Annotated in this window: 55 protein-coding genes and 1 pseudogene (2 of these 56 cut by a window edge); 30 read left to right on the forward strand and 26 right to left on the reverse strand. The window is 41.2% G+C overall.

The genetic code is table 11. The features are described from left to right. Positions 1 to 464, forward strand: partial view of an SdrD B-like domain-containing protein gene (locus WA1_RS28375; protein WP_017749861.1) — the 3' portion only. The gene continues 2,755 nt to the left of window position 1, outside the view; only the last 464 of its 3,219 coding nucleotides appear in the window; its start codon lies beyond the left edge, outside the window; its stop codon occupies positions 462 to 464. Positions 465 to 590: 126 nt separating this feature from the next. Beyond that, the gene (locus WA1_RS28380; protein ID WP_017749860.1) at positions 591 to 1,142 is read left to right on the forward strand and encodes a hypothetical protein; all 552 of its coding nucleotides are present in this window, start codon (positions 591 to 593) and stop codon (positions 1,140 to 1,142) included. Positions 1,143 to 1,281: 139 nt separating this feature from the next. On the opposite strand, the gene WA1_RS28385 is transcribed toward WA1_RS28380, so the two are convergent. Both WA1_RS28385 and WA1_RS28390 read right to left on the reverse strand, forming a co-directional pair. Beyond that, positions 1,282 to 2,757 carry an IS5 family transposase gene (locus tag WA1_RS28385; RefSeq protein WP_026135401.1) on the reverse strand — a complete coding sequence of 492 codons (1,476 nt, stop codon included), beginning with the start codon at positions 2,755 to 2,757 and terminating at the stop codon, positions 1,282 to 1,284. A gap of 249 nt (positions 2,758 to 3,006) precedes the next feature. Beyond that, positions 3,007 to 4,875, reverse strand: a complete 1,869-nt coding sequence (locus tag WA1_RS28390) for a serine/threonine protein kinase (RefSeq protein WP_017747225.1) — start codon at positions 4,873 to 4,875, stop codon at positions 3,007 to 3,009. Positions 4,876 to 5,038: 163 nt separating this feature from the next. Here WA1_RS28390 and WA1_RS28395 point away from each other — a divergent pair, with 163 nt between their 5' ends. Next, complete coding sequence (locus WA1_RS28395) at positions 5,039 to 5,524, forward strand: hypothetical protein (RefSeq protein ID WP_017747224.1); 486 nt, start codon at positions 5,039 to 5,041, stop codon at positions 5,522 to 5,524. A 293-nt stretch (positions 5,525 to 5,817) separates the two neighbouring features. Here WA1_RS28395 and WA1_RS28400 read toward each other — a convergent pair whose 3' ends face one another. After that, positions 5,818 to 7,086, reverse strand: coding sequence for a thioesterase domain-containing protein (locus tag WA1_RS28400; protein WP_017747223.1), 1,269 nt, complete (start codon positions 7,084 to 7,086; stop codon positions 5,818 to 5,820). A 1,161-nt stretch (positions 7,087 to 8,247) separates the two neighbouring features. On the opposite strand from WA1_RS28400, the gene ygfZ reads away from it, so the two are divergent. Together ygfZ and WA1_RS28410 are read left to right on the forward strand one after the other, a co-directional pair. Next, positions 8,248 to 9,255: a CAF17-like 4Fe-4S cluster assembly/insertion protein YgfZ gene (gene ygfZ / locus WA1_RS28405; RefSeq protein ID WP_017747221.1), complete on the forward strand. Its 1,008-nt coding sequence runs from the start codon at positions 8,248 to 8,250 to the stop codon at positions 9,253 to 9,255. 18 nt (positions 9,256 to 9,273) lie between these two features. Next, positions 9,274 to 9,501: a hypothetical protein gene (locus WA1_RS28410; RefSeq protein ID WP_017747220.1), complete on the forward strand. Its 228-nt coding sequence runs from the start codon at positions 9,274 to 9,276 to the stop codon at positions 9,499 to 9,501. A gap of 7 nt (positions 9,502 to 9,508) precedes the next feature. Here the strand turns inward: WA1_RS28410 and WA1_RS28415 are convergent, their stop codons facing one another. The 4 genes and pseudogenes from WA1_RS28415 to WA1_RS28430 all read right to left on the reverse strand — a co-directional run bounded on the left by WA1_RS28415 (position 9,509) and on the right by WA1_RS28430 (position 13,391). Continuing rightward, positions 9,509 to 10,828 (reverse strand): flavin monoamine oxidase family protein, encoded by a 1,320-nt coding sequence (locus WA1_RS28415; protein WP_017747219.1) that lies wholly within the window; start codon positions 10,826 to 10,828, stop codon positions 9,509 to 9,511. Positions 10,829 to 10,956: 128 nt separating this feature from the next. Then, entirely contained in the window at positions 10,957 to 11,910 is a 954-nt protein-coding gene (locus tag WA1_RS57335; protein ID WP_017747218.1) for a DUF5331 domain-containing protein, read from the reverse strand. 119 nt (positions 11,911 to 12,029) lie between these two features. Beyond that, a pseudogene (locus WA1_RS28425) lies at positions 12,030 to 12,340 on the reverse strand ((2Fe-2S) ferredoxin domain-containing protein). Between the two features lie 73 nt (positions 12,341 to 12,413). Continuing rightward, the gene (locus WA1_RS28430; protein ID WP_017747216.1) at positions 12,414 to 13,391 is read right to left on the reverse strand and encodes a cysteine synthase A; all 978 of its coding nucleotides are present in this window, start codon (positions 13,389 to 13,391) and stop codon (positions 12,414 to 12,416) included. Between the two features lie 44 nt (positions 13,392 to 13,435). On the opposite strand from WA1_RS28430, the gene WA1_RS60355 reads away from it, so the two are divergent. Then, the gene (locus WA1_RS60355; protein ID WP_017747215.1) at positions 13,436 to 13,945 is read left to right on the forward strand and encodes a GNAT family N-acetyltransferase; all 510 of its coding nucleotides are present in this window, start codon (positions 13,436 to 13,438) and stop codon (positions 13,943 to 13,945) included. Positions 13,946 to 13,983: 38 nt separating this feature from the next. Here the strand turns inward: WA1_RS60355 and WA1_RS28440 are convergent, their stop codons facing one another. Then, positions 13,984 to 14,229 (reverse strand): hypothetical protein, encoded by a 246-nt coding sequence (locus WA1_RS28440; RefSeq protein WP_017747214.1) that lies wholly within the window; start codon positions 14,227 to 14,229, stop codon positions 13,984 to 13,986. A gap of 54 nt (positions 14,230 to 14,283) precedes the next feature. Here WA1_RS28440 and WA1_RS28445 point away from each other — a divergent pair, with 54 nt between their 5' ends. Next, on the forward strand, positions 14,284 to 15,696 hold the full coding sequence (locus WA1_RS28445; protein ID WP_017747213.1) for an IS200/IS605 family accessory protein TnpB-related protein: 1,413 nt from the start codon (positions 14,284 to 14,286) through the stop codon (positions 15,694 to 15,696). A 60-nt stretch (positions 15,697 to 15,756) separates the two neighbouring features. Here the strand turns inward: WA1_RS28445 and WA1_RS28450 are convergent, their stop codons facing one another. Continuing rightward, positions 15,757 to 16,389, reverse strand: a complete 633-nt coding sequence (locus tag WA1_RS28450; RefSeq protein WP_017747212.1) for a DedA family protein — start codon at positions 16,387 to 16,389, stop codon at positions 15,757 to 15,759. A gap of 555 nt (positions 16,390 to 16,944) precedes the next feature. Here WA1_RS28450 and WA1_RS28455 point away from each other — a divergent pair. Then, positions 16,945 to 17,298: an STAS domain-containing protein gene (locus WA1_RS28455; protein WP_017747211.1), complete on the forward strand. Its 354-nt coding sequence runs from the start codon at positions 16,945 to 16,947 to the stop codon at positions 17,296 to 17,298. 620 nt (positions 17,299 to 17,918) lie between these two features. Here the strand turns inward: WA1_RS28455 and WA1_RS28460 are convergent. Continuing rightward, entirely contained in the window at positions 17,919 to 18,473 is a 555-nt protein-coding gene (locus tag WA1_RS28460; RefSeq protein ID WP_026135078.1) for an Npun_F5560 family protein, read from the reverse strand. A 276-nt stretch (positions 18,474 to 18,749) separates the two neighbouring features. Beyond that, the gene (rpsF, locus tag WA1_RS28465; RefSeq protein WP_026135077.1) at positions 18,750 to 19,076 is read right to left on the reverse strand and encodes a 30S ribosomal protein S6; all 327 of its coding nucleotides are present in this window, start codon (positions 19,074 to 19,076) and stop codon (positions 18,750 to 18,752) included. A gap of 450 nt (positions 19,077 to 19,526) precedes the next feature. Between rpsF and WA1_RS28470 the strand changes: the two genes are divergently transcribed. Next, a complete protein-coding gene (locus WA1_RS28470; RefSeq protein ID WP_017747207.1) occupies positions 19,527 to 20,300 on the forward strand; it encodes a fumarylacetoacetate hydrolase family protein in 774 nt (257 codons plus the stop codon). 3 nt (positions 20,301 to 20,303) lie between these two features. Here WA1_RS28470 and WA1_RS28475 read toward each other — a convergent pair whose 3' ends face one another. After that, on the reverse strand, positions 20,304 to 20,780 hold the full coding sequence (locus tag WA1_RS28475) for a Tic20 family protein (RefSeq protein WP_017747206.1): 477 nt from the start codon (positions 20,778 to 20,780) through the stop codon (positions 20,304 to 20,306). Between the two features lie 84 nt (positions 20,781 to 20,864). After that, entirely contained in the window at positions 20,865 to 21,062 is a 198-nt protein-coding gene (locus WA1_RS28480) for a hypothetical protein (RefSeq protein ID WP_017747205.1), read from the reverse strand. Between the two features lie 301 nt (positions 21,063 to 21,363). Between WA1_RS28480 and glyA the strand changes: the two genes are divergently transcribed. The 4 genes from glyA (at position 21,364) to WA1_RS61845 (ending at position 25,544) form a co-directional block, all read left to right on the forward strand. Then, entirely contained in the window at positions 21,364 to 22,647 is a 1,284-nt protein-coding gene (gene glyA / locus WA1_RS28485; RefSeq protein ID WP_017747204.1) for a serine hydroxymethyltransferase, read from the forward strand. A 241-nt stretch (positions 22,648 to 22,888) separates the two neighbouring features. Next, entirely contained in the window at positions 22,889 to 23,932 is a 1,044-nt protein-coding gene (locus tag WA1_RS28490) for a glycosyltransferase family 4 protein (RefSeq protein ID WP_017747203.1), read from the forward strand. Positions 23,933 to 24,024: 92 nt separating this feature from the next. After that, positions 24,025 to 25,290: a competence/damage-inducible protein A gene (locus WA1_RS28495; RefSeq protein WP_017747202.1), complete on the forward strand. Its 1,266-nt coding sequence runs from the start codon at positions 24,025 to 24,027 to the stop codon at positions 25,288 to 25,290. Between the two features lie 68 nt (positions 25,291 to 25,358). Continuing rightward, entirely contained in the window at positions 25,359 to 25,544 is a 186-nt protein-coding gene (locus WA1_RS61845) for a DUF6972 family protein (RefSeq protein WP_419183624.1), read from the forward strand. Here the strand turns inward: WA1_RS61845 and WA1_RS28500 are convergent. After that, entirely contained in the window at positions 25,456 to 27,195 is a 1,740-nt protein-coding gene (locus tag WA1_RS28500; RefSeq protein WP_017747201.1) for an FHA domain-containing serine/threonine-protein kinase, read from the reverse strand. The genes WA1_RS61845 and WA1_RS28500 overlap by 89 nt on opposite strands. Positions 27,196 to 27,400: 205 nt before the next feature. Between WA1_RS28500 and WA1_RS28505 the strand changes: the two genes are divergently transcribed. Further along, positions 27,401 to 28,423 (forward strand): HlyD family secretion protein, encoded by a 1,023-nt coding sequence (locus WA1_RS28505; RefSeq protein WP_017747200.1) that lies wholly within the window; start codon positions 27,401 to 27,403, stop codon positions 28,421 to 28,423. 196 nt (positions 28,424 to 28,619) lie between these two features. Here the strand turns inward: WA1_RS28505 and WA1_RS28510 are convergent, their stop codons facing one another. Beyond that, positions 28,620 to 28,865 carry a hypothetical protein gene (locus tag WA1_RS28510; RefSeq protein WP_017747199.1) on the reverse strand — a complete coding sequence of 82 codons (246 nt, stop codon included), beginning with the start codon at positions 28,863 to 28,865 and terminating at the stop codon, positions 28,620 to 28,622. Between the two features lie 433 nt (positions 28,866 to 29,298). On the opposite strand from WA1_RS28510, the gene WA1_RS28515 reads away from it, so the two are divergent. Next, positions 29,299 to 30,093: an LmeA family phospholipid-binding protein gene (locus WA1_RS28515; protein ID WP_017747198.1), complete on the forward strand. Its 795-nt coding sequence runs from the start codon at positions 29,299 to 29,301 to the stop codon at positions 30,091 to 30,093. Between the two features lie 156 nt (positions 30,094 to 30,249). On the opposite strand, the gene WA1_RS28520 is transcribed toward WA1_RS28515, so the two are convergent. Next, entirely contained in the window at positions 30,250 to 30,444 is a 195-nt protein-coding gene (locus WA1_RS28520) for a DUF2795 domain-containing protein (protein WP_017747197.1), read from the reverse strand. A 193-nt stretch (positions 30,445 to 30,637) separates the two neighbouring features. Between WA1_RS28520 and WA1_RS28525 the strand changes: the two genes are divergently transcribed. From WA1_RS28525 to WA1_RS28535, 3 genes are all read left to right on the forward strand, one after another. Next, the gene (locus WA1_RS28525) at positions 30,638 to 30,895 is read left to right on the forward strand and encodes a 2TM domain-containing protein (protein ID WP_017747196.1); all 258 of its coding nucleotides are present in this window, start codon (positions 30,638 to 30,640) and stop codon (positions 30,893 to 30,895) included. A 116-nt stretch (positions 30,896 to 31,011) separates the two neighbouring features. Next, positions 31,012 to 31,323 carry a DUF3181 family protein gene (locus WA1_RS28530; RefSeq protein ID WP_017747195.1) on the forward strand — a complete coding sequence of 104 codons (312 nt, stop codon included), beginning with the start codon at positions 31,012 to 31,014 and terminating at the stop codon, positions 31,321 to 31,323. A gap of 90 nt (positions 31,324 to 31,413) precedes the next feature. Then, positions 31,414 to 31,629, forward strand: a complete 216-nt coding sequence (locus WA1_RS28535) for a hypothetical protein (RefSeq protein WP_017747194.1) — start codon at positions 31,414 to 31,416, stop codon at positions 31,627 to 31,629. A 94-nt stretch (positions 31,630 to 31,723) separates the two neighbouring features. On the opposite strand, the gene WA1_RS28540 is transcribed toward WA1_RS28535, so the two are convergent. The 3 genes from WA1_RS28540 to WA1_RS28550 all read right to left on the reverse strand — a co-directional run bounded on the left by WA1_RS28540 (position 31,724) and on the right by WA1_RS28550 (position 34,171). Continuing rightward, positions 31,724 to 32,182 carry an ABA4-like family protein gene (locus WA1_RS28540; RefSeq protein ID WP_017747193.1) on the reverse strand — a complete coding sequence of 153 codons (459 nt, stop codon included), beginning with the start codon at positions 32,180 to 32,182 and terminating at the stop codon, positions 31,724 to 31,726. Positions 32,183 to 32,248: 66 nt separating this feature from the next. Then, the gene (cobW, locus tag WA1_RS28545) at positions 32,249 to 33,322 is read right to left on the reverse strand and encodes a cobalamin biosynthesis protein CobW (protein WP_017747192.1); all 1,074 of its coding nucleotides are present in this window, start codon (positions 33,320 to 33,322) and stop codon (positions 32,249 to 32,251) included. Positions 33,323 to 33,454: 132 nt separating this feature from the next. Continuing rightward, positions 33,455 to 34,171, reverse strand: a complete 717-nt coding sequence (locus WA1_RS28550; protein ID WP_017747191.1) for a biliverdin-producing heme oxygenase — start codon at positions 34,169 to 34,171, stop codon at positions 33,455 to 33,457. A gap of 454 nt (positions 34,172 to 34,625) precedes the next feature. Here WA1_RS28550 and glmM point away from each other — a divergent pair, with 454 nt between their 5' ends. The 6 genes from glmM to WA1_RS28585 all read left to right on the forward strand — a co-directional run bounded on the left by glmM (position 34,626) and on the right by WA1_RS28585 (position 42,882). Next, the gene (glmM, locus tag WA1_RS28555; protein ID WP_017747190.1) at positions 34,626 to 36,092 is read left to right on the forward strand and encodes a phosphoglucosamine mutase; all 1,467 of its coding nucleotides are present in this window, start codon (positions 34,626 to 34,628) and stop codon (positions 36,090 to 36,092) included. Between the two features lie 556 nt (positions 36,093 to 36,648). Continuing rightward, positions 36,649 to 38,328: a hormogonium polysaccharide biosynthesis protein HpsL gene (hpsL, locus tag WA1_RS28565; RefSeq protein ID WP_017747188.1), complete on the forward strand. Its 1,680-nt coding sequence runs from the start codon at positions 36,649 to 36,651 to the stop codon at positions 38,326 to 38,328. Between the two features lie 43 nt (positions 38,329 to 38,371). Continuing rightward, positions 38,372 to 39,361, forward strand: a complete 990-nt coding sequence (gene hpsN, locus WA1_RS28570; RefSeq protein ID WP_017747187.1) for a hormogonium polysaccharide biosynthesis glycosyltransferase HpsN — start codon at positions 38,372 to 38,374, stop codon at positions 39,359 to 39,361. Between the two features lie 103 nt (positions 39,362 to 39,464). Continuing rightward, complete coding sequence (gene hpsO, locus WA1_RS28575) at positions 39,465 to 40,637, forward strand: hormogonium polysaccharide biosynthesis glycosyltransferase HpsO (RefSeq protein ID WP_017747186.1); 1,173 nt, start codon at positions 39,465 to 39,467, stop codon at positions 40,635 to 40,637. 256 nt (positions 40,638 to 40,893) lie between these two features. Beyond that, a complete protein-coding gene (gene hpsP / locus WA1_RS28580; RefSeq protein WP_017747184.1) occupies positions 40,894 to 42,090 on the forward strand; it encodes a hormogonium polysaccharide biosynthesis glycosyltransferase HpsP in 1,197 nt (398 codons plus the stop codon). Positions 42,091 to 42,243: 153 nt separating this feature from the next. Further along, a complete protein-coding gene (locus WA1_RS28585; protein WP_017747183.1) occupies positions 42,244 to 42,882 on the forward strand; it encodes a peroxiredoxin in 639 nt (212 codons plus the stop codon). A gap of 144 nt (positions 42,883 to 43,026) precedes the next feature. Here the strand turns inward: WA1_RS28585 and WA1_RS28590 are convergent, their stop codons facing one another. Then, positions 43,027 to 43,440 (reverse strand): hypothetical protein, encoded by a 414-nt coding sequence (locus WA1_RS28590; protein ID WP_017747182.1) that lies wholly within the window; start codon positions 43,438 to 43,440, stop codon positions 43,027 to 43,029. Between the two features lie 672 nt (positions 43,441 to 44,112). Between WA1_RS28590 and WA1_RS28595 the strand changes: the two genes are divergently transcribed. The 3 genes from WA1_RS28595 to WA1_RS28600 are packed head-to-tail and all read left to right on the forward strand — an operon-like array spanning position 44,113 to position 45,938. Then, entirely contained in the window at positions 44,113 to 45,093 is a 981-nt protein-coding gene (locus tag WA1_RS28595) for an alpha/beta hydrolase family protein (RefSeq protein WP_017747180.1), read from the forward strand. A gap of 5 nt (positions 45,094 to 45,098) precedes the next feature. Further along, complete coding sequence (locus tag WA1_RS57340; protein ID WP_017747179.1) at positions 45,099 to 45,269, forward strand: hypothetical protein; 171 nt, start codon at positions 45,099 to 45,101, stop codon at positions 45,267 to 45,269. Positions 45,270 to 45,326: 57 nt separating this feature from the next. Then, a complete protein-coding gene (locus WA1_RS28600) occupies positions 45,327 to 45,938 on the forward strand; it encodes an RpnC/YadD family protein (RefSeq protein WP_017747178.1) in 612 nt (203 codons plus the stop codon). 191 nt (positions 45,939 to 46,129) lie between these two features. On the opposite strand, the gene WA1_RS28605 is transcribed toward WA1_RS28600, so the two are convergent. Then, complete coding sequence (locus WA1_RS28605) at positions 46,130 to 48,877, reverse strand: cation-transporting P-type ATPase (protein WP_017747177.1); 2,748 nt, start codon at positions 48,875 to 48,877, stop codon at positions 46,130 to 46,132. Between the two features lie 171 nt (positions 48,878 to 49,048). Here WA1_RS28605 and WA1_RS28610 point away from each other — a divergent pair, with 171 nt between their 5' ends. Next, complete coding sequence (locus WA1_RS28610) at positions 49,049 to 50,140, forward strand: ATP-binding protein (protein ID WP_017747176.1); 1,092 nt, start codon at positions 49,049 to 49,051, stop codon at positions 50,138 to 50,140. A gap of 44 nt (positions 50,141 to 50,184) precedes the next feature. Here WA1_RS28610 and WA1_RS28615 read toward each other — a convergent pair whose 3' ends face one another. Next, the gene (locus WA1_RS28615) at positions 50,185 to 50,976 is read right to left on the reverse strand and encodes a Tab2/Atab2 family RNA-binding protein (protein WP_017747175.1); all 792 of its coding nucleotides are present in this window, start codon (positions 50,974 to 50,976) and stop codon (positions 50,185 to 50,187) included. Between the two features lie 66 nt (positions 50,977 to 51,042). Then, positions 51,043 to 51,786 (reverse strand): tetratricopeptide repeat protein, encoded by a 744-nt coding sequence (locus WA1_RS28620; RefSeq protein WP_017747174.1) that lies wholly within the window; start codon positions 51,784 to 51,786, stop codon positions 51,043 to 51,045. 349 nt (positions 51,787 to 52,135) lie between these two features. Here WA1_RS28620 and WA1_RS28625 point away from each other — a divergent pair, with 349 nt between their 5' ends. Then, a complete protein-coding gene (locus tag WA1_RS28625; protein WP_017747173.1) occupies positions 52,136 to 53,497 on the forward strand; it encodes a pentapeptide repeat-containing protein in 1,362 nt (453 codons plus the stop codon). A gap of 52 nt (positions 53,498 to 53,549) precedes the next feature. On the opposite strand, the gene map is transcribed toward WA1_RS28625, so the two are convergent. From map to WA1_RS28640, 3 genes are all read right to left on the reverse strand, one after another. After that, positions 53,550 to 54,332, reverse strand: coding sequence for a type I methionyl aminopeptidase (gene map / locus WA1_RS28630; RefSeq protein WP_017747172.1), 783 nt, complete (start codon positions 54,330 to 54,332; stop codon positions 53,550 to 53,552). A gap of 139 nt (positions 54,333 to 54,471) precedes the next feature. Then, positions 54,472 to 55,581 carry a PDDEXK nuclease domain-containing protein gene (locus WA1_RS28635; RefSeq protein ID WP_017747171.1) on the reverse strand — a complete coding sequence of 370 codons (1,110 nt, stop codon included), beginning with the start codon at positions 55,579 to 55,581 and terminating at the stop codon, positions 54,472 to 54,474. Positions 55,582 to 55,734: 153 nt separating this feature from the next. Continuing rightward, on the reverse strand, positions 55,735 to 56,583 hold the full coding sequence (locus tag WA1_RS28640; RefSeq protein WP_017747170.1) for an acyl-CoA desaturase: 849 nt from the start codon (positions 56,581 to 56,583) through the stop codon (positions 55,735 to 55,737). 138 nt (positions 56,584 to 56,721) lie between these two features. Between WA1_RS28640 and WA1_RS28645 the strand changes: the two genes are divergently transcribed. Continuing rightward, positions 56,722 to 57,671 carry the 5' portion of a TetR family transcriptional regulator gene (locus WA1_RS28645; protein ID WP_017747169.1) on the forward strand. Its footprint extends 262 nt past the window's final position, so 950 of the gene's 1,212 nt are visible here — the first part of the coding sequence; it begins with the start codon at positions 56,722 to 56,724; the stop codon falls past the right edge of the window.

Below are 57,671 nucleotides of genomic sequence, written 5' to 3' on the forward strand. Positions count from 1 at the left end.
CAGGTGAACCTAACTTACGCTTAGTCAAGCGGATTACCAACGTATTAAGAAACAATCAGCCCATTAGTGGCAATTTCAATACTTTTGATGACGGTTCTGGTGATGATGACAATAATATCAATCAGTTACAACCAGTTCTCGGCATTCGCGACCTTCAAACTCCTTTACAAAGTGGTGATGAAGTCGAATACACAATCTACTTCCTTGCTCAAAATACGAACGATGTCAGATTCTGCGATTTAATTCCAGAAGGAACAAGTTACAGTAACGGTACTATTGCCGTTGTTGGTAGCGGTACTGGTGCAGACCAAGGTACATTTTTAACTCCTCTAGCACCTTTACCTGCAAACAATACCTGCTTGAGCCAGACAAATAGCAGGGGTGCTGTGATTGTTAACTTTGGCACTTTTGGGGCTTCTAGTGGTAACCCTGCTTACATTCGTTTCCGTGTCAGAGTTGATTAACTTAGTAGGGGCGCAAGGCATTGCGCCCCTACTAACCATTAACCACTAACTACTAACCACTAACCAAACCAAGTTATTATTATTCTTGTTTTTGCCTATTGCTGCAAATTTATTTATTAGACAAAAATGCAAAAAAATAGTTTAATTGCTTCAGGGATCGCCACTAGTATACTTTTATCCTTAGCTACCACTGTTACTACGGTCGAAATTGCTCAAGCGCAAAAGGCACAGCGCCCTGTACCCTTGCTGAATGCCAAATGTGTTAACAGTGGACTTGGCACTGCTCGCGAGCAAAATCTTGATGTTTCTATAGGAAGAGCAGTTTATACTAGTCAATTTTATCTAGGACCCGGTTACCGATCGGCTTCACTCACTTGCAATATTAAGCCCGAAAACCGTCCTCAATCAGTGTTTCAAACTTTAAATCTAGGTTTTGGAATGCGCGATAACAGCACAAACAGTACAACTGTTGAGGTGAAAGTGTACTTGGATGGCAAACAGGCTGAGAATCGCACTGTCGCGCCCGGTCAGCCAACTACTTTGGCACTTGATGTAAGCAATGTTTCCAATGTTGCTGTGGAAGCTGTTTGCTCTAACCAAAGCCAATATTGCGATCGCATTTACTTTTTCACTGCTAGTCTGGAGCGACCAACTGCACCCCAACCAGTGAAAAAATAGTTTAATTGGTTAGTGGTTATTGGTTAGTGGTTAGTAGTCGAATAACCAATCACCTCTAATTAGGGCTTGCTGAAAAAGTCAGAAAACAGCAAGATAAGAATTGATTAGTTACTCAACAAGGGTCTAATATAAGCAGATGCTATCTATGATTTAAGGACTGATTATTTTCAATAATAGTAAATGGGGAAAAAGGTGTAGTTTTAAAAAATAGACATAAAAAAGCATAAAATAGCCGCGAGAGCTGAGTAGAAAGATTCATCACTAAAAAAGTAATAGCAATTGCAGTTTCAGAAGTATGAGCAAGTTTCGTCATCACGCGATTGAGGCTAAATCTTCTTTTCCCCTGTCCAAATTTTCCCTCAATACAATTACGAATTCTCTCAGATTCTAAATCTTGTTTCTTTTTTTCTTTACTAACATTAGCTGGGGGTCTTCCTAAAGGAGGTCCGCTCATTATAATACCTCTTTCTTTACACCAAGCTCGGTTCTCTCTTGTGCGATAAATTTTATCAACATGAACAGATTCTGGATAGTACCCTGTGTAATTTTTAAAGGCTTCTACTTGAGCTTTTAAGTCTCCTGATTCATTAAAATTATCCCAACTTATATGGTCTAAAAATATATATCCTTCAAAGCAACTAGCAGACAATTTTGCCCCAAATTCTACCGATTTACCAGCTTTCCCTCGGACAATTGGACGGATATGTGGTTGGGTTAAACTGACAATGCGGTCGTCAATACTCTGTTTTTTATTTTCATACAACCAGAGTTGTTGACGGTAGACTTCTGCAACTACAAGCAACATCTTATATTGTCTGTGACTTAAATCTTCCAGAGAGGCTCCTGAAATAATTAGCTGTTCAATATGAGATAAGTTTCTTTTGATATATTGAAGTTGTTTTCTAATTGCTTTTCTCCTGTCTTTTTGGGAAACGCGACGTTTTTTAGCGACTGCTAGATAATCCTTTCTAGCCCTCTCTCTATAGGTTCTTGGTTTTTTCTCTAATTGACCCAAAGTCTGTTCGTAAAGTAAGTCTATAATTTTCTCTGTCTGTTTTCTTGCTTGATTGAGTAGCTCTAAATCTGTCGGATAGCTGATATCACCCGGAGCACAAGTTGCATCTATTATTAATTTTCCCCGATTTTTGGGTGTCTCACCTTCTTCTTCTGGTGATTCTGTTTTTTTTTCAGATAGTTTAGAAGATGTTGCTTCTAGCATCTTCTTCACCATTTCTTGATTCACTTTGTTAACAAGCTCCACACTAATTCTTTCCCGAAAATGTACCAACATTGATGCATCAAATGGAGCTTCATTACTATAATATGACATTCCTATAAAGTACTGTAGATAAGGATTTTCTTTAATTTGCTCTACTGTTTCTCTATCGCTTATCCCCAACTTTTCTTTGATTATTAATGCCCCTAATGCCATCCGAAAAGATTTGGCAGGTGCTCCCATCTCTACTGAGAAAAATGAAGAATATTCTTCTTCAAATTCTGTCCAAGGAATGAAAGCAGCCATCATTACCCAACGATTATCTTCTGATAACTTGCCCTCGAACGGGAGTTCAAAGTTTTCAGTTGGGATTGAAGTTTGTCCCTGTTTTCGGTACATGGTTACTAACAGCATACTTGATGCTGCCGATCGCAGTGATGCAAGCATTTTTGGCTATTCTACCCTCCTCTCTTGCACCTGAATATACTTCTATAGTCTGAGAATTTAGAGACTGTCTCCTTTTTTTCTTTTTCAGCAAGCCCTAATTATTAACCGATACCAACTAACAACTAACAACTAACAACTAACAACTAACAACTAACAACTAACAACTAACAACTAACAACTAACAACTAACAACTAACAAATTTAACGCTCAGCATTTGATTCTTGAGGGTTTGTTTTAGGCGGTTCTTGTTTGACTAAATTATCAGCAGCTTGTTTAAAGAGAGGATCTATTTTATCTCGCCAATACTGAATGTTGGGTAATTTTTCTGGCTCGTCTTTATAGCCTAAAACTTTATCCCATTGTCCTTCGCCAATCGCTGTATCAATATCTTTAAATAGGGCTTCTGCTTTAGCCCAATCCTTTTGCCATTGAGCGACCATTTCTGTTGTTTCTTGGATAGCAGGAGCGTTAGACGTAACAGATTTTAGTAATGCGATCGCACCCGGTAAATCTCCCGATTCATACTTCTTTCTTGCTTGTTCTAAAATCTTAGGATCGTCAACATACGTACCCTGTAATTTTTTCAGCAAATCTTCTGAAGATGATGGGCTTGGCTTTACATCTGGTTTTGATTTTGCTTTGGGAACAGAACGGACTGTAATGAGATCGTCATCATCCTCTGTTTTAACTGCAGTTCCTTTGTCTCGGAGGCAATCAACCCAGAGTTCATTATTTTTAATGACATCGGAATGCGCCCAACCTGAGGTTTTAGGATCGAGTTTAAGTTGTACCCAACCGCGTTTTGTTCGCAAACCTGTCACTTCAAAATGACTATCTTTTGTAATAGTTTTTATAACGCTATCCGAAAGGTTACTAGGTTCAGACCGAATATTTGAATTTTCTTTAATAACAGCCAAGCAAATTTGTGCTGATTTTGTTGCGTCATTATCAACAAAATTAGAGACAACATTTTGAACGTTTTTCACCACAGTTGGGGTAATCGCAGCAGCGCCACCGGCTAAAAGAGCTAAGATTGATAGCTGTAGTAGGTCTGGTCCGCTAGAACTTTTGGGTGTCGATTTAGGCGCAGCTGCTATTGGTGAACGAGCAACGGGATTTAATGGGGCTACGGCGATCGTTTTCTGTCGGGATTCAGGAGATGAATACTTGATGGCTTGGGAGCTTGTAGAATTGTTAACATATTCTACAGGTGCTGAAGACGCCGGGGCAAACAATTGTAACGATTGAAGGGCTTCCGATGCACTTTGGTAGCGATCTTTAAAGTGATATCGCACCATCTTGCTTAAAACTGCTTCAAAATTATTGCTGACAGGAACTAAATGCTGCCATAAAATTTCCCCCGTGTAGGTGTCTTCTTGCAAATCCATTGGTGCAACACCCGTCAGCGCTTGAATAGCAATAATACCCAAGGAGTAAAGATCGCTGTTAGGGCGGGGTTTTCCTTGTCCTTGTTCTGTGGGCATATAACCGGGAGTCCCAATCGCTACCGTAGCAGAATGGTTTCCCGCAACAGTAAACAATTGCGTATGGGCAGAATATCCAGAAGAGACGCGTAATTGCTTGACTGCCCCAAAGTCAACTAAAACTAATTTGCCATCAGAAGAGCGACGGATAATGTTATCTGGTTTGATGTCACGGTGAATAACGCCCTGACCGTGGACAAATTTTAATATACCGAGAACTTCCTGTAGCATCGCGATCGTTTGGCTTTCACTCCAGCGACGATTCGGATGCAATTCATCGCTGAGGGGATGCCCTTCAACAAATTCTTGTACCAAATAAAATTCTTGGTTTTCATCAAAATAAGCCAAAAGCCGAGGTATGTGGTCATGGTTGCCCAATTTTTCCAGAGTTTCGGCTTCACTATGGAACAGCCGTCTGGCAGTGTCAAACACTTTGGAGTCAGAACTCGCAGGCTTTAAGTGCTTGACAACGCAGACGGGGCTGCCCGGTCGCTTGGTATCTTTAGCAATGTATGTTTCACCAAAGCCTCCTGTAGCAAGGACTTTAATGACTTGGTAACGGTGATCTAGTAATTTGCCTATCATTTTCACTCCCCAGTGTTCACACCCGATTTAAAAGAGCGTAATCAATATCTCCAAATATTCCTCGATAAAATCCGCTATCTTGGGAAAAGATTTGGATGTAAAACCTAGTTTTTTAATAAATACACGTTGTTAATTTTTCTTTCAATAACCTTTGTGAATTCCAATGCCACCTAAAATAAATGACTCAGTAGCATGGCAGCAGGCAGAAATCCTCATGCAACCAGCTTTTATTCGAGTTGTCGATAATATTCGCAAGCTGCTGGATGTATCGTCTTGGACAGGAGCTTATCAAGATGTCTTGATTTGGCCTACTGGCACTACCGATGAGACTCAAGCTATAGTGACTCAGCTCCTGCAAGACCTGGAAGCCGCAACACCAGAGCAAGCCTTGGAAATCAGAGAAACACTCTCCGTTTTACCCATGCCCCATCCAGGATATCATTTGTGTCTGCAGCGTCAAGAGCAGCAAGTCAGTATTGATTTGTGGGAACTATGTTATCAAGTGTGTTTTCGTAACTACATACCAGGAAGTGAAAAAGTTGAGATAGATACCAGTTTAATCGATGAAACGGGTGATGTGGACTGGCAAATTTTAGAAACTAAGACTAAAGAGGTCGTTGAAGGGGTGTTTGTAAATTTACCGAACTAGGGAGTGGGGAATAGGGAGTAGGGAGTGGGGATTTCTCGCTCTGGTGGCTCCGCATGAGAATGCCTTAGGAGCGCCCATGGGCAGAGGAATCTTGCCCCTACTCCCTACTCCCCACTCCCCATTCCCCAATTCCTTTAAGAATTATAAATTTTCCAAACAGTTTTTTAATTTCTCAGCTAGCACCCGTACATGGGGTTCTTCCAGCCAGCAGCACCCAAATATGGTCAGTAGGGTTGAGTCCGTTTCAGCCGGACGATAACTTGTCCGGGTAACACTACAACTTGAAAATCATATCAAACTTTCTTGATAAATGATGATGCTTTGTCTTCATGCCTGTTATAAACGCTTTCTAGCTGAAACTTCAATTTCTCTGCAACCACCCGTACATGGGGTTCGTCGAGTAAAGAATGGTGAGAGCCAGGAATGGAATCAATATCTATTCCGCCAGTCACGACATCATCCCAACCAAATAGAGGATCGTATATTTTACCTACACAGTCAAAAAACGCGTCCCGATTCCGATCCTCAGTCCGTAAAAGTGTTAACTGACCTGGGTAAACTTTATAAGTATATTCGCTGAAAGCCATCGCATTAACACTTAAGATCTCTAAGTGTTTGTCAGTCTCAGGTAAACGCTCCGCAACGTTCACATGAAACTGGAATTTGTGTTTTAGCCTAGATATACCCCACGCGCACCAGCTGCCAATCTTTTGCCAAAAGTATGTAGGTCCTTTTTGTACAAAATTCCTTAAGTGCAAGAAAATTCGTTTGTAGAATGGTAATAAAGTCCAAAAACCCGGACGGCAGCTATCAATCATGATAAGAGTACCCAGTTTCTCACCCTGAGAATGAAGTTGCTGAGCCATTTCAAAAGCAATAATCCCTCCAAAGGAGTAGCCTCCTATAAAATAAGGACCTTGGGGCTGAAAGGTTTTAATCGCTTCGATGTAACGTGATGCCATATCCTCAACCCGAGTCAACAGAGGTTGTTTTCCATCCAGTCCTTGTGGTTGTAACCCATAAACTGGTTGATCATCTCCCAGATACAAGGACAGTTGACGGTAACACAAAACCTCTCCGCCAAGTGGGTGAATTAAGAATAAACGAGGTTTAAAACCATTGGGTTGAATCTCTACCAAAGATGACCAAGAGCCGTTTAATCTATCTTGAGTCTCAACAGTTGAGAAATCAGTCGTCAACACTTTGGCTGATGTCAAACCTTGATGATCAACTGCTAATTCTTCTTGATAGATGGTTTTAGCGAGAGCTTCCACCGTATCTGCTTTGAAGAGAGTAGCCATAGAAAGTTTTTTACCAAATCTCTTCTCAATTTGTGTAAACAGAGGTACAGCGTCATAGGAATCTCCACCCAAATCAAAAAAATTATCCCTCACGCCAATAGATTGGATACCTAAAACTTCTTCCCAAATCTGCACTAGTTGGCGTTCTATCTCGTCACGGGAATTTATTTCGCTTGTTTCCGTTTCTTCGATAGCTTTAGTACTAGAAAGCTCTGTCTCGATTTCTGTAGCTTTAGTCGTGGAATTGGTTGGGTTTCTCATTGTAATACCTTTTAGCACTATTATTTTGGAACTCTAACGCTGGTTATGTCCTTGTTGCTGGGGAAAGAGCGGTAATACTGTGGTTGATATCTTTGTTGTTGACTCTCTATGTTCTCAGCTTGACTTCAGGCTTATTGCTTTCAACAGATAATTTAGACAAGACAGTTATAAGTGGGAATTAGCACTTAAACAAACTAAAACGTAAGTCATTAAGAAAGATTTTTCATGGATAAAAAATTTTCTTTTCAGTATTGGGTAACACTAAGCTACAGACTAATATTGCATTATTTATGTTCTTATCCAAATTAAGAAGAATTCGTTTTTTTTGCCAGGAAAGCATCGTGTTCAGCGTGGACACTGTCCCTTCAACATCTATCTTTTGATAGATTTTTATCATACTCTCTAAACTTTTTTATGACTTTTGGGTTTACTGATGAACTTGAAAGACCTTGTTTTTAACTAGATAATGAAAACACTTATGTCTCAAAAATATTTTCATCTGACAAGGTAAAAATCCATCAATAAAATGTAGTGAAAAACAAGACAAGGCAAAGATTTCAACCCGTTTTCATGGATTTTAGCTTCAGGGCTGAACTTGAGTTCAAGACACTTGTAAAAAAATCCCACCCAATAAGTTTTGTAGGATCTTTTTCCCCACAGTATTGGAAGAACGATAGGTCTCAGCTTGACCAAGGATAGTAAAGTTTTTAGAATTAATGCTAAGGCTATAAGTAATGTCTATCCACCTTGTGTTGCATCAATCTCAGCATCTGTCTACTCTTGGATAGAGTTAGCATCAACAGTATGCAGTTGGAAAATTGTAATTTTATTCATGGTGATGTACTCCTAGTTTTGATTATTTGTCTTTGGGATTTAATGAATATTTTTTTCTGATCCCATTCTCATAATCTGTTATTGAATTTTTAATTTCAAGCTTTCATCAATTTATAATGGAAAAAAAACCTGTAGTTATGTCCAGAAAAATGATTAAGTAATGATTAACTTTTGTCGGAAATAGTAGTTATCACCCACTACTCTTGCTTTAATCCCTTACGAAGGTCAAAATGGCTTGCCTGTAATTTCAGTGGCTATTGAACTTGAAAACTCAAATCTGATAAGATTTTCATGACAAAAACATGAAAAGCGGGACTCCTCATCACCATGGCTACATCTGCAATTGATGTCAATGATGCAGCAGCTATTAAAGCAGTGCAAGAAGGGTTTGCAGTGTGCGATCGCACCCCATGGGGACGGATAAAAATCTCAGATGATGATCGCCTCCGCTTTTTGCACAATCAAAGTACCAATAATATTCAGCAGCTGAAACCAGGACAAGGCTGCGACACGGTGTTTGTAAATTCTACCGCTCGCACCCTCGACCTAGTGACAGCGTATGTCCAAGATGACGCGGTATTACTCCTCGTTTCGCCAAATCGCCGCGAATTTTTGATGCAATGGTTGGATCGCTACATCTTCTTTGCTGATAAAGTGCAATTAACAGATGTAACTGACGAAACTGCTACCTTTAGTGTACTGGGACTAAAAAGTGATGCTGCGATCGCGAAACTAGGGGCTGGCGCAATTATCGGTCAACCTTACGGAACTCATCTGCTTATCCCTGTCTCTGGTGGAGAAGACAAGAATATTACAGTTGCTGTTGGGAGTGGTTTGGCTTCTCCTGGGTATACTTTGATTCTACCAATTGCCGAACGAGAGAAAGTTTGGATTCAACTTGTTGAAAATGGGGCAATACCGTTAAGCGATCGCGCTTGGAATATGTTGCGAATATTACAAGGACGACCAGCACCAGACCAAGAACTCACTGAAGATTACAACCCCCTAGAAGTAGGACTGTGGCAAACTATTTCTCTGAACAAAGGTTGCTACATAGGACAAGAAACCATTGCTCGATTAAACACTTATAAAGGTGTCAAACAACATCTTTGGGGTATACGTCTCATCGCTCCTGCTGAACCAGGCAGTCCAATTACTATTGGAGATGAAAAAGTTGGTAAGCTAACGAGTTATGCTGAAACTCTTGAAGGCCATTTTGGACTGGGTTACATTCGCACTAAGGCTGGTGGTGCGGGTTTAAAAGTTTATGTGGGAGATGTCGAAGGTGAAATAGTTGAAGTGCCTTTTGTTTCTCACGAGTATCCAGAGGGATGAGAACAGAGGCAGATAGTTATGAGTCTACATTATTTAGACGTACAATTTGTCGTGTGCATTAGGAACGACGATTATCCAGCTTCATTGGAAGTGCGGAAAATATATCAGGTGCTCCCTGATAATTATGCTAATGAACATCGACTGTTACGAATTATTGATGAATCAGGAGAAGATTATCTTTATCCAGTAGTTTATTTTGTGCCTATTGAATTGCCACAAGCTGCAGAAATAGCTTTTTCTGTTTAATTCCTTCCTATAACAAAGCAACAACATCACGTGCAGCTTTTTGCCCAGCACGAATGGCACCCTCAATATAGTTAACCCAAATACTAGAACGTTCTGTACCTGCCCAATGAATTCGCCCTACAGGACTATTAAGGACAGAACCTGCTTTAGTTAGCAAACCTGGTGGTAGTGCAGAAATACATCCTCCCGTCCAAGGTTGGTTATTCCAATCAAACTCTACTAACTCTAAAGGTTGTTGTGCAGCCTGACCAAAAGTTTGCCCAAGAAACGCCAAGAAAATTTCTTTACGTGCTGACTCTGGTAGATTGGAGTAATCGGGAGCTAACAATCCAACAATGACTCCTTTGCTGCCATCTTCTGGTGAAATATCAATCACCTCAATTTTGGTATCAATACTGAGAAAATGACCAGTGGTAATTTGTCCCTGCCAAAAAGGTTTTTCATAAACAGCGTGAATTTTTACCCAACTCATTGTCTTCCACCCTTCAATGAGTTGGCGGTGTATAAGAGGTAGGGCAGGATAAAATTGAATATCAGCTATATTCTTGGGCATCATTGCCACGATCGCCTGTTGAGCACGGACAACCCCATACTCTGAAACCAGTTGAACCACAGAACCATTGTAACCTGATATTTCAGTCACGGGCGCATTAAGCAAAACCCTCTTTCCCAAACGTTCTGCTATGTTCAAGGAAATTTGTTGCGTCCCTCCAACTAAGCAAAACTCCTCAGCTGTTTCCAGAAGATCGTAAAATCCTGCTGTATGGACAAAATGCAGCATCCATAAAAAGGAAACTTGATTGGGATCGCCACTCAAGATTTGGCGCACACATCCCTCAAACCAAGCTTTGGCTTCATCTGTTGTTGTGTTTTGCTCAATCCAAGCACCCATTGTTATGGAGTCTAATGCGATCGCATCAGGGGAATCCCAAGGGGTTTCCACAGGGACTGTCAAGCATAAGGCTTCAAACTTTGCCATTGCTTGAGCAAAATCCTGTTGAGCAATTTCCGATTCAGATGTTGGGGACGCTTCGAGCATTGTCCATTTTTGCCGAAAGCCATAAAGTGTTTGACCTTCCAACTTTCCTCTCTTAGTGGTTATGCCCATTTCTGCAGCTAAAGTAAGCAAAGCTGTTTGAGTTGGTCCCACCCAAGTCCCGCCTTGTTCAACATAACCTCCTGATGTCAGGGGATAATTGAGAGTCCGCCCACCCACTCGCGAATTGGCTTCTAATACGACTAAAGATTCAATACCTAATTTGTACAGTTCCCAAGCCGCACTTAAACCGGAAATACCTGCACCTACAATTGCGATCTCTACATCCATTACACGATTTTGGATTTTGGATTTTGGATTTTGGATTTTAGATTTTGGACTTTGGACTTTAGATTTTGGACTTTGGATTTTGGATTGAGGGACAATTATGAAAATTATTCTTCCCTACTCCCTACCCCCTACTCCCTCACTCCCTTACCTTGACAAAAGCCATCTATCCAATCTGCTAAATGACGCACTCGATTTGTCGGCACTAAATTCTCTTGTTTGTGACAACCTTCCTCTGGTATTCTCACAAACGAGCTTTTGCTTTCCACATCGGTATCCATGGCAAAGTGTGGTTCACAATCCCTCTGCTCCTCTCTATCGAAAAGCGCAATAGTTGGTATACAGTTACTATTGCTTGCCCGGTCAAGTGTAGCAACCGCAAAAGAAGATATAGAATTTTTTTTAACTTCCAAGTCTGTGGGGATGTCAACAGACTGAAAAAATTTGCCTTGAAGCATCACCTCCTGGGAAAAATAGGAAACCCATGGAATAGGTGTATTTTTGCTTTCTACAGGAGGAGTCGCAACTGCATCTGACGGTATTGTGTCGCTTTCACTTTCTATTTTGAGAGAAACACAAGCACTCCCTAATGGTAAAGACTGGTTCTGACTTTCGTCGTTGATGGTAACTACACTAGGAGTTAGAGGATTTTCTTCATATACTGTTTCAGTCATGACTTCCACAGAAGCCAGAGATTGGCTTTTACTTTCTACTTCAGTGGCGACTACACTGGGATTTAAAGATTTTCCATTGAGTAATGTCTCTTGTAAAGAAACATTGGAAACTTGGTCTTCTACCATAGATCGATCCAAATTTATTGAGTGTAAATGCTCCTCAGGGTTAAAGTTAAGCCCTAAAGCTGACACAATTTCATCTGGATCGTTATTCAGTTCTACAAGAAAAGGAAGAAGTTGCTCAAGTTGGGGTTCCAAAATAAACAGAGTTGCCAAAATAAAACTAGAGGAAGGGCGACGTAAACCATCATACGTTCCCCAAACCCGTACTTTTACTAGCCACGAACGATTTTTGTAGTAGTAATTCACCCACTTGAGTTTCAAAGACTGGCGAATTTGCTGAATATTCATTGATAGGGGTTAGTGGTTAGTGGTTAGTGGTTAGTGGTTAGTTGTTTGAACCACTGTAAGGGCGCAATGCCTTGTTTAGTACGGGCGCAAAGTCTTGCGCTCCTACTAACCACCAACTACTAACTATGCTGATGAAATTGATGATAAAGCATCTGTGTCACTCTTTTACAGTCTGTAGATGCTGTTCTACCAGTAGAGGTACTTCGTTGGGACGAACACCACAGTACCAAATCCTTTCAGGTAATACCAAAACTATAGGTCCATTACCACATTGTCCCAAACAGCCACAACCGGACACTGTCACCCCAGAAACTAGCTGTGCTTCAAACGCAGCTAAAACTTTTGCTGCACCTTGCTTTCGACAGGCGCGATTTTGGCAAACGCGGACGCATTTAGAAGAATCTGATTGTGGCGTTACTGGTTGAGACATAAATGGCTGGTTGTTAGTTGTTAGTTGTTAGTTGTTCAAGTATGTTTTACCACTAGCCACTAACCACTAACCACTAACCACTAATCACTAACCCCTTAGATTCCAACCATTCGAGGTTGAAAATTCGTGATTGGTAGCGAGAACCGCTATCGCACAAGATGGTAACAATAGTATGCCCCGGTCCCATCTGTTTAGCTAAAGCAACAGCAGCACCAACGTTAATACCTGTAGAACCCCCCATAAATATGCCATCTTTTCGCAACAACTGATAAACCACTCTCAAGGCTTCCTTGTCGTCAATTTGGATCGCATCATCAAATGGTGAGCCTTCCATATTAGCAGTGATGCGACTGTTACCAATTCCTTCTGTGATAGAATTGCCTTCAATCTTGATTTCACCTGTTTTGATATAGCTGTACAATCCGCTTCCCATTGGATCGGCAACAACACACTTGATGGCTGGATTTTTTTCTTTTAAGTACATTGCCACACCAGCAAAGGTTCCTCCAGTTCCTGTTGCAGAGACCCAAGCATCGACTTGGCCATCTGTTTGCGACCAAATTTCTGGTCCTGTGGTTTCATAGTGAGCGCGGCGATTTGCTAGGTTATCAAACTGATTTGCCCAAATAGCATTTTCCATCTCAGAGGCTATTCTGCCAGAGAGTTTGACGTAGTTGTTCGGATCTTTATAGGGTACTGCTGGAACAGGGCGAACTTCTGCGCCTAACGCCCGCAAAGCATCCATCTTTTCTTGGGACTGAGTGTCGGGAATAATAATGAGGCATTTGTAGCCCTTGGCGTTACAAATATGTACCAGTCCAATACCTGTATTACCTGCTGTGCCTTCTACTACCGTACCACCGGGTTTAATTAATCCTTTTTCTTCAGCATCTTTGATAATATATAGTGCTGCTCTATCTTTTACGGAACCACCAGGGTTAAGAAATTCTGCCTTACCCAGGATTTCGCAGCCAGTTTCTTCACAAAAGCTGTTCAGTCGAATAAGTGGTGTGTTCCCTACAGCACCCACAAAACCATTTTTTATATCCATGTTAAATTGACCCGTGTTCAGTTTCTGATTAACTTAACTTATAAATGATTGGTTGTAGCTATTACAGAGCTTCTATCAAAAAGCAGATCTTTGACAGATATCGCTTTAGCGACTATATCTTGATTGTGGCATTCTCCCGTACCAGTATTAAAGATTTGACACGGACTGGTCATTTGAAATCTGCCAAAATCTGTGTTGACGCTGTATATACAAAAAATGTATATTCAATGTGTGGCCCGATTCTTGTAATAGTGATTGGACGGCTTGCGGTGGATCGAAACTGGCAAGGAAAAGGCATTGGTTACGCTTTGGTGCGAGATGCCGTCCTTCGTACTCTGCAAGCAGCAACCATTGCAGGTATTAGAGCTATTCTGGTTCACGCTATTTCTGAGGAAGCAAAGCTGTTTTACGAGAAATGCAGTTTTATTCCTTCGCCTGCCGCTCCGATGACGCTCACGATAACAATCGCAGATGCCAAAAATGCTCTTGGCATTGAACGGAAATGTTTCGTGCAGTCCTCACCTAAAAATACTATAAAGATATTTACATTTTAGGTGGGGTTAGCGAAACCAATATAAAAAGCGCAGCAACATTATTCTTTATTCTTTAGGGAAGTCGAAGTCTCACCACACTTGATTCTTGCCCATTCTTCAATATGGAGTCGAACCCAGTTCCCATAAGTTTGTTCTGGCTCTTTGACTTGATCGATTTGTTCTGTCACCCATTTTTCTAAATAGACTGTGGTCTTAGCTCTAGATTTCTCGTATTTTGCTACGTATTTCTTGACTTTATCACGGTTTCCCTTCTGCCAATTTTTCTGTGATTCTGTTATAGGCACTTGACTTATCCTTAACGTTTAGGTACTATAAGATTATAGTGGTAGGTCGAACCAATGAGCAAGAGAAAGAAAAAAAACCAGGGCAAGAGAAAAAAGAGTTTATCAGAAATAATTAGAACTGACGTTTGGGATTTTGCGACTAAACCAGAAGAAAAGCAACAGCTAATTATGACGATAGAAGAATATCGAAGATTCCTCAAGCCTCTTGTTTTAATTATAAATGCTCGTTGGATAGAACTTGCCGACTTATCTACAAAGGAAAGGGTTGCTAGTGTTGAGAAGATAATACACAAAACAACAGATAATCCAGAGCCAAAACATAGCTATTATCAAAAAGTTGTTTATAAGTATCCATCTTTCCGAAAATTCCCAAGTTATTTCAGAAGGGCTGCAATTGCAGATGCTCTTGGTATAGTGTCCAGTTTCCAGACCCGTTACAGAGAATGGCAATCTGGTATTCGTTCAAGGCGCGATGCCAAACCGCCACGATTGACAGCAATGTGTAATTCTTATCCATGCTTATATCAGGGTCAACAAGTTCGTTACGGCTTAAATTACAGTTCGGTAGATATCAAAGTTTGGAATGGTAAGGATTGGGTATGGATTAATAAAATACCAGTTAAAGGACATGGTAACAATAGGCATCTGATAGTTGGCAATGAAATGCAGTCTCCAACGTTAGTGGTCAACAAGAAGACTTGTCAATTATCTATGCCTGTAAAAATTCTTCAGGTAAATAAGGAGGAATCGGAGCGTGTATGTTCTGTAGATCTAGGGATTAATAATAGTGCTGTTTGCAGCATCGTAGATATCAAAGGTACTGTAAAGGCAAGATTGTTGATCAATCCAGCTAGAGACATAGACCAGCGTAATCAACGACGCATGATGATAGCTCATAAATCCAAGCAAACCCAAGCAAGAGTTGGAAAAGACAAAAAACTGCCCAAGGGTTTTTGTAAAGGGCTATATCGCAAATCCTCAAATATTAATTTGGAGATAGCGAGAAAAGTTAGTAAGAGAATTATAGAATTTGCCAATCTCCACAAAGTCAAGGTAATCGTCATAGAAAACCTTGAGGGATGGAAAGCTAAGGCAGGTCGAAAGAAATCTCTAACTAAACAAAAATTCCATCTTTGGTGTCATCGAAAAATAGTAGAGACACTAACCCAGAGATGGTCAGAGTTGGGAGGGATTGTTCAAGCTGTCAATCCTAAATACACTTCTGCTTATGCTTATGATGGTAGTGGGAAAGTCAAGCGAAATAAAAATAATTATTCTATAGCTAAGTTCCCAAGTGGGAAATTTTATAATGCAGATCTTTCCGCTTCATATAATATTGCTGCTAGGTATTGGTATTGTGTGTTAATAGGTGATAGCACCTTCTCTAGAGTATTCGTAGATAGAAATTCCACGAATAAATCGCGAACGCCGATAACGCTGGGGACGTTATGGAGCTTGTCTTCATAGCGTAAGAATCCTCAACCATAATCGTAAGATTTGGTTGGTGGTGCGTTCAATAGTCAACTTTTACTCCTCGTTGCTCCCAACCTTCACTTTCCGTGACTCCAACCACAGGGGAATCGCAATTACGGCTACTAGAATGAGCAACGCTGCGATCGCAAACTGACTCACCCAAGTTACTAGTTGTTCCAAGGAGACTATTTTTCCAGCGAAGAAAGCAAGCGTTACCATGACGCTAGCCCAAGCAATTGCTCCTGCTAGATTGCATAAAAAGAATTTTCCAAAGGGCATTTCTGCTATGCCTGCAAGAGGTGCTGCAAAGATTCGTAGCAGTGCGAAAAAGCGTCCAAAAAACACTGCCTTAACGGCATTTTCACTAAACTGGTCTTTTATTGTCAATATTCTGGCTTCTGAAATTCTGAATATGCTGGCAAGCCTGACAAGTAAAGACCAGCCTCCAATTCTACCTATCCAATAACCGCAAGTACCTCCAATCGCGGCACCTGCTGCGGCGTCGCTGAGAACCAGCCAGTAATTTAGTTCCTTGCTACCAGCCAAGAAACCACCCACTAGAGTCACGGTTTCGCCTGGGAGAGGAATCCCTAAATTTTCTAACAAAATTCCCAAAAAAATTGCCCAATAGCCATACTCGTGGGCAACCTTCTGGATGTTTTCTAGTGAGATGAATTCAAAAGACACCCAGCACCGCCGTCTTTACAAATTTTTACTTTCTCTTCTATGTTGACTTGTTTTTATGCAATGTGTCAATCAATTTACTCAGTGTAACTTGCCATTGCTGACGAGAGCGTTGGCACATTCTTCAAAAAGGGGGCAATAAACCAGGTTTCTCTCTGTGGTCAAGCTTGATATCTCGTATGCTCAACGATGAAGTTACCGGGTTTTTAGGATTACTGTCCCAAGGCTCTAGGATGCTTTTACCTTTCAATATCATATAAATGTCATTTTGCGACTAATATAAAAATTTTTAATAAAAACTTTACAAAAAGATGAAAAACCTGTAAAAATTATGTAAAAGACACGGTTGATACCGAAATCCATAAATAGTTATGCCTATATTGGGGGAAGTTAGGACAAATTATACGGCATGGATACTGAAAATATCAGTCTTGACCATATTGCTGCAATTTCCCAAATAATTGGGTGAAAAAGCAGCATTTTTAATGGTTGAAAGTAAAACAGTGTCTGTGTCTGTTTTCTGTTTTTGTACAATGTTTCAACTACCCAGTTAACTTCATGACTATCACATCAGACTGTCAAGTAATCTTGTTTAAACCCGAAGGACGCATAGATTTGCAGGGTGGAATGGCTCTTAGTAAAAAAATGGCCGTAGTGGTTCCTAAATGCAATCAACTCTGGGTCATTGACCTAGCCAAAGTTGATTTCATGGACAGTTCTGGACTAGTTTCCCTAGTCCAAGGATTAAAAGTTGCCCGTCAAAGCGGTTGTCGCTTAGTTATCTGTAACGTGCAACCTCCTGTTAGATTGATATTGGAACTCACTCAATTAGATTCTGTGTTTGAAATCTTTAGTTCCTACGAAGACATTTTCATTGAACCTAATGAGAAAAGTCTAACCGTAGCAAACTAAAGATTTTGTAGGTGATTCCAAATTTCATAAGTGGTACTTGATGTATGTTGCAGGAGATTATTATTGCCTATCCAATCCAAAAGATTCACTCAACGAATCTCAAGAAATGGGTAATTTCATAGTTCAAACTCATTTGATAAGAGCTAACTAATACCATTTTGGATGAGTGGATTTTAGATTTTGGATTGAAAAAATCATGCCTAGACTTGATTTCAATCAACTATCTGTTGCATTCTTTGTTCAAATTGGTGTAACTTATTTTATAACTTTTTCCCACTGATGTCCTTTGCTAAGACAACTTTTGTCTACAATGCAAAGCTTTAGCAACAAGTACCACTGGTTATTAATAACTTCCATTAATCAGCCATTACCATCTTTAAATATGTTGCGCCAAACAAATATTAGCGCTATGCAAAAGCTTTTTGGCAAACTACAACAATTCTTTAAAATGGGTGCATTCTATCTTCAAATTTCCAAAGTATGGTTTGGCAAAAGATGGTTTGGCAAAAAAATAATCTCCTGCAACTGGGAAAAAGTTATCACCTTAAGTCGTTTGTCATTTCTTACTGGTCACTGGTCACTGGTCACTGGTCACTGGTCACTGGTCACTGGTCACTGGTTTAAGCATTTTGGGTTGAAATATTATTTTGTGGAGATGCAGCACGCGGAAAATTCGGCAAATCTATACCACTATGGCTAGCTGTACGAGTTTTTAAAGCCAAACGATAACTGACACTCTGAAGCTCGGCTTGCAATTGACGATTTTCCTGTTGTAGCATTGCTACCTTTTCCCGAACTGGAGCCATTCGTTCTTCAAATTTACGGCGATATATATGGGGTAGTTCTTGCACAACTTGCTCTAGCATACGACTGCGGTCAGTAAGTTCCTGCACTGTTTGCCGCAACTGATATATCTCAGCATCACGAGTTGATATTTGTTCTTGATAAAACGTTACCTGCTGCTCAACAGCTTGCAGTTGTTCTCGCAATTCATGCAACTGGCTCAGATGACGCTCCGATACCTCTGTTTGGGGCATAAAATTGGTATTGCCCTTCACTAGGCGGAAGAGTTCTTGAGACAGCTGTTGCACAAGTTGATCTCGAAGCTGCAATTCTTGACGCAGCTTCGACACTTCAGCGGAGAGAGCTTGGATTGTAGAATCAGTTTGGCTCACCGTGCTTGCAGCTCCCATTAAAAATATTTTTTACTTTATTTATTACTACAGTAATCATAGTTTGGCAAGTAATAGTTAATGTAGCATTACCAGACGAATCGGCAATACGTAGATCTGCTATTTTTTGGGTTAGTCGTTAGTGGTTAGTGGTTAGTAGGGTCGTAAAGCTTTACACTCGTACACAGTGCAACGAATGCCTTTATGCTTGAAATACCCCAAAAGTTAGCCATTTTAGTATTTTAGTACTAATAACCACTAACCACTAACTACTAACTACTATGCAGCAGCCGTTGCGGGTTCAGCTTTTGCTTCTGGAACTTCTTGTTTAACAGTCAAGTAGCGAATGACTTCTTCGCTCAAACGCATAGCGCGTTCCATCACAGCGATCGCATTCCCAGGCGCAGTGTAGTTCATTTGAATGTACACTCCGTCTCTCTGTCTACCGATTTCATAGGCGAGACGACGCTTTCCACGATTTTGAATTTGGATATTTTCAGATCCTTTTTCCCGCAGCAAGTTTTCGTATTTTGCGATCGCTTGCTCTACTTGTTCGTCTGTCAAGTCAGGACGCAGGATATACATTGTTTCGTAAGCTGTTGCCACTGTTTCGATCTCCTTTTGGGCTGTATGGCTGCCGATGTTATTTCGTACAGGTACTTTTTTTGACAAATCCTGCACTCATTAACACCTCAAGCAACAAGGTGTAATTGATACTTTCTGATTATAATCGGGAAATTTTTGAGATGAAGCCTAACCGAGTTATACTCTGACTGGATGGCTGCAACCTTCGACATGGGTAACTACTAAGCGCTTTTCTTGCACTTGTTGCCTTACGTTTTTGTTCTCTGGGTTCAACCAAAACTTTACTGTAAAGTAGTTTCCCAAAATCTTTTTCAAATTATCGTGCGACCCGGTCAAAGACACGGAGTAAATGCACTTCCCTCATAGACTTATAATCTTACCAGCTTTTAATTATAGTGCTTTAATAAATCGCCATCATAATTTTTCACCTGGTGGCGGTTCCAATTGTTGAATAAGGAACTAACCAAGCTTATGGCACAGCGCTACGTGCGAGTTCAAAATCCCAAAGGACAAATTTATTACGGCTTGTTACAACTCTCATTGAAAGTACAGGTACTTGATGCTCCACCTTGGCTTGAAGGACAACTAACCGATTTGGTGTTGGAACCAGACACTTACCAAATTCTTGCTCCCTGTGCGCCTTCAAAAATTGTGGCGGTAGGCAAGAACTATGCCGAACATGCGGCTGAAATGGGAACGGATGTACCAAGTGAGCCTCTACTCTTTTTAAAGCCGCCGACATCCATAATTGCTTCCTCAGAAGAAATCTACTATCCGCCCCAGTCCCAACGGGTAGATTATGAGGGAGAATTGGCACTGGTTATTGGCGAGGTCGCTTTTGACTGCACACTGGAAGAAGCCCAAACAAAAATTTGGGGTTACACCATTGCTAATGACGTGACAGCAAGGGATTTGCAGAAACGCGATAATCAATGGACGCGGGCTAAAGGTTTTGACACTTTTTGCCCCCTTGGACCTTGGGTTGTCCGCGAATTAAGCCCCGGTGCGCGAATACAGACTTTTTTGAACGAACAAGCAGAACCTGTCCAATCTGCTACTATCGACCAGATGGTGTTTCCTCCTGATTTTCTTGTCTCTTATATTAGTCAGGTGATGACCCTGCTACCAGGGGATATCGTCCTCACAGGTACGCCGTTAGGAGTCGGTCCAATACATTCAGGCGATCGCATCCGAGTGGAAATTGAGGGGATTGGACGGTTAGAAAACACAGTCAAAACCCGTTAACAACTAACGGACTTGCATATAAACAGCATCAGAAATAGCAGGAATTTCTGCGTAACGTCCCATGAGAGACTGAACAACAGAATAGACGACTGCTGCGACTATGCCTAAAAAGATTGTTGTCGATAGGGTTTGTGCTGCAAAAGCGATACCGGGAAGTGCCACGAGTCGCAAAAGTATACCGCACAAATAAGCAACAATGTCTAAAAGTAACGCTTGCATTGTATTGAAACGAATGAAGTGGGCAATTCTTTCGTTTCTAACTACTAAAAAGAACAACACGAAGAAAATAATGAGTTCGCTATATGGTCCTAAAATACCGTAGATTGCCAACACTGGCTGTAGGGGCAAAAACAGCACAGCCAGTGCTGGAAACTCTCTAAACAAAGAGATTCCAAATGCAAGCGCCGCAATCAGAGGTAGCAAATAAGGTAAACAAGCCAAAAGGCGATCTGAAACCGTGGTAGACCCGCGCCAAGCCATCGTGCGTTCTCCTATAGTTAAACTTCAATAGTGACATGACCCTAGAATAACGCAGTTACCCAATAGTTCTGGTAAAACCTCAGATTATTCAATATGAACAACCCGGAAACCCATTAAACACTCATACTGATCGGGCTGCTGTTCGTTGGTATTGCGAATAGCATGACCGCAACGCAGTTGACCCTGACGCCAACGGGGTTGACCGGTACCATCAGCCAGTAAACAGGACTGACAAACCTGGTGAGGAGCAAATATTTGGTTTTCCATCATAATCATTAGCATCCAATACCTCCTGTAAATTCTGATTAGTGACTCACGTTTGTACGAGTGAGGGATACTAAAGCTAATTTAAAAATTTATTGTATGCTGGAAATTGAGTTGTGTAGTAAAAAGTAATACATTAATTAACTTGTCAACCGCGTTGACAATTAACAGTGACCAGTGACCAGTGACCAGTGACCAGTGACCAGTGACCAGTGATTTGTGACTTTTGACTTAAACTTTATATTCTGGGATATAGAACACGTGCTTTGCGTGGCCGAAAAAATTCCAGCGTAAACATCTCTATTAAGGATGGCAGCAAGTGACTCTCACTAATTCAGATTTTCTTACATCCTCTGACCCCGCGATCGCGGAGTTAATCAACGAAGAACTACAGCGCCAAAGGGATCACTTAGAGCTCATAGCCAGTGAAAACTTTACTTCGGCTGCTGTACTGGCGGCTCAAGGTTCTGTTTTAACAAACAAGTATGCCGAAGGGCTACCCGGTAAACGTTATTACGGTGGATGTGAATTCGTAGACAAAATCGAGCAACTGGCTATAGATCGTGCCAAACAATTGTTTGGTGCAGCGAGTGCTAACGTACAACCCCATTCGGGAGCACAGGCAAATTTTGCAGTGTTTTTGACTCTGCTAGAACCAGGGGATAAATTCATGGGCATGGATTTGTCTCATGGAGGACACCTAACCCATGGTTCACCTGTGAATGTTTCTGGTAAGTGGTTTCAAGCATACCACTACGGTGTTAATAAAGAAACAGAACAACTAGACTTCGATCAAATTCGAGAGCTGGCGCTTAGGGAGCGTCCAAAGCTTTTGATTTGCGGTTACTCTGCATACCCTCGTATCATTGATTTTGAAAATTTCCGTAGTATTGCAGATGAAGTGGGAGCATATTTACTAGCAGATATTGCCCATATTGCTGGTTTAGTGGCTACCGGTCATCATCCCAATCCGATTCCTTATTGTGATGTTGTAACAACAACGACTCACAAAACTCTACGTGGTCCTCGTGGTGGTCTCATCCTGACTCGCGATCCAGAATTAGGTAAGAAGTTGGATAAATCGGTATTCCCCGGTACACAAGGCGGTCCGCTGGAACACGTAATTGCTGGGAAAGCGGTGGCTTTTGGAGAAGCTTTAAAGCCAGAGTTTACAACATACTCTGCCCAAACGATCGAGAATGCTCGTGCCTTAGCAAATCAACTGCAAAAGCGGGGGTTAAAGTTAGTATCAAATGGGACTGACAACCACTTGATGTTAGTCGATTTACGATCTGTTGGTTTGACTGGTAAACAAGCAGATAAATTGGTTAGTGAAGTCAATATAACTGCCAATAAGAACACAGTGCCTTTTGACCCAGAGTCACCATTTGTAACCAGTGGTTTGCGATTGGGTTCTCCTGCAATGACAACGCGAGGTCTGGGAGTTGAAGAATTTACAGAGATTGGCGATATTATTGCCGAACGCTTGTTAAATCCAGATTCCAAGTCAGTTGCAGAAGATTGTCGGCGACGTGTCAAAGCATTGTGCGATCGCTTTCCCTTGTATCCGCACCTACAAATTCCCGTACCAGCTTTAGCTTAGGGAGTAGGGAATAGGGAGTAGGGCTGCAAGATCCCCAATCCCTTCCCTCACCCCCAACCCCCTCTCCCATTGGGCGAGGGGGCTTTTTCAACCCTTTTCTATGAGCGCTTACTCCCTCACCCTTGACCCCTTCAAATTGTAAAAATCCCCTGTCGATAAAACGCAGCTGATGAAGTAGATAGATGTAAAGAAATCCATAGTGGATTTTTAAATGTAGAACCTAACTTAATAGTGAATACAGATGCGAGTTCAGATTTATCATCTGATTGCGTTCCTTGTTGCTGCTGTAGTCGTTCTCTGGACTACACCTGATGTTAGAAACATGGGCATCAAAAGCGGACGTGTGGATAGACCTAATGACCGAAAAGTTCATCAGCGCCCAATGGTACGACTAGGAGGAGTTTCTATCTTCGCAGGTACGATCATCTCCCTGTTAATTGTCTGGCTTTTAGGTGGATTTGGAAATCTACCAACTGATAAAGAATGGCAAATTTGGGGAGTGATTTTAGGCGGTGTGGGCTTTTTTATCATTGGCTTAGCAGACGATTTATTAAATCTGTCGCCCATAACACGGCTGTTAATGCAAATGGTTGTTGCGGCTGGTGCATGGAAAGCAGGTGTGAGCATAGATTTTTTGAGCATTCCTACAGGTGGAGTGATTCAACTAGGTTGGTTGAGTTTACCCATCACACTCCTATGGTTGGTAGGAATGGTAAATGCAATTAACTGGATTGATGGTTTAGATGGATTAGCTGCAGGCGTATCGGGAATAGCGGCTTTGGTAATTCTTGTTGTTGCCTTATTTATGCAGCAAACAGCCGCCGCCATTATAGCAGCCGCGATCGCTGGTACAACACTGGGATTTCTTCGTTATAACTTTAACCCCGCACAAATCTTTATGGGAGATGGCGGAGCTTATTTTATAGGATTCACCCTAGCAGCAGTGAGTGTAGTTGGTCTAGTGAAAACTGCTGCTACTGCGGTATTACTGCCTTTCTTGATTCTAGCTGTACCAATTGTGGATATGTCAGCAGTGATTTTGGCACGACTTCGCCGTGGTAAATCACCTTTTACCGCCGATAAGAGTCATTTACACCATCGATTGCTGCGGGCTGGGTTATCCCACAGATTGACTGTTTTATTCATTTACTCTTTGACCCTGTGGGTTGGAAGTTTAGCATTGGCTCTTGCTGGTATCCCCAGTGGTATTGTTTACACTTGTGGTACTACCTCGTTGCTCATTTATGCGACTTGGAAAGTATGGAGAATTTCACGACAAACTTAGTGATTGGTTAGTGGTTATTGGTTATTGGTTAGTAGTTAGTAGAAAATACAACTAACAACTAACAACTAACAACTAACAACTAACCCATTATCATGAGTGCAGAAATTATTTGTGTTGGAACAGAACTGCTGTTAGGAGATATTATTAACAGCAATGCCCAATATTTGGCACAGCAGTTAGCTAAACTAGGTATATCCCACTACTATCAAACAGTTGTAGGAGATAACTCAGAGAGGTTAAAGCAGGTTATAGAAATTGCTATTCAAAGAGCACAAATTCTTATTTTGACGGGAGGGTTGGGTCCTACGCCTGATGATTTAACCTGCGAAACCATTGCCGCTTTTTTTAACTCTCCTTTAGCGGAATGTCCGGAGGTGATTGAAGAGATTGCTCGGAAATACGCTCAACGCGGGCGGGTAATGACTGCTGGTCATCGCAAGCAAGCTTTGATACCTCAAGGGGCAGAGATTTTACCTAATACTACGGGGACAGCACCTGGTATTATCTGGCAACCCCGCATGGGGTTAACTATATTGACTTTTCCCGGTGTACCCAGTGAAATGCAACGGATGTGGGAAGAGACTGCTGTACCTTACCTTAAGAGTCAGGGTTGGGGTCAAGAAATTATTTACAGTCGAATGTTAAGGTTTTGGGGTACTTCGGAATCAGCCCTGGCAGAAAAAGTTGCGGCTTATCTCAATTTACCAAACCCAACAGTCGCTCCTTATGCTGGTAAGGGGGAGGTGAAGTTAAGGGTTTCTGCTAAGGCTGCAACGGATGTCCAAGCGCGAGAAGTTATTGCGCCTGTTGAGCAACAAATTAAGGACATTGCGGGGTTGGATTATTACGGTGCTGATAATGATACCCTATCTTCAGTTGTGGGAGAGTTATTGCGTAGTGCAGGGCAAACCCTCTCCGTTGCTGAATCGTGTACTGGTGGTGGGTTAGGACAGATGTTGACGGAGATTTCTGGCAGCTCTGAGTACTTTTGGGGTGGAGTAATTTCTTACGATAACTCTGTTAAAGAGAGAACTTTAGGCGTAAAGTCGGAAGATTTGGCACAATTTGGGGCGGTCAGTTCTATTGTAGCTGAGCAAATGGCAGTGGGAGTGCGATCGCACCTTGGAACGACTTGGGGATTGAGTATTACAGGCATTGCGGGACCAACAGGCGGGACAGAAACCAAGCCTGTTGGTTTAGTCTATATCGGACTAGCGGGACCCAACCAGGAAGTAGAAAGTTTTGAGTATCGTTTTGGTGCAATGCGAGGTCGAGCTTTAATCCGTCATCTTAGTGCGTGTACTGCATTGGATAATTTACGGCGCAAATTGTTGCTCCCCTCACCTCACCAAAGATGAGTTTAATCGATCGCGAGCTAACGCTTGATACAAAACACGTCGCAAAGCATATACCAGAGACTCTTCAAATGCAACGACTACTTGAGAAAGAAGGAAGCGCTCATGTATTTAATGATGAAGCCACAATGTTTATGATTACTCAAGCAATTATAGAAAGAGGAGAGTTTACAAATTTGCGCGTCGCAAACTCCAAAGTAGTACGCCCCCACTTAAAAGTAAAACAATTAACCAGGCGAAGAAAGTATCAAACATAACTGAGTTAGTCAACAAAACCCTGCTAAAAAGAGTAATAGCCCCACCAGTCAACAATGCCCACAACCAAGCTTTATTCACAACTCCTTTCAATGCCACCCATTGGGATAGTCCCAGCATGAAACCAAATGCTATGCGGGTGAGTAAGGAGTTGAAAAATAATTTGAAAATGAATATCCCAACTGGAACACTCAACACAAAGCCGACAAGATTGATCGAAAGCCACTTCAGCCAAAACTTCCGTCCTATGTGAGGGCGTACACTCTGCATAGAAGGAGAATAAGACGGCTGCACCTGAGGCGGTTCAGCAGGAATTTCTTGACGATATTGAGCTGGAACTGATGGTGGCTGGGGATTGCTGGCGGGGGGTCGCCGTGTTGAGGGTAGTGGTTGTTGTGGTGTAACATTCGGCGATGAAGGTTGATTTGGTACATATCCTGCTGGATACTGGTTGAGGGATATTGCTGATATTCGGAATTCCATTTGCCCCAACCGCAAAATAGTACCTTGATGAAGTAAGGCTTCTCCTGTTATTAAAAATTGTCCATCGATCGCTGGTGGGTTGTTCTGATTCATTGGACGCAAATAAAAACACCTGTGGTGAGTCTTAAAAAAGATTTCTACGTGCAGTCTTGATACTGTTGGTTCTGACAAAACCAGGTCACACATAGCAGGATCGCGTCCAATGCGAAAAACATCAGAATGTTTCGTGGATTGATTTTCGAGAATTGTTTGAGTTCTGCGCTGTCCGTCTTCAAACCACTCCAAAGTTAGTTCGTGTAATCCTGTCGTCCGCGTGGGAATGAGAGTCGGTGAGACATCTTGGGAAAAATTTTGTTGGTATTGCAGTGCTTGTAATGCTTCCTCTGCTGACTGATAGCGCTGTCGGAAATCATAACGCACCATTTTATCTAAAATATCTGCCAATATTGGGTTGACTTGTGCGTGATGACGCCAGGAAATTTCTCCTGTCACGGGGTCTTCAGTGAGTTTATGGGGCATGATTCCTGTCAAGGCTTGGATACCTATCATTCCTACAGCATAAACATCACTGTTTAATCTGGGGCTTCCTTTGGTTTGTTCGCTCGGCATATAGCCAGCAGTCCCAATAGCCACTGTTGGCGTTGTGTATCCTTGAAGATTGACTTGAGTGACAGTTATTTCTTTGACTGCACCAAAGTCAATCAGAACAATTTTGCCATCTTGGCGGCGTCTCATTAAATTCGCTGGTTTAATATCGCGATGGATAATTTGACGCTGATGAACAAAGGCAAGGGGTTCAAGGATTCCTTGTAGCAGGTTAATAACATCTGATTCGCTAAAATAGTTACCAGAACTTAGTTCTGTACTTAAAGATTGACCGTCAATAAACTCCTGAACCAGAAAGAATTCTTGATTTTCCTCAAAATAAGCTAGAAGCCTGGGAATTTGATCGTGATTACCCAGTTGCTGTAACACTTGTGCTTCTGAAGCAAACAAGCGTCTTGCTATTTGCAAAGTGTTGGGGTCACTAGATGTGGGTTTTAATTGCTTGACAACACATTGAGGATTTCCTGGCAGTTTAGTATCATCTGCAAGGTAAGTTTGACCAAAACCTCCAGCACTTAAAACTTGCTTAATTTGATAACGCCTATCTAATATTTCCCCCAACATATTCCTGCCAAAGGTTTTTGGTATCTATGCTACCACAGTGACCAGTGACCAGTGACCAGTAACCAGTGACCAGTGACCAGTAACCAGTGACCAGTGACCAGTGACCAGTAACCAGTGACCAATGACAAATATCCTTCTTTTGATATATTGACTGTTCTCCTAAATACCACTATTCCTAAGTTCGTTGCCTTAATCGGGGTCGTTTATGGAAAATTTCAATTCTTCACAACAGACTCAGCCGGGTACAGCTTTAGAGGAACAAACGCGTCTAGTTCCACTGGACTCAAGTAAGGATGCTCAACCCGCATCACCTTCTCGTCGTCATCTACTACCTAAAGTTCTACTAGGGGTGTTGTTATTTACAGGGGCGGTTGCTGCTGGAATTTTGACATATCGGTGGTGGCAGTACGGTCAAAGATATCAGCAAACAGATAATGCTTATGTTAGTGCTAATATTCACCCCGTGACATCTCGTGTATCGGGTATAGTGACCCAAGTCACGGTCAATGATAATCAAATAGTATCGCCCGGAACTGTGTTGGTGAAGATCGATCCCCGTGAGTATCAAGCATCCTTGATACAGACAAAAGCATCTCTAGAATTAGCTAAACAGCAAGCAGCTTTAGCACAAGAAAATGTCAAACTGATTGCAGATAATAATTATGTACCCTTGCCTGTACCTATAAATAGCAACAACCAATCGCAGCCGCAAGCCATGAATCGACAAAGGGATATAAATCAGCAACAGTATAAAACAGCAGTGGCTGCGATCGCACAAAAAGAAGCGGAGGTGAAGAAAGCACAGCTTCATCTCTCCTATACCAACATAGCTGCCTTAGTCGCTGGTAAAGTTGGTCAAAAAAACGTCCAAGTAGGACAGCAAGTACAAGCAGGGCAAACCCTGATTACAGTCGTACAGCCAAATCCTTGGATTGTAGCGAATTTTAAGGAAACCCAGTTAGAAAAAATACAACCAGGTCAAAAAGCAGATATTAGAATGATTGCTTTTCCCGGTAAGAAATTTCGCGGTACGATAGATAGTGTGTCTCCCACTTCTTTTGGTAAGGTTGCTCCTTTTAAAGGAGAAAATACTACGAGTGACACCACAAAGAATTCAAATGAACAAAGAATTCCTGTAAAAATTCTGTTCGATCCTCAAAGTCTTCGGGGTCATGAGGCTAAAATGACTCCTGGAATGTCAGCTGTTGTCACAATAGATACGAAATAATTTGCTATCTAGTGGTTCATCGCATGACTCCCGAACCGCCATTCGATTACCTAAACACGTAGGTAGGGCTAAAGCCCACCAATAGCGAACTACAAAGATCGGTAATTTGAGAACGGAAAGGGAGTAATTATGAGGGGTTGCAAGATCCCCAACTTCTTTAAGAAGTCGGGGATCTGAGCAAACTGACTCATCAAAACTACTGAATAATGGCATTAAGTGGTTGTGTAGCAGTATCTATAAGCACAAATTCATCGGGACTTAGAAGGACGTTTAAATATTCCAAATCTCCCACTAACGCTTGATTAGAGAGAGCGATATCTACGGCATATCCTTCAGGATTTTCATAGCATTCTACGACAGTACCTACTGTGTTTTCAGGAATAATTTTATCGTTAAAATCTGCTTGCACTTTTAGAGGATGTTTTAAAAGTTTTGGTCTCATATAATTCGCTACTATACAAACAAAGTCCGCCTACGCGGACTAACGAGAAATTAAGGTTTTGAAACCCACGTAGGTGGGTTTCGCTTGTATAGCCGCGATTTCCAATCGCCAAGGCTGTATTAATTGAGACTTTACAAACATCCTCTTACCAACGTTTTTATTTTGTCGTAAAGTTTAGCTTTCATTACTGTACGCCTCTGATTTTTCTACTTCCAACCGCCTGCACATTGGCACATAAGGGCTGATATGCTTCTAAAGATTGGGCAACAGGGGTCAATTAAAAAGAATTTTTACTTCCTAGAACCTTCTGCTATTAACGATCCCACGTCTTTTCATCAGAATAATCAATCACCAGAGACTTGCTGTATTCTTCACGATTTGTTACAAAAGTACAAAGAACTTCTAGGACTTAAACTCACTCATACTTACGCAAATGCTAGGCGGACTTACAGGTTTAACAGATCCCAAAGGCACTGACTGGGGTGAGCGCATGCTCAACACCGTAGCCAGCCAAACGATTCGCCACCTGTTTACTAAGAGCGAGTCAGTAGAAGTCTTTGTCCGTTGCTATCCCTCCAGCAAATTGTTACAGGGCAGTATCGACAGCTTCAAAATGAGCGGTCGCGGGTTGCTTATTCGCAAAGACTTTGCCGTTGAAGATATGTCTTTTGAAACTGATGCTGTCGCCATTGACTTTAGCTCTGTTTTAAGTGGCAAATTACGTCTCAAGCAACCAACCCAAGCCATTGCTCAAGTCGTTTTATCAGAAACAGGTATTAACCAAGCTTTTAAAGCAGAATTGGTGACAAAGCGTTTAATGAACCTTACCTTACCAGCATTGACCGCATTGTCTGGGGGTAAGCCAGTTTCGTTTCCTGAAATTCAAGTACAGCTCTTACCTGAAAATCGGTTGCGGATTTTTGCCAAAGCGGATTTAGGTACTGAGGAAACCATACCCTTAAATATCATTGTGACTATCGCTGTTGAACGGCGTCGTCGTATTTCTTTTAAAAACCCTGTAGTAGAACTCGAGCAAATACCGGAAGCTCAAAAGGAAATCTCAAAAACTCTCAGCTTAGTACTAGTAGAAATTTTAGATAATATGGTCGATTTAGATCGGTTTGACCTTGATGGCGTAAAAATGCGTCTAAATCGATTGGAAACTGAAGGTCAACGGCTAATTTTTAGCGGTTATGCTGAAATTGAGCGCATCCCACAAAAGGATTGAGTATGAAGGATAAAAACTAAGTAAGTTGGCACAAATAGTTATGACTGGTTTGTAGTTGCGCTAAGCGCGAAGACAGCGCAACTACGAATGGAATAAGCGAGATTTTACATCTCTTTACATAGTTTTGCTGTTTCTTGCCAACCTACATGATTTCATTTAAACAATGTCGCCTACTGCTTCGCTAACCTCAGTAGGTGCTTGATATTCTCGATCTGGGATTTGTTGCAATACAGAAATAGCATTTTCATCAGCACCGTTCTGCTGTGCGCGTTTAATCAATTCTTCCCTGTTAGCAGGATAGTCAACGCCTTTTAAGTGTTTTTGCACTTGGATTGGGTTAAGTTTAGCCATTTTTATCCACCTCTAAAGAATATTTCTATCTTTACAGGCGGATATATTGACTCCATCTACCAAAGAGTTACAGATAATTTACTCATTAGCTCATCCAATAGGCTGATGAAGCCCATTTTTCCATTTCAATACCAACTAGAACCACAAAAATCTTAAAATAAACTAGATGTATATACCTATGTGACAAATAATTATGCCTCCTCGTTGGCCTCGTAAACCCGATCGCAAAGACCCTGCTTACCGAAAATTAGACGATCGCATGAATTTTGCCATTCATGTTGCATTCTTTGCGATGTGTAATTCTGGTTTGTGGTTTTTCCATAACCTCAATTCAGCAACTTGGGAGTGGTTATCTTGGTTAACCGCAAGTTGGTTCGTTGTGTTATTAGTTCATCTAATATATATTTCTGCGATCGCTAATTACTCAGAAACGCCACCAACATCCACCTGAAGATGGACTGAATAAGCTAGGGTGATTGTAACTTGTGGTAGTAGAGCTAGTCGCGATCGACGATCCATAATAAGAGCTAGGATGAGAGGTAGCACTCTTTATATAGGGTTATATTTATGGCTAAAGCAAACACCACCGAATTACTAGAAGCCCTAGCTGCGGAAATTGGTGACAACGTTTACATCGATATTGCTAAGTGGCACCTTTATTTATCTAATGCCAAACTTCATACGGTAGTAGCAGAACAACTTTATTCCCTTATTACTGCTAACAAACCTGTGGAAGAAAATGATGTTATCAGAGTTTTAGAATCTATTCCAGTTAAGATTGGTGGCGGTAAAAAGGAACTTCCCCTTATTGATTTACTTCCCCTGCAATGCCAAGTGAATTTAGTTGATATTTTAGAAAAATATCAACGAGAAATTTAATCAAACAGTTAACTGTTTAATCGATTGAATTTATAAAGGTGAGTCTAATCTCGCTCCTATCTTTTATGTAAACTTATGGAGGCTATTTCGATGCTTTTACAAATTAAAGAAAGCGGTGAATTGGTTAAAGTTCTTGATGTTCAAGAATTGATTGACCCCAATACCAATGCTATTCAAGCACAAGAACAAGAAGGTCAAGAAGAACAGCAACCAGACTCCTATAACAAACAAAATCTGGCTTTTCCCTCAGGAGAAAATCTTCCACGCTGTTGGATGGATGCTAACTATAGAAATGGCTCCAACTGATGGTTTCTTCGGGAAAACTTAGAACCCCGACTTAGATAACCTAGATCCCCGACTTCTTAAAGAAGTCGGGGATCTAAATATTATCCTTCATACTTTAAGAAATTGTTTCAGAAAGCTTTTCGACTTTGTCCGATGGAAAAAATCCTTTTGTAATCCAATCAGTCAAAATGTGAGATAGCAATCCCAAAGGACCAGCAAAAAAGCAAAGTATCAGAGAGTGAATCGTCCAAATGCTTGTTTTTTGTCCTTCTAGATAAATGTAGCGCCCCGTAAACAAATCTAAAGTTAAAAAATGAATCCAACCAGTAGCAGTCACTTTTTCATCTGCAAATAATCTGGCAATATTTGACAATTGAGGATTTGAAAAAGATTCAGCAGTTTCTGGAGTGATAGTACTAATAAATAAATACAAATAAGTTGCTGCTAGTGGAACGAAAGGAATATAGGATTCCATAATCCTTTTTGTAATATTCCATTTAGGTAAAACAATCATTAAAATCCAAAAGGGCAAAACAAAAAAATTAGCAACGTTAAAAATTTGAGCAATTATCATAGAAAGGGTTAGCTGTTAGTTGTTAGTTGTTTGTAGGGGCGCGGCGGTCTTGCGCCCCTACACTGGTCACTGGTGACTGGTCACTGTTAATAAGTGGGATTCTATTGTAGAAGGGTTCAAATCGCGACCAATGAAAACTAGGCTAGTTCGTCTGATTTCTTCTGGTTTCCAAGGGCGATCGTAAAATTGCTCGAACCGATTTCCTACTCCTTGCATTACCAAACGCATAGATTTATTGGGAACTGCCACAAATCCTTTAATTCTGTAGATTTCTTGCTCTCTTGCTAGTGTTTGTAACTGATAGAGAAGTTTTTGTGGATCGAAAGTACGGTCTAAAACCAAGTAAGCAGAAGTAATTTCGTCATCATGGTTGTGATCTTCTTCTATATCGTGGTGGCTAGGGCGGTTGTCTAAGTCGTTTTCAACTCCAGCTTGAAATCCTAGTAATACTGAGGGGTCAAGTTCACCGTAATTGCTCTCAACAATTTTTACCTCTCTGGGTAATTCTTGTTGAACTAACTGCTCAACACTTGCTTTGGACTGGTTATCCAGTAAATCCGTTTTATTCAACACCACTAAGTCCGCACAAGCAAGTTGATCTTCAAAAAGTTCTTGCAGTGGTGTTTCATGTTCTAAACTATCATCTGCTTGTCGCTGTGCCTCTACTGCTTTTGGATTGCTAGCAAATGTTCCAGCTGCGACTGCTGCACAATCTACCACTGTAATGACAGCATCCACTGTGGCTGCATTGCAAATTTCGTGCCAGCGAAAAGCCTTCACCAAAGGTTTTGGCAATGCTAAACCGGAAGTTTCAATTAAAATACAATCAATACTCTCTCGGCGCTTGATTAACTGTTGCATTGTAGGTAAAAATTCTTCCTGCACCGTACAGCACAAGCAGCCATTTGTTAATTCAAAAATATTGGTGGTGGGGGATGTTGAAACGGAAGTTACCTCATCCGTTTCAGGGCAAATTTGACAGGATTTCAATAATTCGCCATCAATACCAAGTTCACCAAATTCATTGACTAGCACAGCAATACGCCGTCCTTGGTTATTTTGTAACAGGTGGCGAATGAGGGTAGTTTTACCACTACCTAAAAATCCGGTGATGATAGTAACGGGAATTTTTGCTGGCATTTATTAGTTGTTAGTTGTTAGTTGTTAGTTGTTAGTTGTTAGTTGTTAGTTGTTAGTTGTTGGTTGTCAAATTCTCATCCATAAGACATTCAACGACTAACCACTAACCACTAACCACTAACCAAATAACATTTATTCAGCAGTTGCTAGTTCGGTGCTACCGCGTGTACGACGCCGTGTGAGGGTGTTGAATAGCATTTGACCAATGGCTTTGATGAGATTGCCTTCTAACTCTTGGAACATTTTCATGTTCATGCCAAAGGCTGCGTTGGCTTCATCGACAATGCGATCGCCTGTTGCTTCATCTATTGGCAATTCATCTAAAGCCTGACGGTATTTAGCTTTAAATGCCTTCTCATCAGTAATATCATCAAATTCATAAAAGGCAGTCCCTTGTCCGTCAGAAAGGTTCATTGCTGTTTGGGCAATGCCTTTGAGAATTTGTCCGCCTGATAAGTCTCCAAGGTAACGGGTGTATGAGTGAGCAACTAACAATTCCGGTTCATTTGCTGATAATTCCCGGATGCGCTGCACGTAGGCTTCACCTGCTGAAGATAATTGAATTTGCTCCCGCCAGTTGGTTCCATAGTAATAGCTGAGGTCTTGCTCTAGGGTATGCTTGCGGTAAAGCTCTGAAAAATTGATTTTAGAAATAATTGGATGGTTCTGGTGCTTTTCCATCTCCTCTTCAATTGCTGAGTAGATGAAGTAGAAGTTAGCTACTAATTTCCGGTAGGAGTTTTTCTCCACGACTCCTTTTAAAAAACACTTGACAAAACCAACATTTTCTGCCATCGTGTGGGCTTTTTTTGTTCCTACACGCAATTTTGTTGCTAAATGACTGCTCATACTAAATTGCTCAACTTTAAAAAAATCAACTGCCGGAGTTTTGATGTCAGAACGGCTACAAAAGCCACTAAAACGTTACAGTAGAACCATTTGATGAGAATTTCTATTAATATTTTTTAAGTTTTTATGTTCAGTGTCTTTTTTTACTCAGTTGTTTCCATCTATTCCACCAGAACTTTGCGATTTGGCACCTAATTTCCAATATCTAATCTTTAATCCCTTTTACAAATCTTTATACTTAGTGTTAAAGTCCAGTAATATTACTTATTTTACTAAATCTTTACAAAAACATCATCAGCTTTATAAGTATTTTTCCTGAAAAGCAGGCAAAGTGGAATAAATTTAGAAACGTGAAAACTAGTAAACTCTCCTGAGAAAAAGCCATCAGGGGGGAATTGTTGAATAAAGTTTAAAGTGTTATTCTCCATTGTGACGGTGTGGAGTCTTGAAAAATATGGTATCATTTATAACTCAAACTCAAAATGGGATTGTGGGGGCATCGGCTTCTGACGCCAATGATAGTAATAAGACGAGTTTTGGTCTAGACTTAATGTCTTTGCCGACAACTCCTTTATTTGGTACAGATGGAATTCGGGGAAAAGTGGGGGATTTGCTCAATGCACCCCTAGCCTTACAAATTGGTTTTTGGGCAGGAATTGTTCTACGTAGCCGTGCTTCCAATCCAGGACCGATTATCCTCGGTCAAGATTCTCGTAACTCTAGCGATATGCTAGCAATGGCTTTAAGTGCGGGGTTAACAGCAGCAGGGGTAGAAGTTTGGTATTTGGGATTATGTCCTACTCCTTGCGTTGCATTTTTAACCAGTAACAGCCATGCTATTGGTGGAGTGATGATTTCTGCGAGCCATAACCCACCTGAAGATAACGGCATTAAAATTTTTGGTGCAGATGGGTTGAAGTTACCCCAAGCATTACAAGCAGAAATTGAGGCTGGGCTGCGCGGTGTGTCATCACATTCTGTAATGAGAAGTGATTGCGGGCGGCACTATTCTCGTTTAGATTTAGTACAGAGTTATACAAATGCTTTGAAAGAACCACTGCATGGCACTGTGAATTTTCAAGGCATGAAGATTATTTTAGATTTGGCATGGGGAGCAGCAGTAGATCTAGCACCCAGAGTATTTGAAGAACTAGGGGCAGAAGTTATCTGCTTTCATAGCTTAGCAGATGGCGATCGCATCAACGTCAACTGCGGTTCTACTCACTTAGACATTTTGCAAGCAGCTGTTCGCGAACACCAAGCCGATTTAGGCTTCGCCTTTGATGGTGATGCAGACCGTGTTTTGGCTGTAGACGATACTGGACGGCAAGTTAACGGTGACTATATACTTTACATATGGGGTCTTGGCTTACAGCAAAAGCAACAACTACCAGACAACTTAATTGTTTCCACGGTGATGGCAAACTTGGGTTTTGAGAGAGCATGGAAACAAGCAGGTGGTCAATTGATTCGCACAGCAGTAGGCGACCAATACGTCCAAGCGGAAATGTTACGGACTGGGGGAATGTTAGGGGGCGAACAATCCGGTCATATCCTCTGCCGTCACTATGGTATTACTGGAGACGGTTTGCTGACCGCTTTACATTTAGCTGCTTTAGTACAGCAAGCAAGCGTTCCCCTATCTGAAATGATAGATTCCAGTTTCCATACATATCCGCAACTCTTACGGAACGTGCGAGTAGAAGACAGGTTAAAGCGTGTCAACTGGAAAGAGTGTCAACCTTTGCAACAAGCTATTGACCGTGCTGAAGTTGCAATGGGTGATGCTGGTAGAATTCTCGTTCGTGCTTCTGGTACAGAGCCAGTCATCCGAGTTATGGTAGAAGCCGAAGACGCCGAATTGGCAAACTACTGGACAAATGAATTAGTCGCACAAGTCCAGCAATACTTGGCGGACTAGTGCTTGGCTGTATTAATTTTGATGAATTTTACCATTTTGAATCATGTAACTCATAAATTTTGTAAAGACTAGTCATGCTAGTCTCTACATATAGTTGCTCAGATCCCCGACTTCTCCAAGAAGTCGGGGATCTTGTACTTGAAATCCGAAACTTTTGTAAAATTTAGATAAAGTTCTTATAGTTTAATTATGTATATATAAGGTTAGGATTCTGATAAGAATTTCAAAAAAGATTTATCCCTAGAATTCTCATGTATGTGTGGCTATTTATCCGAAGGAACAAGAAGAAACTCCTCTAAAGCCACTACCGTTTCCAGGTGCTATCTATATTGTTGCCACCGGAGAAAATCTTTATTATGGAACTACAAAATTGACTTTCAATATTCTTAACCGCAAATTGTTAAACCAATCAATACGTGAGGAATTTTCTCTATACCCATTAGACCGAAATTCAGTTATAACTGAAACAATATACACGAAATAAACGCATCAGTAAACAGTTACCAAATCATGTTTTATTGGTCACTCTTTACTGAGAAATAATAACTGCAGTATTATGCTGGCATTAAAGTTAAAAGGCAAGAAATCCAAAAAAGGAAAAAAGCAGGGGGACAAGGAAACTCCAACTCTCAGTCTTCAAGAACGTTTGTTACAGAAGAGAAAAGCCGCACAGGCACGAAAAGAATTTTCCAGTGTTTTGTCTTCCTCTGCTGCTGTTGGTCTCTTTGTTGGCATTCTCTTGGCTTTGATCGGAGGAATTAAGGCAGCAGTTCCAGGTGTTTTGGCAGTCGTTACGCTAGCGTTATCTTACAAATACCCCCGCCAAGCACTTTTGGCTTTCCTGATATATATGCCTTTTAGCGGCACTATCACTTACTATATCGGTAGCAGTCCCATACTCCAACTTGCTAAAGATTCCTTTTATATTCCAGCCCTGATTGCTCTTTGGCAGATTTGCAGCAAGAAACGTCTACCCTTCATCTTTCCCAAAGCTATTAAAACTCCGTTATTTATTTTGCTTGCCTTGTGCGTACTGACAATCTTATTTGTCAATGGTATGCAGCAATTTAGCCCACCTACAAGTGGTCTGGGAAGCGGTTCTGGGAACAAGCCAATTTTGATGGGTATTTTGGGTCTGAAAGTATTTATAGGTTATGTCCCACTGATAACTTGTGCTTACTATTTAATTCGCAATAAAAAAGATTTTTTGTTTTTCTCGCGAATGCAGGTTGTTATTATCCTCGTCTGTTGTGCATTAGGATTTATCCAGTATATGCTACTCCTAACAGGAGTATGCCAAGGTACAAGACATTTAGAAGGTGCTGCTCTATTTAAAGCCTCTATAGAAGCCCGTTGTTATTTTGGCGGTTCTCTACTCTACAGTCCCCAACAAGGAGTCATTCGGCTACCAGGAACCTTTGTTGCACCCTGGCAATGGGCATGGTTCTTGATTTCAAGTACCTTCTTTAGCTTTGCCTCTGGCTTCAGCGATCCTTCAATTATTTGGAGATTGATTAGCTTGGGTTCCATTGTAGCGGTATTTATTAACGCAGTTATTTCCGGTCAGAGAATAGCCTTAGCGTTAGTTCCCATCTGCTTTGTCGCTTTACTTTTGCTTACAGGTCAACTTCGCAACCTGAAACGATTTATCCCTATGGGAGTTGGGCTTGCTATCATTTTTGGAATTGCCGTAGTAAGTAATCCAGCCCTTTTAGAAGAGAGAACATCAAGTTTGAGTGATCGCTGGGAATCTTCACCACCCCAGGAGTTCATAGTACAACAATTTGAGGAATCGTTCCAAGCACAAAAAGGGATTTTGGGCAATGGATTGGGTCGTGCTACCAATTCTGCCCGTGCGATGGGTGAGACGAGACTTATTGAAACGTATTACCCTAAAGTTCTTTATGAAATTGGCCCATTGGGAACTTTGGCTTTCCTGGCATTGGTCACAACCCTGACAGTAACCTGTTATCAATCAAATCGGTTAATAAAAAACCGTAATTTCCGCAGTTACGGTTCGGCTTTGTGGGTGTTTATATTGTTTATTAGTTACAACACCTATTACTATCCTCTAGATGTCGATCCAGTAGCTGTCTATTACTGGTTTGCCGCCGGAGTTCTCTTAAAATTACCTGTTATAGACAAACAAGAAAGACAACATGAGAATAATGAAAATTCTGAAGAACAACCAAAGAAAAAAACAAAAACAGCAAAAAACCTCTTGAACCCAATATAAATTTGATATGGCATAGCCAAATATTCAATAGGATATACAAAAAGTGAATTCTTATCCCTTAATTTCCGTCATTATCCCAACCTATGGTCGTGAAGAACCACTGCGCGATAGTGTAGCAGATGTCCTCAAGCAAGATTACCCAAACTTTGAAGTTTTGGTTGTCGATCAAACACCAGAACACAAACCAGAAACAGAAGCTTATTTAGCAGAATTATCGACAGCAGGCAAAATTAAGTGGTTTCGTCTGAAGTGGGCAAGTTTACCAGGAGCGCGAAACTATGCTGTACGCAGGGCAACTGGTGACATCATTTTGTTTATTGACGACGACGTGCAGCTACAATCTGGATTTTTAGCAGCCCATGCCAAAAATTATGTAGAAAAACCAGAAGTAGGCGCAGTTGCTGGACGAGTTTTTGACAGAATGAAGTTGGGTGACTCTGGGGGGAATTTGCAGATTGAATATCTTCCTTCTCAAGCGATGGACCCAGGAATTGCTTGGTACCATATTGACTTAGTACACACAGTTAAACCCCAACAAGTGCTAACAGCAAGGGGTTGTAATATGTCCTTCCGTCGTGAAATTTTCACAAAGTACGGGCTGAAATTTGATGAGAGATTTCGTGGTAGTGCAGTCAGGGAAGAATCTGATTTTTGTCTGAGATTGCGGCAAACAGGATATAAAATTTGGTACGATCCCGACGCTCATTTAGTGCATTTAGGAGAAGAAACGGGCGGTTGCCATGACATTAGTATGCGTTCTCTTCAGTACCAACTTACCTTCTATCACAACCATTTTCTCATGGGGTTAAAAAACCTCTCCTTCACTCAAGCTGCACGTCTTTTTGCCCGTTTATTTGACTGTCACGTCCTCGGACATCCTCCCTGTCACAAAAGCGGTTCTCCTATTAAAATTCTGACTCGTGGTGTTTTCTATACTTTGGGCTTCTTCAAAGCCTTAGGTACTGTCATTCAATCAGCATGGAATGACGGTCAAATTTATACTCGCTTGGACGAATATACTAAAATTATTTAACCGCAGATGAACGCCGATAAACGCGGATGAAGAAATAAATTATCAGCGTTCGTCTGCGTTCGTCTGCGGTTTAAAACAAAAAATTAACAATCCCAATTATATAATGAAAATTCTTATTGCTAGTCATACTTATATTGTAGATCTTAACTGTGAAAAACTACGCATTTTATCTCAGCTAGAACCTAACGTTGAGGTAACCATTGTCGTACCTAAAAAATGGAAACCGGGCGGAGTTCAAAACAAAATTATTAAAACTCAATACCGTGATGAAGGCAAATTTCGTATAGTTCCCATTTCTAACTTTAGTCAGAACCATCAAGGGCTGCTCACATTTGGAGGCGATTTAATATCTTTGTTACAAAAGTTTCGTCCTAATGTTATCCAGGTAGAACAAGGGTCTAGAGGTCTTGCTTATGCGGAGATGATTACTTTAAATAAAGTATTGGGACTAAAGGCAAAAAACTTATTTTTTACCTGGTGGAATTTACCCTACAAACTCAAGTTTCCAGTTTCCTTACTAGAGAAGTATAACCTTGATAACAGTCATGGTATTATTTCAGGAAATCAAGATGGTGCGGAAGTTTTACGACAACAGGGATACAAGGGTCCTATTAAAATCATGCCTCAGCTAGGTGTAGATGAAAGCTTGTTTGCACCTGCACCTCAACCCGAACTAGCAACTCAGTTGGGTATTAAGCAAAATGATTTTGTCGTAGGATTTGTTGGACGTTTTGTTCAAGAGAAGGGATTGTTTACTCTTTTAGAGGCTTTAATTAGTTTAAAAGATAGACCTTGGAAATTACTGCTGCTTGGAAGGGGACCATTACAATCGGAAATCTTGAGTAAAGCAGAGGAAAATTATGTTAAAGATAGGGTCATTTTAGTGGAAAGTGTTGCTCATGACGCAGTTCCTAAATACATCAACTTAATGAGTACTTTAATACTGCCTTCGGAAACAAATTACAGTCTTAAGAATCTCACTTCTATTGGTTGGAAAGAACAATTTGGTCACGTGCTCATTGAAGCCATGGCTTGTCAAGTTCCTGTTATTGGTTCAAATTCGGGTGAAATTCCTCATGTCATTGGTGAGGCTGGATTAATATTTCCTGAGGGTGACGCCCAAGCACTAGCCCATTGTATAGTTCAATTAATGGAAAATCCAGAATTCACTAAAAAGCTAGCTGGTATGGGCTATCAAAAAGTCATGGCTCAATACACCAATACAGCTTTGGCAAAACAGCAATTAGAGTTTTATAAGGAATTGGTTAGTGGTTAGTGGGGGCGCAAGGCATTGCGCCCGTAAGAGGATGTTTGAAAAGTTTTGGCCTCATATAATTCGCTACTATACAAATTAAGTCCGCCTGCGCGGACTAACGAGAAATTAAGATATTAAAACCCACGTAGGTGGGTTTTGCTTGTATAGCCGCGATTTCCAATCGCCAAGGCTGTATTAATTGAAACTTTTCAAACATCCTCTAAAGTTGTTAGTTGTTTTTTCCACTATCTACTAACTACTATCCATTAACAAAAATATGCAAATCTTACAAATTGTTCCCTCAATTTCCCTAGTGTATGGTGGTCCCAGCCAAATGGTTTTGGGGCTAGCCCCTGCATTGGCAAAGCAAGGGATAAAAGTGACGGTTATTACAACTGATAGTAATGGCGATACTGGTGAAGAAACACCTTTGGATGTTCCTTTGAATCGCCCTATAGAGCAAGATGGTTATCAAATTATTTACTTTCGTTGTTCCCCGTTTCGTCGCTACAAATTCTCTCTAGACTTACTGAGATGGTTAAATAAACACGTTCGGGAGTATGACTTAGCTCACATTCACGCTTTATTTTCTCCTGTCAGCAGTTTGGCTGCAACAGTATGTCGCCAACACAAGATTCCGTATATTCTACGTCCTTTAGGAACTCTCGATCCAGCAGATTTACGGAAGAAAAAGCAACTCAAACAGCTTTATACAGCAATTTTAGAACGTCCAAATATAGCGGGTTCTGCGGCTATTCACTTTACTAGCGTTCAAGAAGCAAAAGTCTCGGAACGTTTTGGCGTCGTTACACGGGATTTGACGATCCCATTGGGTGTGATCCCCGCGAAGTCGGAGGGGGAAAGGGGGAGAGAGGAAGAGGGGGGGAAATTACTGCGTCAGCAGTTTAATATTCCTACTGGTGTCCCTTTGGTGCTGTTTATGTCCCGTATTGACCCAAAAAAGGGATTGAATTTGCTATTTCCCGCACTGGAAGCGCTTTTAGCTGAGGGTTTAAATTTTCACTTTGTTTTAGCCGGGGGGAATCCTCAAGACGCGGATTATGTGGAAAAAATAAAATCTCAAGTGCAGAACTCGACCTTGCGATCGCATACAACAATCACTGGTTTTGTCACGGGTCAGTTAAAAACAGCCCTTCTACACGCGGCTGATTTATTTGTCTTACCCTCATACTATGAGAATTTTGGCATTGCTGTGGCTGAAGCAATGGTTGCTGGAACGCCTGTCTTAATATCAGACCAAGTCCACATTTGTCAGGAAGTGCTTGACAGTGAGTCGGGCTGGGTGAGTTCATTGGATGTTACAGAGATTGCTAAATTACTTCGTACAGCACTACAAAATCCATCAGAATGCCAAAGACGGGGGCTACGTGCTAGAGATTACGCACTGCAATATTACAGTTGGGATGCGATCGCTCGTCAAACCATTCTTGCCTACAATCAAATTGTGTCCTAATAAGTTGTAGAATCTTAGGTCTGTAAACTTGCGTGTTATTGCACAATTTGAAATTTTGTTTCAAACCCTAGACTCCAATCGGAAAACCGGGTTTTGTGGCATCATGCAAGATAGAATACATATACTGCCTCTTTGAACAACAGGGAATGTCACATGGCTCTCCGTCTAGGCGATACAGTACCTAACTTCACTCAAGCCTCCTCAACAGGCGACATAGACTTTTACCAATGGGCTGGAGACAGCTGGGTTGTGCTGTTTTCCCACCCCGCAGACTTTACACCAGTTTGTACCACCGAACTGGGAACTGTTGCTAAGTTGAAGCCTGAGTTCGACAAGCGCAACGTCAAAGTCATAGCCCTTAGTGTTGATGATGTTGAATCCCACAAAGGATGGATTGGGGACATTGAAGAAACCCAAAGCACATCCCTCAACTACCCAATTTTGGCAGATGGCGATCGTAAAGTGTCCGATCTTTACGACATGATTCACCCCAATGCCAACGCCTCGTTAACAGTGCGTACAGTCTTCGTCATTGACCCCAACAAAAAGCTGCGTCTGACCTTAACCTATCCTCCAAGTACCGGACGTAACTTTGATGAAATTCTGCGGGTGATTGATTCACTGCAACTCACCGACGACTACAGTGTAGCAACACCAGCCGATTGGAAAGATGGTGATGATTGCGTGATCGTTCCCTCTTTAAAAGATCCAGAAGTTCTCAAAGAGAAATTCCCCAAAGGATACACAGAAGTCAAGCCCTACTTGCGGATGACACCCCAACCTAATAAGTAATTAATCACGGATAGCGGGATGTAACACAACATCTTGTAAAAAATAATGTAGAGACGCGCCACGGCGCGTCTTTAGGTTATTTGTGGTACTGTATGTAATTCAAGTGAGAAGCGCTATATTACTTTTTCAGCAAGCCCTAAGTAGCTATGAATAAGAGTCAATTAAATTCTTTAGTGAGATTGTATCTGCATATTTAAAATTACCATTGTCAAGTTGTTGTCGAAACCATAACCAATGTGGTGCTACTGTTCCAGTAGATTTGAAGGATTTTTTAAAAAGCTCAATAAATATTCCAGGACAGGCATAAGACCCATATATTTGATTATTATTACAAAATGCACTTAAAATATCCTGCCACTGGTTCTGATTGAGAAAATCTACAACTCTGAGCAGCAACCTCGCATTATCTGCTGCATCATTAAAAGAATTAGATTCAATAAAATTTTTGATAATAGTTGCAACGTTCTCTTTTAATATCGGTTCTAAAATTCCATCAGGAATTTCAGTCCAATACCTATATTTTTCCAACAATTCATCAAAAGTAACTGTTTTTATCAATTTTGTAATTGAAGTCTTTAATAAATCTATTATTTCAGAATTTGTTTCATCAATTAATTTGTATTGTGCATTTGCTTTAAGTAACTCTTCTAAAGAACCATAAGGTATTTTATCCCGCTATGGTTCAAATCATAAGGGGTGACAATGGCTGATTTACTACGAGAAGTTAATAGAGCAACACTACGACGGTCAAGAGTGACGTATTTACAGAAATACTGAAATACAGATTTGAGGAGATGGTAATCACTGTTACTGTTGATTTTGAGAATCTTGTAAAAAAACTTCTGTAATGGCGTTAAGCTAAAATTCTAGTTGACGGTGCTTTTCCTCAACGGTTAATCCGTATATTCAATCCATCTTCATCTTGCCAGAAACAGTAACTAGGTACTACAGTTAGTGCAGAGCTTTTTTGTGATGCGAATGGATCTTGTATATTACTTAATTGTTGTACCTGTTGTTTGGTTCCTCTACTAAAAAGGTTTTTCTCAAGCCAATTCATCTCCTCCAAACATCGTTCTGCGTAACTGCGAAGTTCAGTAATTGATGGAAAGCCTGAAATAACAGTCTGAAACTCTTCCCTACCTACAGTACTTAAAATCTTTCATAAATCATTTATGATTTCTATATATTATTAAAAGTGGAATTGAGAACAGCGATTGAGGAGCAATAACTGTGACTAGCCTAAAAACTTTATCTGTAGCTTCTACATTTTTAGTAATAGCTGTGTTAAGTATAGGCAAAACGGTAACGGCTACAGCTTTCAATCCAGCTCCTTTATTCAAAGATGTGGCTAACTACAAAACCAAAATCTCTGGTAGCGATCGTTTGGCAGATATTTATTTTCCTAACCCAAAAGATTTAAAAACTGGCAATTACTCCTTTCCCATAGTTATTTTATTGCAAGGAGCGCTTGTCGATAAATCAAATTACTCAAATTATGCCAGTATAGTAGCCCGCTATGGATTTGTGGTAGTTGTGCCGAATAGCGAGCGTTTACTTCCATCGCGTGGTCAATCCCTAGCACCTGAAACTTCGGACATTACAGATGTTTTAAAACATATGGTGGCTGAAAACTCCAATTCTGCTTCACCTGTTTTCGCAATTGTTAATACACAAAAATTAGCCTTGCTCGGTCACTCTTTTGGAGGTGCCGTAGGACTATCTGCAATTGCCAACTTATGTTTAGAGTCCCTTTCATTCTGTAAAGGCTCCTTCAATCGGCCTAAGGAACTTGTGGCAGGAGCATTTTTTGGTGCGAATTTACGTGATACAAAAGATGAGTTTATCCCCATCAACAATTCTGGAATTCCCATTGCCCTGTTACAAGGTAGCCTTGACAATAGAGCACTTCCCTTTAGAGCGGAAAGAACTTACGACAATATTCAAAGCCCTCCCAAAGCATTAATTACCATTTTAGGTGTGAATCACTTTGGCATAACTAATACGAATAACCCTGTAGGGGCAATACCAGATCCAAACAACTCTACCCTTGCTCAAAATATAGCAGTGGAAACAATTGGTCGTTGGAGTGGTCTTTTCTTGCGTGCCAGCGTTCTTAAAGACAAAGGCGCTTTTGATTACGTATATTACACGGGTGATGCTCGCAGTCCGAATGTAGCTGTCATTTCTACCACTCCAAAAAAAGAAAAATAATTGTAGTGGTTTATCTCATAAGTTTTGAAAAGTTCGTAGTTGCGCTGTGGCTAACCCATCCTACGATGCCAAAATTTTCGGTTGATGGTGCAGGTGAAAAAAAAATTATTTCTAATTCTGGAGATCGCACTCTGACTAAGGGAATGATTGGTTTAGTTGAAGCAAAAGCTACCTGAGAACGATCTGAATCTGTCAACAACTATCGGATTTACGATTGCTACGGTCGAGAAGTTGTGAGTTTGGCGATACTAGGAGACGAGCAACCGAAATGGCGACCCACCGAATATAGCTATGGGCGCTGGGGTAGTGAGATGCGGCTGCGATTTCCCATCGTTAAATTGTTAGATTATCAGTGGGAAGCGTTGGAATCAAGCGAGAACCCATTTGCAGTGGTAGTAATGGCGCATCGTAAAACCCAGGAGACAAATCAAGCATCAGGGGAGCGGTTGCAATGGAAATTGCGTCTGATTAAAGGGCTTTACAATCGTGGGTACAACCGACAGGATATCTTAGAGATATTTGGGATACTCGATAGAATGATGCGGTTGCCAGAAGAGTTGGAACTAACCTTACGAGACGAACTGAAACGATTCGAGGAGGAAAAACAAATGCCATACATAACTAGTATTGAGCGTATTGGACGACAAGAAGGACGACAAGAAGGACGACAAGAAGAGCGTCAGGATATTATCCGCAGTTTTCTAGTCAGTCGATTTGGGACAATTGATGAAGAATTAGAAGCGATCGTCACGCCATTAACAGAATTACCTACGCCTGAATTTAGTAACCTACTGTTATCGCTCTCGATTCTCTCACGGGAGGAGTTACTGACACGCTTTAGATAAGTAGATCGTCACAAATAAAGCTAACTGTCAGGATCGTCATTGGTCATTGGTCATTTGTAAGGGTTTTATGTCAACTTACTTGTTACCCACTTTGTTCCGTTAACAACTCCTAAAATTGAAAACTACTGTAACAAGTAAAAGGTGGGCATTGCCCACCATATCTTGCACCTTTGCCTGAGAACAAAAAATTATCAATTTGGTGGATCTAACTTATTCACAACCGTAGCCCACAAAATCATTGGCGAACCTACAGCCAAACAGAATAACCATTGCTGTAATGTTAGTGGTGCTGTAGAAAAAACTTCATTAATCAAAGGCACATGAGAAAAGACAATTTGTAAAAGAATTGCCCCCAGAATTCCCAACCCAATTGCCGGAATATCTACATTTTCTTGAATTGTACCATCCATTTTAGCAATCAAATTTGGCACTAACTGACTGATACTCAACAAATAAAATATCCTACCTGCAATCAATGAATTAATTGCCATTGTTCTAGCCAAATTGACATCACCTGTTGTAGCTTGAATATATTCAAAAACCCCAAATATCACAACCCAATTAAACAGAGAAACTGCTAAAATTCGCTTTAATCTGCTACTAGAAAGTATGGGTTCATTGGGATGGCGAGGAGGTTTTTTCATGACATTTTGTGCTTTGGGTTCAAATGCCAATGGCACTGTCATGGTTATGGAATTCAGCATATTAAGCCAGAGAACTTGTAGCGCCAAAATGGGTAATTCTCTTGACAACAATACGCTTAGTAAAATTGTCATCGATTCCCCTCCATTAACCGGGAGAATAAAGCAAATAGCTTTTAAGAGATTTTTATAAACTGCCCGTCCTTCCTCTACTGCGGCTTCAATGGAGGCAAAGTTATCATCGGTCAGCAACATATCTGAGGCTTCTTTAGCAACTTCCGTACCCGCACCACCCATGGCGATTCCGATATCTGCTTGCTTTAATGCGGGTGCATCATTAACACCATCTCCCGTCATTGCCACTATCTCGCCTTTAGATTGCAGCGCCTCTACCAAGCGCAACTTCTGTTCTGGCGTAACACGGGCGAATACCACACCTTCTTCTGCAACTTGTGCGAGTTCCGCTTTATCCATTTTTGCCAGTTCTGCACCAGTGAATGCCAGAACTGAACCATTTTTGTGAATTCCCATGCGTCTAGCTATAGCCTGTGCTGTAACTGCATGGTCACCAGTAATCATCTTGACTTGAATTCCTGCTTCTTGGCAGGCTTGTACTGCCTTGATGGCACTCTCACGAGGCGGATCGATCATCCCTTGCAAGCCTAGGAAAATTAACCCAGTGTCAATGTCGGGATGATTGACTGTAATTTGAGAATCCGGTACGGGTTTCTTTGCTAAAGCCAGTACCCGCAAACCTTGCCGTGCCATGATGTTGACTTCTCGTTCAATGGTGGTTTGGCGTAAGGTTTCTACACAGTCCATTGGACGGGGCTGTCCTTCTGTATTCAACATCAGGGTGCAGCGCTTAAAAATTGCCTCTACTGAACCTTTAATGTATATAGTGCTACCTATAGGAGTTTCATGCAATGTCGCCATGTACTGATAATCAGATTCAAAGGGAATGGCGTCCAGCTTTCGCATTTGCTTGGCTAGGAAAGATTGATTAAGACCCGCTTTACGGGCAGAGGTAATTAATGCTCCCTCTGTTGGATCTCCAACGACTACCCACTTTCCATCTTTGTTTTCTAAGTTGGAGTCATTGCACAAAATTCCTGCTAACAAACACTCTTGCAAGCCTTTATCAGTGTTTAAATTGACTGGTTTATCATCCCTCAGAATTTCTCCTTCTGGTGCATAACCTACACCACTGGCTGTATATTGGTGTCCCCCAGCATAAATAGCTTGTACTGTCATCTGGTTTTCTGTGAGAGTGCCTGTTTTATCAGAACAGACAACAGTTGCACTCCCTAAAGTTTCGACAGCTGGTAATTTGCGAATAATCGCATTCCGCTTTGCCATACGCGATACACCAATCGCCAGTGTTACTGTCACAACAGCTGGCAACCCTTCAGGAATAGCGCTGACAGTTAACGCTACTGCTGCTTCTAAAGCATCTTGTAAGCCTTTGTAACTCAGCCCTACAACAAAGGTGAGAGTTGCCAATCCCAAAACTACCCGCAGCCAATTTTGGCTGAATTTATCAAATTTTCGGGTTAAAGGAGTAGAAATATCCGTGTGTTGCTCCATTAATTGGGAAATATGCCCGGTTTCGGTATTATTTCCTGTGGCAACTACGATCCCCTTTGCCTGTCCAAAGGTGACGAAGCCTCCTGCATATGCCATGTTCTTGCGTTCTGCGAGGGGGGTTTCGCTCTTTAAGACAGAGGTAATTTTTTCTACCGCGACGGATTCACCCGTAAGTCCAGATTCATCAATTTGTAAATTTTTGGCTTCTATTAATCGTAAATCTGCTGGCACTTTGTCACCAGAAGCAATTAAAACTATGTCTCCTGGAACTAATTCTTGTGAAGGAATGCGTAGTTTTTGGCCGTTACGGATGACGGTGGTTTCTGTGGTAATGGCTTTAGCAAGGGCTGCGATCGCGCCTTCAGCTTTGGATTCCTGCACAAAACCAATGATGGCATTGGTGGTAGTAACGCCCCAAATCACGCCTGCATTTACCAAACTTCCCGACAGCGCTTTGACTAAACCCGCACAGAGCAAAATTATCAGCAGTGGTTGGTTAAATTGCAAGAGAAACTTTAACCACCAAGGTTTGGTTTTCTTTGCTGTCAGTTCGTTTGTCCCAAACTTCGCCAATTTTTGTTTGACTTGGTTACTGCTCAATCCCTTCTCTAGGTGAGTTTCTAGAAGTGCGATCGCTTCCCCAATTTCCAAAGTATGCCAAACCTGGGGCTGCTTCTCGGACAGTCCAACGGGAGATATAACCTGAACCATATTTTTTTAAAATCTAGTGTTATTATTTATTTAGCACGAATAAATAGTGCCAAACTAAAAATAAAACTAAAAAAATTCAATACTACCTATTGTGTTTCTCAATAGTTGCATGAAAACCACAGAAGAGAGTATGCTTGCCCTGTCAGTAAGAGAGTGATAACCTGAAAGCGTGTGAATTTGAATTTGTCTGTAACTTTAGAATTGATTGGGCGCTCAGCAGAATTTCAGCAGATAGTGGAAATTCTGGCACGGGATGGAGATTTGTTAATAGCGGGAGTACCGGGAAGTGGACGGCGTACTCTAGTGCGAGGTGCAGCCCAAGAAGTAGGAGCAATAATGTTAGAGGTAGACTGCATTCGCGCTACTGATGGGCAGAGATTTTTACAATTGTTAGCAGAAACGATTAGTCAAAACTTTGAACCAGTTCCCATTCGGGAATGGTTAGCGAAAACTGGAGGTGAATTCTTTGCTTTTCATCCTGAAGGTAATGGCGGTAAGCTCAAACCTTTGCGTTTTCTCAATCAGAAGCAGCTATGGCAAACGTTTGAAATGCTGATTGCTTTGCCACAAAAGTTGGCAGAAGATACAAGCAAGCAAGTGGTGTTGATATTGCAAAGTTTTCCTCACATACGTTCCTGGGATCGCAATGGTTTGTGGGAAACAACACTAAGACGAGAAATTAAACAGCAAGATCGCGTAAGTTACGTATTAATCGCAACTATTGCAGAAATTAGCAATCACCCAGAAGACAACAACTACCCGTTAGACGTTGTACAGTTACCCCCTTTAGCAAAAGATGTCATGGCTGTTTGGGCGAGAGAGATGCTACACGCTTCGGGATTGACATTTGATGCGCGATCGCGTGCATTGCAGTTATTTCTAAATGCAGTACAAGGACACATTGGCGATGCTGTGTCCCTCATTCGCCGCCTCCAAACATTTCGCCGTCCTGATGGTTTAATCGCCGAACACGAAGTACAGCTAGCAATTGAAGGGTTGCTCAAAGATTTATCTATCGTTTTTGAGTCTTTGCTGATGCTACTTCCGGCTAATCAAGTGCATCTTTTAGAATGTTTGGCTATCGACCCAACAGAAAAACCTCAGAGTAAAGAGTATATTCAGAAACATGGTTTGTCTCGTGGTGGAAGCCTTCAGGGTGCATTGTTGGGATTGCAGCACAAAGGCTTAATTTACGGTCACGAACAAGGTTATCGATTTGCGTTACCGTTACTGGCTTTATGGTTATGCGAGCGTTTGATTTGATACAGTTAACAGATTTTTCCCTCCTGGCTAACTTTCTTAACTGGTCACTGGTCACTGAGTAGCCAAAAACCCGTATAAGTCATACCAGAATCATCCGGTTGCACGACTAAAAAGTGCAGTCCTCGACTTTGTTGCTTCCGTTGTGCGTAAACCCTCGCAGCATTTGTCACTTCTTTATCTTCAAATGTAGCAACAATCCACCTGTCAACTAAACCTGCTTCCAACACCAATCCATCAGGTGTACCAGCAATATAATTCAAGGCTATGGGATGGGCTTGTTGCAACCACCGTGCTAAACGCATGGATTGTCGTCCACCATAAATAACGACTCCCGGAACGGGTACTGTTGATGCCAAACCTAAATTGAGAGGTTGTAGATGCTCTGGCATTTCTAAAACGGGGATAGGACGATCGCTAAATGCATCTACCACTTCACCAGCAGCGAGTGATGCAAAACGCCATTGTTCTCCCCATAAATTTTCTGGTAATGGTGTGGGGGGTGGTTTATCCAAAGCTATAGGATACTGCTTTTCTTGCAACCACTGTTTCAATGCAAGAGCTTGGCGAGTTGGTTCTACTGTAATGCCCAAACTCTTTCCCGCTTGTTCGAGTATGCTGAGAGATTGAGGGCGAAAAACTTGAAGTAAGTTTGGCAGTTTTTCTCTAGCTGCTTGCTGAAGTTGAGAAGCCACCCAACTAGAGTTCGCTTTTGCTTGCGGACAAGTGGCTTCATATTCAAAGCTGCGATTTGCATCACAAATCAGCAAGTACCATAAAACTTGTCCAGATGCATCTGGCTCTTGACATCGATAGAAATCAGCTTGCCAAATTTTCATTTGAAAATAGGGAGTAGGGAGTAGGGAGTAGGGAGTAGGGAGTAGAGATTTCAGGACTGCCTTCTTCTACTGAATGAATTCTTGGTACTGCTTATCGCCACGAATTTTAGCAAAATCTGGGTCAGTTTTTGCCAATTTTTTATACTTCTCAGGATAAAGCTTGACAGCTTTTTGCAAGTTTTCCACAGCTAGTTTAGCATTACTTTGCAAAGCGTAAGCACAAGCTTTGTTGTAGTAAGCTTCGTGCTGGTTTGGCTGAATCACAATTGCTTTATCATAGGATGCGATCGCTTCTTTGTAGCGTTGCAACTTTGTAAGAGCGATGCCTTTGTTGATCCATGCTTCATGCTTGTCTGGTTTGATTGCAATTGCTTTGTCGTATGATGCTATGGCTTCTTTATCTCGCTTCAAAGCACTTAGGGCATTACCTTTATTGAACCATGCTTCATGTTTGTCTGGTCCGATAGCAATTGCTCTGTTGTATGATGCTATGGCTTCCTGATGCTGGTGTAAAGAGTTGAAGGCGTTACCTCTGTTATTCCATGCTTCGGCACTTTTAGGTTTAATCGATATTGCTTTGTCGTAAGCTGCGATCGCGTCTTTGTAGCGTTGCGAGTTGAACCAGCTATTGCCTTGATTAAAATAATCTTCTGCTTGTTGAGCTTCGTTTACTTCCGTCAGCAGTTGGGAAACATTTACTTCTTGTATAGCTTGGTTGCTATATTGTCCTGATGATTTTGTATCACCACAACCAAACAAGAATAAAATTGCGAATAAGCTAGTTGCTTGAAACAAGCGCCTATGAACCATGCGTTAATAGATAACTCATAATTACAATCCTAGAACAAGATGGCTTTCTTAAAAAGTATAAAGCTGTACTGAATATTCTACAGAAAACATGAAATAGCTTGTTTGAAAAAGCTTTCAGAGCAAACAAATCTGGAAAAGTTCAGCAAGATATATTGTATCATATATGACTCATAAATATTAATTTGTTTGTGAATAAAAATATATTGAAAAATCGAAAAGCTAACCACTGAAGATCGACAGATGAGAAAAGAGTGCTTAATTTAACACTACGGAGGTTGCTTATGGTGTGATATCGCGGCTACGATGAAACCACTGTTGAATCGGGGCGTGCTAGTGCCAAAATATAAATATGTCGATTGAATCCAACTCCAACTCATCCAAGTCTCACTCACAAGACTCCCTCTCAGAAGACATCTTACAGCCAGATGACTTTGAAGATGGGCGATGTGAAAATCCCCTATTCCCCACTGAACTTGCTACCCAGCAGGCTTTAGCCGCAATTTCATCCCAACAATCTCCACAAAGAATATCCACGCTCCAACAATTACGTTCTGTTGTTAATGGACGCACTACTAACTCTGTAACAGTTAAACCCAGAGCAATACTGCTTATACTGGTAGCGATCGCGATCATTATTATTGGAATGACCATCAATAACTCAATTGTTGGTGTCTGCGGAATCTTGATGGCTCTACTTTTGTCGCTTGCGGTGCTGTTACCAGCAGTAGAAACGGCTATAAAGCAGTGGTTTTCAGCACAAGAGCGAGCCATATTTGTTGCGTTTTTGGGAGTGGTAGCAGCTCTTGTAGGTACAGTCAAGTTTAGCGGTTTTGGCGATCGCCTTCTCGATTGGGGACGCAAAATTAACTGGGAAGCTTCTGGGACACTAGCAGAGTGGTTTGGTGCATTGGGACAAATTCTCATCGCCATTATCGCGGTATACGTTGCTTGGCGACAATATGTGATTTCTAAAGACCTGACGATTCAGCAAAACTTTCTCACCATTCAGCAAAATATCATTACCCAGCAACAGACAATTGACTCATATTTTCAAGGCATTTCTGACTTAGTATTGGATGAAGAAGGATTATTAGAAGATTGGCCTCAAGAAAGAGCGATCGCAGAAGGTCGAACTGCAGCAATCTTAAGTAGTGTTGATGGAAGTGGTAAAGCAAAAATACTGCGCTTTCTCTCACGATCTAGACTGCTGACTCCTCTGAAACGCGATCGTCGATTGGGTAGACCGATTCTAAATGGCGTTGGTGGTTATGCTGAAGACCGTATTGAGGGCGTGCGCGTTATCGATTTGGGGGTTATGCTAGCAGGAGCAGACCTTGCTGGGACAGATTTGCGGTGGACTGACTTATCTGAGGTCAATTTTGTCCGCGCTGACCTCAGTAGTTGCGATTTGGTAAAAGCCAACCTCTCCCGCTCTATCTTATATGAAACCAATCTTACTGGTGCTGACCTCAATGGAACTCGCCTGTTCTACGGTTCTGTTGAAAAAGCATCACCCCGCAGCCGTACTGAACCACCAGACTATGAAACTGGCGAATATACTGGTGCTGTTGTAGAAAATGCTGATTTCACCGACGCTCAACGGATGTCTGAATCTGCAAGATACTACTGCTGCGCCTGGTGTGGTGAAAAAACAAGAAATACTATCCCAGGCGGTTGCGAAGGGATTCCAAGTAAATTAAGTGACCAGTGACCAGTGACCAGTGACCAGTGACCAGTGACCAGTGACCGGTGACCAGTGACGACTAAGAAAAAATCTCACCTTCAGGTAAAGTGAGGACTTCAACACCTTCTTCTGTCACTGCTAACGTATGCTCGCATTGGGCGCTGAGTTTGCGATCGCGTGTCAATGCAGTCCAGCCATCGCTTAAAACTTCCACCTCCCAGGTTCCTTCGTTAATCATGGGTTCTATAGTAAAAACCATACCCGGTCTGAGACGTTTTCCTTTCCCACGGATACCGTAGTGAGGAATTTCCGGTGGAGTATGGAAAGTGTGACTGATACCGTGTCCTACAAAGTCTCGCACCACAGAAAAACCTTGCGATTCTGCGTACTCTTGAATTGCAGCCCCAATATCTCCGATGTATCCTCCTGGTTTAACTTCCTTTATACCTCGGCGACGGCACTCTTTTGTAACATCTACCAGCTTTTGAGCTGTGGGGGAAGGTGTACCGACAAAAAATGTCTCTGATGTATCACCGTGGTAACCATCCACGATGAGTGTCACATCAATATTAATAATGTCTCCATCGCGAAGAATTTGCATGGCATTGGGAATGCCATGACAAACCACTTCATTAATACTGGTACATATGGACTTGGGAAAACCTTTATAACCGAGAGGGGCGCTTTTTGCTCCATGAGCTTGCGTCCAACGTTCTGCTTCATCATTTAGCTCCAGAGTGCTAACCCCTGGTTTAACCATTGGTTCAAGGTGATGCAAAAGTTGAGCAGCCAAGCGCCCAGCCTTACGCATTTTTTCTATTTCTCTGCTAGATAATAAGACAATTGTTTTGCTGTTGTTCATAAAATTTAGTTTAAAACACAAGGTAGGCGCATCTCAGTAGAGAGTGTCATTTGTCATTTGTCATTTGTTATTGGGAGGAAATTGGTCACAACGCTTGTCATGAAAATAAATCCTCCACCCACTCCGTACTCCCTACTCCCTATTTTCGGTTGTCGGGCTGTTGAGCAAGGAACATTTTTTCTTCTATAGTCTTTCTGGCTTCTTCTATCTGTGCCGCTAGCTTTTCTTCGTCAGGTAGTTTTAATTGATACTCTGCGGCTAGGACATTAGGTAAATTGGCTAATGCATAGTGTACAACAGCTTCATCTTTTTCGCTACACAATATTAAACCACCGGGGGGATTTTCTCCTGGATATGTCCAATTTTCTTTGGCGTAATTAACATAAAAATTCATTTGTCCGGTGTCAGCAGGTGTTAGTTTTCCTAATTTCAAGTCAATAATTATAAGACATTTCAACACCCGATGGAAGAATAATAAATCTACTCTATACCACTCATCACCAATACGTAACCGTCGCTGACGACCGACAAAAGAATATTCACTGCCTAATTCTAGTAAAAAATGCTCTAAATTATCAATTAAAGCTTGTTCTAAATCGCTTTCTGAGTATTCATCCTTTAACCCTAAAAATTCTAATATGAAGGAGTCTTTAATTTCTTGTTCTGGAGTTATGATATCTTCTTTTTGCTTTTCTTCACCTTTATTCAGTAATGACGCTTTATCTTCCGAAATGGCTACTCGTTCATAAAATTGACTTTCTATTTGTCTTTTAAGTTGTCTTTCGCTCCACCCAGCCCTTAGTGCTTCAGCTTCATAAAATTTTATAGCATTGATATTTTTAACAGTCAAAAGTCGCACATAATGCGACCAAGGTAATGAAAATTCTTTGGCTAAAGCTGATAAATCTAATTGACCAGACACTGTCTGGTCAATATTAGTATATAAGTTAGATTTGCCAGACAGTGTCTGGCAAATGTTCCATTCTAAGTAAAAAGCACGCATTTGTTGGAGATTACTTCGAGAAAACCCTTTGCCAAATCTTGCTAATAAATCGTCTGACAATCGTTTGATGACGGCTGCCCCATACTCTGCTCTCTGCTCTCCACTCTGCTCAAGCTCTACAATTCTACGCCCTATTTCCCAGTAAGTCGCCGTCATGATGGCATTCACCGAACGAGCCGCAGCACGACGAGATGATTCAAGTAATTTGATTACATCAGTGAGAGTATTGTCGTAGCCGTCGATCATAAGAGGTAAGATAATTTGCAAAAAGTGTTTTAAATAATACTATACTTTTCATTATAATTGAAACGTTTTTTGGAAAAGACTCAGATCCCCGACTTCTTTAAGAAGTCGGGGATCTTTTAAGACTGCTGTATAGAGTAGTTTGAAGATAATTAACTAAATTCCCACTTTCGGTTTTGGAAACATGGTAACTTTCTTAGCTAATCCCAAATTTTGCAGAATTTTAATTGACCACCAAGTCATATCTATTTCCCACCAATGCAATCCAGCTTGTGCTACATTTGGGTGAGCGTGATGATTGTTGTGCCAACCTTCTCCATAAGTTAAAATTGCTGCCCACCAAAGATTACGAGAATTATCATTTAACTGGAAATTGCGATAACCACTAATGTGGGTTGCAGAATTAATGAGCCACGTGGTGTGCCAAAGCAAAACAGCTCTGAGAAAAACGCCATAGATAATAAAACTCCAACCTCCCAAAGCATACAATAAGGCACCCAAGGGAATTTGAAGCAGTAAAAAGTAACGATCTAACCAACGATAATATGCATCGCGCTCTATTTCAGGAGCAAATCTTTTATAGTGTTCGGGGTCAAAAAACTCCGAACGCGGATAAAATATCCAAAGCATATGACTCCACCAAAAACCACGCCGGGAAGAGTAAGGATCTTTGTCTATGTTCTCTGTATGGGCGTGGTGTAACCGATGCCCAGCAACCCAAAAGGTTGGTCCTCCTTGTATGGCAAGAGCGCCTAATGTGGCGATCGCATATTCTAACCATTTTGGTACAGAAAAACTGCGGTGGCTCAAAAGTCGGTGATAGCCTAGGCAAATTCCAATACTGCCAAACAACCAGTGTAGGAATATTGTTATTGCTAAAGCAGACCAAGAAAAACACCAGGGAGCGAGCATTGCCAGGGCATGAATCGTACCGAAAAATGCCACATTAGTCCAGCTCAGAGCAAATGACTGCTTCAAGGCAGCCGCATCTGAGTTTATAGTCATGAATTTTTCCTTCCACGTAAGTACTGTAGAAACTAGGGGAGAGAGTTAAAGTAGGAATTGAGAGTGCAAGTGCCACTTACATTTCCTAGCTTAGCAAAGATAAAATTTAAATGCAAGTGCTACTTGCATTCTTCACTTATGAATGGTCAAATCATTTCAACTCGACAGCGACTGATCGACGCAGCCAGATTCTTATTTGCAACTCAAGGAATCACAGAAACGACAACAAAAGCCGTTGCAGAATTAGCCGAAGTCAACGAAGTGACGCTTTTTCGGCATTTTGGGAATAAATACGGGTTGCTTTTAGCAGTCATTTCCGAATCCCCAGTGTTTCAAAAACTCGGTGAATTGTTAAAAATACAAGCCAGCCACACGACCAGTGTTTATCAAGCTCTGAAAGATTATTGTGAAGATCGATTACAGACTCTGGATAAATTCCCACAGTTAGTTCGTTCTGTGGTTGGTGAGGCAGGACATTACTCAGTTGAAAACCGTCAGGCGATTGGAAAAGGTTTAACCCAAGCCAACCACTATGTTGCTGAATACTTAGCAACAGTGATGGAACGAGAAAAGCTATATACGCATTTATCAGCCGACAAGCTAGCAAGTTTACTTAATAGTATGTTATTGGGGTATGCTGTAGTTGAATTTACAAGTGAATCTCACGAACTTTGGCGTAATAGAGATGAGTTTTTAGAAAATTTAGTAACGCTGTTTTTAAACCAAGTGACAAATTCTACTAGTTTAATAAATAGTGGCTCTCTACTAACAGAGAAAGTCATAGATTTATCAGCTCATTTAGTTCATACTATTTTGCAAAAAGCCAGAAAATCCGGGCTTCGAGATTATGCTCTCATGTACGTTTTATTTGGGGCGGGTTTATCTCCAGTAGAAATTGTCAACTTAGAGCGAATGCACCAAATAACAGATGCCAAACAGCACTTTTTACAAATAACTCAAGATTCTATTCGACAAGTGCCGATTAATCAATGGATTTTAGGGCAGCGATATGGTTCTTACACGCGCAATCCATTAACTCAATGGCTAAAGAGTCGTAAAGATGAGCACTTGGCATTATTTCTTAACGA

The organism is Scytonema hofmannii PCC 7110 (genome assembly GCF_000346485.2).
Taxonomy (GTDB): Bacteria; Cyanobacteriota; Cyanobacteriia; order Cyanobacteriales; family Nostocaceae; genus Scytonema; species Scytonema hofmannii.

Excerpts from the sequence above, each read along its gene's own strand:
- WA1_RS28380 (WP_017749860.1), top strand. The coding sequence starts at position 591 with ATGCAAAAAAATAGTTTAATTGCTTCAGGGATCGCCACTAGTATACTT.
- WA1_RS28385 (WP_026135401.1), bottom strand. The coding sequence starts at position 2,757 with ATGTACCGAAAACAGGGACAAACTTCAATCCCAACTGAAAACTTTGAA.
- WA1_RS28390 (WP_017747225.1), bottom strand. The coding sequence starts at position 4,875 with ATGATAGGCAAATTACTAGATCACCGTTACCAAGTCATTAAAGTCCTT.
- WA1_RS28395 (WP_017747224.1), top strand. The coding sequence starts at position 5,039 with ATGCCACCTAAAATAAATGACTCAGTAGCATGGCAGCAGGCAGAAATC.
- WA1_RS28400 (WP_017747223.1), bottom strand. The coding sequence starts at position 7,086 with ATGAGAAACCCAACCAATTCCACGACTAAAGCTACAGAAATCGAGACA.
- ygfZ (WP_017747221.1), top strand. The coding sequence starts at position 8,248 with ATGGCTACATCTGCAATTGATGTCAATGATGCAGCAGCTATTAAAGCA.
- WA1_RS28410 (WP_017747220.1), top strand. The coding sequence starts at position 9,274 with ATGAGTCTACATTATTTAGACGTACAATTTGTCGTGTGCATTAGGAAC.
- WA1_RS28415 (WP_017747219.1), bottom strand. The coding sequence starts at position 10,828 with ATGGATGTAGAGATCGCAATTGTAGGTGCAGGTATTTCCGGTTTAAGT.
- WA1_RS57335 (WP_017747218.1), bottom strand. The coding sequence starts at position 11,910 with ATGAATATTCAGCAAATTCGCCAGTCTTTGAAACTCAAGTGGGTGAAT.
- WA1_RS28430 (WP_017747216.1), bottom strand. The coding sequence starts at position 13,391 with ATGGATATAAAAAATGGTTTTGTGGGTGCTGTAGGGAACACACCACTT.
- WA1_RS60355 (WP_017747215.1), top strand. The coding sequence starts at position 13,436 with ATGATTGGTTGTAGCTATTACAGAGCTTCTATCAAAAAGCAGATCTTT.
- WA1_RS28445 (WP_017747213.1), top strand. The coding sequence starts at position 14,284 with ATGAGCAAGAGAAAGAAAAAAAACCAGGGCAAGAGAAAAAAGAGTTTA.
- WA1_RS28455 (WP_017747211.1), top strand. The coding sequence starts at position 16,945 with ATGACTATCACATCAGACTGTCAAGTAATCTTGTTTAAACCCGAAGGA.
- WA1_RS28470 (WP_017747207.1), top strand. The coding sequence starts at position 19,527 with ATGGCACAGCGCTACGTGCGAGTTCAAAATCCCAAAGGACAAATTTAT.
- WA1_RS28475 (WP_017747206.1), bottom strand. The coding sequence starts at position 20,780 with ATGGCTTGGCGCGGGTCTACCACGGTTTCAGATCGCCTTTTGGCTTGT.
- WA1_RS28480 (WP_017747205.1), bottom strand. The coding sequence starts at position 21,062 with ATGCTAATGATTATGATGGAAAACCAAATATTTGCTCCTCACCAGGTT.
- WA1_RS28490 (WP_017747203.1), top strand. The coding sequence starts at position 22,889 with ATGCGAGTTCAGATTTATCATCTGATTGCGTTCCTTGTTGCTGCTGTA.
- WA1_RS28495 (WP_017747202.1), top strand. The coding sequence starts at position 24,025 with ATGAGTGCAGAAATTATTTGTGTTGGAACAGAACTGCTGTTAGGAGAT.
- WA1_RS61845 (WP_419183624.1), top strand. The coding sequence starts at position 25,359 with ATGCAACGACTACTTGAGAAAGAAGGAAGCGCTCATGTATTTAATGAT.
- WA1_RS28500 (WP_017747201.1), bottom strand. The coding sequence starts at position 27,195 with ATGTTGGGGGAAATATTAGATAGGCGTTATCAAATTAAGCAAGTTTTA.
- WA1_RS28505 (WP_017747200.1), top strand. The coding sequence starts at position 27,401 with ATGGAAAATTTCAATTCTTCACAACAGACTCAGCCGGGTACAGCTTTA.
- WA1_RS28510 (WP_017747199.1), bottom strand. The coding sequence starts at position 28,865 with ATGAGACCAAAACTTTTAAAACATCCTCTAAAAGTGCAAGCAGATTTT.
- WA1_RS28515 (WP_017747198.1), top strand. The coding sequence starts at position 29,299 with ATGCTAGGCGGACTTACAGGTTTAACAGATCCCAAAGGCACTGACTGG.
- WA1_RS28520 (WP_017747197.1), bottom strand. The coding sequence starts at position 30,444 with ATGGCTAAACTTAACCCAATCCAAGTGCAAAAACACTTAAAAGGCGTT.
- WA1_RS28525 (WP_017747196.1), top strand. The coding sequence starts at position 30,638 with ATGCCTCCTCGTTGGCCTCGTAAACCCGATCGCAAAGACCCTGCTTAC.
- WA1_RS28530 (WP_017747195.1), top strand. The coding sequence starts at position 31,012 with ATGGCTAAAGCAAACACCACCGAATTACTAGAAGCCCTAGCTGCGGAA.
- WA1_RS28535 (WP_017747194.1), top strand. The coding sequence starts at position 31,414 with ATGCTTTTACAAATTAAAGAAAGCGGTGAATTGGTTAAAGTTCTTGAT.
- WA1_RS28540 (WP_017747193.1), bottom strand. The coding sequence starts at position 32,182 with ATGATAATTGCTCAAATTTTTAACGTTGCTAATTTTTTTGTTTTGCCC.
- cobW (WP_017747192.1), bottom strand. The coding sequence starts at position 33,322 with ATGCCAGCAAAAATTCCCGTTACTATCATCACCGGATTTTTAGGTAGT.
- WA1_RS28550 (WP_017747191.1), bottom strand. The coding sequence starts at position 34,171 with ATGAGCAGTCATTTAGCAACAAAATTGCGTGTAGGAACAAAAAAAGCC.
- glmM (WP_017747190.1), top strand. The coding sequence starts at position 34,626 with ATGGTATCATTTATAACTCAAACTCAAAATGGGATTGTGGGGGCATCG.
- hpsL (WP_017747188.1), top strand. The coding sequence starts at position 36,649 with ATGCTGGCATTAAAGTTAAAAGGCAAGAAATCCAAAAAAGGAAAAAAG.
- hpsO (WP_017747186.1), top strand. The coding sequence starts at position 39,465 with ATGAAAATTCTTATTGCTAGTCATACTTATATTGTAGATCTTAACTGT.
- hpsP (WP_017747184.1), top strand. The coding sequence starts at position 40,894 with ATGCAAATCTTACAAATTGTTCCCTCAATTTCCCTAGTGTATGGTGGT.
- WA1_RS28585 (WP_017747183.1), top strand. The coding sequence starts at position 42,244 with ATGGCTCTCCGTCTAGGCGATACAGTACCTAACTTCACTCAAGCCTCC.
- WA1_RS28605 (WP_017747177.1), bottom strand. The coding sequence starts at position 48,877 with ATGGTTCAGGTTATATCTCCCGTTGGACTGTCCGAGAAGCAGCCCCAG.
- WA1_RS28615 (WP_017747175.1), bottom strand. The coding sequence starts at position 50,976 with ATGAAAATTTGGCAAGCTGATTTCTATCGATGTCAAGAGCCAGATGCA.
- WA1_RS28620 (WP_017747174.1), bottom strand. The coding sequence starts at position 51,786 with ATGGTTCATAGGCGCTTGTTTCAAGCAACTAGCTTATTCGCAATTTTA.
- WA1_RS28625 (WP_017747173.1), top strand. The coding sequence starts at position 52,136 with ATGTCGATTGAATCCAACTCCAACTCATCCAAGTCTCACTCACAAGAC.
- map (WP_017747172.1), bottom strand. The coding sequence starts at position 54,332 with ATGAACAACAGCAAAACAATTGTCTTATTATCTAGCAGAGAAATAGAA.
- WA1_RS28635 (WP_017747171.1), bottom strand. The coding sequence starts at position 55,581 with ATGATCGACGGCTACGACAATACTCTCACTGATGTAATCAAATTACTT.
- WA1_RS28640 (WP_017747170.1), bottom strand. The coding sequence starts at position 56,583 with ATGACTATAAACTCAGATGCGGCTGCCTTGAAGCAGTCATTTGCTCTG.